At 67.4% G+C, this 46268-nt stretch carries 45 protein-coding genes and 1 pseudogene (1 of these 46 only partly in view); 17 read left to right on the top strand and 29 right to left on the bottom strand.

The genetic code is table 11. The annotated features are described in order from the left end of the window. The 7 genes and pseudogenes from QHF83_RS16115 to QHF83_RS16085 all read right to left on the bottom strand — a co-directional run. Positions 1-189 (bottom strand): annotated as a pseudogene (locus tag QHF83_RS16115) (hypothetical protein); the annotation flags it as partial. A 210-nt stretch (positions 190-399) separates the two neighbouring features. Then, a complete protein-coding gene (locus QHF83_RS16110) occupies positions 400-978 on the bottom strand; it encodes a hypothetical protein (protein WP_282418718.1) in 579 nt (192 codons plus the stop codon). A 50-nt stretch (positions 979-1028) separates the two neighbouring features. Next, entirely contained in the window at positions 1029-1916 is an 888-nt protein-coding gene (locus QHF83_RS16105; protein WP_282418717.1) for a branched-chain amino acid ABC transporter permease, read from the bottom strand. Between the two features lie 15 nt (positions 1917-1931). Beyond that, positions 1932-3143 carry an ABC transporter substrate-binding protein gene (locus QHF83_RS16100; protein WP_282418716.1) on the bottom strand — a complete coding sequence of 404 codons (1212 nt, stop codon included), beginning with the start codon at positions 3141-3143 and terminating at the stop codon, positions 1932-1934. 110 nt (positions 3144-3253) lie between these two features. Further along, complete coding sequence (locus QHF83_RS16095) at positions 3254-4015, bottom strand: TlyA family RNA methyltransferase (RefSeq protein ID WP_282418715.1); 762 nt, start codon at positions 4013-4015, stop codon at positions 3254-3256. Beyond that, positions 4012-4869 carry an ABC transporter substrate-binding protein gene (locus tag QHF83_RS16090; RefSeq protein WP_282418714.1) on the bottom strand — a complete coding sequence of 286 codons (858 nt, stop codon included), beginning with the start codon at positions 4867-4869 and terminating at the stop codon, positions 4012-4014. The genes QHF83_RS16095 and QHF83_RS16090 overlap by 4 nt, the downstream gene beginning before the upstream one ends. Then, the gene (locus tag QHF83_RS16085) at positions 4866-6053 is read right to left on the bottom strand and encodes a S1 family peptidase (protein ID WP_282418713.1); all 1188 of its coding nucleotides are present in this window, start codon (positions 6051-6053) and stop codon (positions 4866-4868) included. Before QHF83_RS16085 ends, QHF83_RS16090 begins: the two co-directional genes overlap by 4 nt. Before the next feature lie 349 nt (positions 6054-6402). On the opposite strand from QHF83_RS16085, the gene QHF83_RS16080 reads away from it, so the two are divergent. From QHF83_RS16080 to QHF83_RS16060, 5 genes are all read left to right on the top strand, one after another. Further along, a complete protein-coding gene (locus QHF83_RS16080) occupies positions 6403-8784 on the top strand; it encodes a DNA internalization-related competence protein ComEC/Rec2 (RefSeq protein WP_282418712.1) in 2382 nt (793 codons plus the stop codon). Positions 8785-8866: 82 nt separating this feature from the next. Then, positions 8867-10348 carry a radical SAM protein gene (locus QHF83_RS16075; protein WP_282418723.1) on the top strand — a complete coding sequence of 494 codons (1482 nt, stop codon included), beginning with the start codon at positions 8867-8869 and terminating at the stop codon, positions 10346-10348. Continuing rightward, positions 10345-10596 (top strand): glutaredoxin family protein, encoded by a 252-nt coding sequence (locus QHF83_RS16070; protein ID WP_282418711.1) that lies wholly within the window; start codon positions 10345-10347, stop codon positions 10594-10596. Before QHF83_RS16075 ends, QHF83_RS16070 begins: the two co-directional genes overlap by 4 nt. 43 nt (positions 10597-10639) lie before the next feature. Further along, complete coding sequence (locus QHF83_RS16065) at positions 10640-11308, top strand: TlpA disulfide reductase family protein (RefSeq protein WP_282418710.1); 669 nt, start codon at positions 10640-10642, stop codon at positions 11306-11308. Between the two features lie 19 nt (positions 11309-11327). Further along, a complete protein-coding gene (locus QHF83_RS16060; RefSeq protein WP_282418709.1) occupies positions 11328-11999 on the top strand; it encodes a MarR family transcriptional regulator in 672 nt (223 codons plus the stop codon). Here QHF83_RS16060 and QHF83_RS16055 read toward each other — a convergent pair whose 3' ends face one another. The 13 genes from QHF83_RS16055 to QHF83_RS15995 form a co-directional block, all read right to left on the bottom strand. Continuing rightward, positions 12000-12389 carry a hypothetical protein gene (locus QHF83_RS16055; protein ID WP_282418708.1) on the bottom strand — a complete coding sequence of 130 codons (390 nt, stop codon included), beginning with the start codon at positions 12387-12389 and terminating at the stop codon, positions 12000-12002. A 10-nt stretch (positions 12390-12399) separates the two neighbouring features. After that, positions 12400-13515 carry an FHA domain-containing protein gene (locus QHF83_RS16050; protein WP_282418707.1) on the bottom strand — a complete coding sequence of 372 codons (1116 nt, stop codon included), beginning with the start codon at positions 13513-13515 and terminating at the stop codon, positions 12400-12402. 77 nt (positions 13516-13592) lie between these two features. Continuing rightward, the gene (gene lepB / locus QHF83_RS16045; RefSeq protein WP_282418706.1) at positions 13593-14231 is read right to left on the bottom strand and encodes a signal peptidase I; all 639 of its coding nucleotides are present in this window, start codon (positions 14229-14231) and stop codon (positions 13593-13595) included. Positions 14232-14419: 188 nt separating this feature from the next. Then, positions 14420-15217 carry a S1 family peptidase gene (locus QHF83_RS16040; RefSeq protein WP_282418705.1) on the bottom strand — a complete coding sequence of 266 codons (798 nt, stop codon included), beginning with the start codon at positions 15215-15217 and terminating at the stop codon, positions 14420-14422. 258 nt (positions 15218-15475) lie between these two features. After that, a complete protein-coding gene (locus tag QHF83_RS16035) occupies positions 15476-16015 on the bottom strand; it encodes a hypothetical protein (protein WP_282418704.1) in 540 nt (179 codons plus the stop codon). Positions 16016-16093: 78 nt separating this feature from the next. Continuing rightward, complete coding sequence (locus QHF83_RS16030; protein WP_282418703.1) at positions 16094-16807, bottom strand: tyrosine-type recombinase/integrase; 714 nt, start codon at positions 16805-16807, stop codon at positions 16094-16096. A gap of 28 nt (positions 16808-16835) precedes the next feature. Continuing rightward, positions 16836-18155: a group II intron reverse transcriptase/maturase gene (gene ltrA, locus QHF83_RS16025; RefSeq protein WP_282418702.1), complete on the bottom strand. Its 1320-nt coding sequence runs from the start codon at positions 18153-18155 to the stop codon at positions 16836-16838. A gap of 590 nt (positions 18156-18745) precedes the next feature. Then, entirely contained in the window at positions 18746-19639 is an 894-nt protein-coding gene (locus tag QHF83_RS16020) for a hypothetical protein (protein WP_282418701.1), read from the bottom strand. Positions 19640-19857: 218 nt separating this feature from the next. Beyond that, entirely contained in the window at positions 19858-20286 is a 429-nt protein-coding gene (locus QHF83_RS16015) for a hypothetical protein (protein ID WP_282418700.1), read from the bottom strand. A 3161-nt stretch (positions 20287-23447) separates the two neighbouring features. Further along, on the bottom strand, positions 23448-24068 hold the full coding sequence (locus QHF83_RS16010) for a hypothetical protein (RefSeq protein ID WP_282418699.1): 621 nt from the start codon (positions 24066-24068) through the stop codon (positions 23448-23450). Between the two features lie 319 nt (positions 24069-24387). After that, positions 24388-25173: a hypothetical protein gene (locus QHF83_RS16005; RefSeq protein ID WP_282418698.1), complete on the bottom strand. Its 786-nt coding sequence runs from the start codon at positions 25171-25173 to the stop codon at positions 24388-24390. Continuing rightward, positions 25133-25651: a hypothetical protein gene (locus tag QHF83_RS16000; RefSeq protein WP_282418697.1), complete on the bottom strand. Its 519-nt coding sequence runs from the start codon at positions 25649-25651 to the stop codon at positions 25133-25135. The genes QHF83_RS16005 and QHF83_RS16000 overlap by 41 nt, the downstream gene beginning before the upstream one ends. Before the next feature lie 350 nt (positions 25652-26001). Beyond that, positions 26002-27225, bottom strand: a complete 1224-nt coding sequence (locus QHF83_RS15995; protein WP_282418696.1) for a hypothetical protein — start codon at positions 27223-27225, stop codon at positions 26002-26004. Between the two features lie 784 nt (positions 27226-28009). Here QHF83_RS15995 and QHF83_RS15990 point away from each other — a divergent pair. The 11 genes from QHF83_RS15990 to QHF83_RS15940 all read left to right on the top strand — a co-directional run bounded on the left by QHF83_RS15990 (position 28010) and on the right by QHF83_RS15940 (position 37403). Continuing rightward, positions 28010-28963, top strand: coding sequence for an RNA polymerase sigma factor (locus QHF83_RS15990; RefSeq protein WP_282418695.1), 954 nt, complete (start codon positions 28010-28012; stop codon positions 28961-28963). 62 nt (positions 28964-29025) lie between these two features. Further along, positions 29026-30258 (top strand): PEGA domain-containing protein, encoded by a 1233-nt coding sequence (locus QHF83_RS15985; RefSeq protein WP_282418694.1) that lies wholly within the window; start codon positions 29026-29028, stop codon positions 30256-30258. 791 nt (positions 30259-31049) lie between these two features. Continuing rightward, positions 31050-31427, top strand: a complete 378-nt coding sequence (locus tag QHF83_RS15980; RefSeq protein ID WP_282418693.1) for a hypothetical protein — start codon at positions 31050-31052, stop codon at positions 31425-31427. A gap of 763 nt (positions 31428-32190) precedes the next feature. Next, positions 32191-32496, top strand: a complete 306-nt coding sequence (locus QHF83_RS15975; RefSeq protein WP_282418692.1) for a hypothetical protein — start codon at positions 32191-32193, stop codon at positions 32494-32496. Between the two features lie 15 nt (positions 32497-32511). Next, a complete protein-coding gene (locus tag QHF83_RS15970; RefSeq protein WP_282418691.1) occupies positions 32512-32862 on the top strand; it encodes a hypothetical protein in 351 nt (116 codons plus the stop codon). After that, a complete protein-coding gene (locus QHF83_RS15965) occupies positions 32859-33038 on the top strand; it encodes a hypothetical protein (protein WP_282418690.1) in 180 nt (59 codons plus the stop codon). Before QHF83_RS15970 ends, QHF83_RS15965 begins: the two co-directional genes overlap by 4 nt. Next, positions 33025-33351: a hypothetical protein gene (locus QHF83_RS15960; RefSeq protein WP_282418689.1), complete on the top strand. Its 327-nt coding sequence runs from the start codon at positions 33025-33027 to the stop codon at positions 33349-33351. The genes QHF83_RS15965 and QHF83_RS15960 overlap by 14 nt, the downstream gene beginning before the upstream one ends. Positions 33352-33724: 373 nt before the next feature. After that, entirely contained in the window at positions 33725-34465 is a 741-nt protein-coding gene (locus QHF83_RS15955) for a DJ-1/PfpI family protein (protein WP_282418688.1), read from the top strand. Between the two features lie 305 nt (positions 34466-34770). Then, on the top strand, positions 34771-35139 hold the full coding sequence (locus QHF83_RS15950) for a hypothetical protein (protein ID WP_282418687.1): 369 nt from the start codon (positions 34771-34773) through the stop codon (positions 35137-35139). Continuing rightward, positions 35136-36839: a tyrosinase family protein gene (locus QHF83_RS15945; RefSeq protein ID WP_282418686.1), complete on the top strand. Its 1704-nt coding sequence runs from the start codon at positions 35136-35138 to the stop codon at positions 36837-36839. The genes QHF83_RS15950 and QHF83_RS15945 overlap by 4 nt, the downstream gene beginning before the upstream one ends. Before the next feature lie 129 nt (positions 36840-36968). Then, positions 36969-37403 (top strand): hypothetical protein, encoded by a 435-nt coding sequence (locus tag QHF83_RS15940; RefSeq protein WP_282418685.1) that lies wholly within the window; start codon positions 36969-36971, stop codon positions 37401-37403. A 103-nt stretch (positions 37404-37506) separates the two neighbouring features. On the opposite strand, the gene QHF83_RS15935 is transcribed toward QHF83_RS15940, so the two are convergent. The 3 genes from QHF83_RS15935 to QHF83_RS15925 all read right to left on the bottom strand — a co-directional run bounded on the left by QHF83_RS15935 (position 37507) and on the right by QHF83_RS15925 (position 39917). Beyond that, positions 37507-37749, bottom strand: a complete 243-nt coding sequence (locus QHF83_RS15935) for a hypothetical protein (RefSeq protein ID WP_282418684.1) — start codon at positions 37747-37749, stop codon at positions 37507-37509. Positions 37750-38322: 573 nt separating this feature from the next. Then, a complete protein-coding gene (locus tag QHF83_RS15930) occupies positions 38323-39105 on the bottom strand; it encodes a hypothetical protein (RefSeq protein ID WP_282418683.1) in 783 nt (260 codons plus the stop codon). Positions 39106-39107: 2 nt separating this feature from the next. Continuing rightward, the gene (locus tag QHF83_RS15925; RefSeq protein WP_282418682.1) at positions 39108-39917 is read right to left on the bottom strand and encodes a hypothetical protein; all 810 of its coding nucleotides are present in this window, start codon (positions 39915-39917) and stop codon (positions 39108-39110) included. 178 nt (positions 39918-40095) lie between these two features. On the opposite strand from QHF83_RS15925, the gene QHF83_RS15920 reads away from it, so the two are divergent. Next, the gene (locus tag QHF83_RS15920; protein WP_282418681.1) at positions 40096-40380 is read left to right on the top strand and encodes a hypothetical protein; all 285 of its coding nucleotides are present in this window, start codon (positions 40096-40098) and stop codon (positions 40378-40380) included. Between the two features lie 58 nt (positions 40381-40438). Here QHF83_RS15920 and proB read toward each other — a convergent pair whose 3' ends face one another. The 6 genes from proB to QHF83_RS15890 form a co-directional block, all read right to left on the bottom strand. Beyond that, positions 40439-41560: a glutamate 5-kinase gene (gene proB, locus QHF83_RS15915; protein WP_282418680.1), complete on the bottom strand. Its 1122-nt coding sequence runs from the start codon at positions 41558-41560 to the stop codon at positions 40439-40441. Beyond that, the gene (locus tag QHF83_RS15910) at positions 41553-42221 is read right to left on the bottom strand and encodes a hypothetical protein (protein WP_282418679.1); all 669 of its coding nucleotides are present in this window, start codon (positions 42219-42221) and stop codon (positions 41553-41555) included. The genes proB and QHF83_RS15910 overlap by 8 nt, the downstream gene beginning before the upstream one ends. A gap of 66 nt (positions 42222-42287) precedes the next feature. Beyond that, on the bottom strand, positions 42288-44096 hold the full coding sequence (locus QHF83_RS15905; protein WP_282418678.1) for an FAD-dependent monooxygenase: 1809 nt from the start codon (positions 44094-44096) through the stop codon (positions 42288-42290). After that, the gene (locus tag QHF83_RS15900) at positions 44093-44545 is read right to left on the bottom strand and encodes a hypothetical protein (protein WP_282418677.1); all 453 of its coding nucleotides are present in this window, start codon (positions 44543-44545) and stop codon (positions 44093-44095) included. The genes QHF83_RS15905 and QHF83_RS15900 overlap by 4 nt, the downstream gene beginning before the upstream one ends. Before the next feature lie 96 nt (positions 44546-44641). Further along, entirely contained in the window at positions 44642-45292 is a 651-nt protein-coding gene (gene can / locus QHF83_RS15895) for a carbonate dehydratase (RefSeq protein ID WP_282418676.1), read from the bottom strand. Further along, positions 45292-46268, bottom strand: partial view of a SulP family inorganic anion transporter gene (locus QHF83_RS15890; protein WP_282418675.1) — the 3' portion only. 601 nt of this gene lie beyond the right edge of the window; the window shows 977 of its 1578 coding nt (coding positions 602-1578); the start codon falls outside the window, past its right edge — the gene reads right to left on this strand; it ends in the stop codon at positions 45292-45294. The genes can and QHF83_RS15890 overlap by 1 nt, the downstream gene beginning before the upstream one ends.

The raw sequence follows: 46268 nt of genomic DNA, 5'->3' as shown, positions 1-46268 counted from the left end.
CGTCCCACCGCCTGCGCCCGCGGTCCCGCCCGTCCCGCCGCCCGCACCTGCGGTCCCGCCGGTCCCGCCGCCCGCGCCCGCGGTCCCGCCCTTCCCGCCGCCGCCCTCGTCGCTCCCGCCGCAGGCCTGCGCGGCGACCACGCCGACCAGCACCAGAGTCGAGGCGAGGACCATGTTACGAACGTTCATCCGAACCTCCATTGATCCGGAGGCGTCGCCCGCCCGCGCCGACAACCCCCCCGATGCCCACACGTCTCCCGGGGCCTGCATCGCAGGTTCGTCCTGGGAGGATGGGTCAGCCCAACGTGTGCCGGACACCACCCGTGCGCCGGATTCGATGGCCCAGGGGCGCGAAGGATTGCGCGGAACGATGACGTTCCAGGCGGGAAAACTGGGCGATCAACGGTAGGGCAAACCGAACCCCATGCCGGGCATGTAGCCGCCGGGGCCGTACCCCAGGCCATTCGGCATGAGCGTATTCGCGTTGCGCGACTGCGCGACGATGCGCGGCGTGAGCAGATGGCTGACGAGCGTGCACGTCTGGTGCTGCAGATAGGTCTGGTTGCAGCCGATCCAGACGCCGAGCGAGCTGCGTCCGCCGTCGCCCTCGTAGCGGACGACCTCACCCGTGGGCATGACGCTGAGCCACGCGTGCGGCTCGTCGCCCTGTGAGGCGTGCAGGATGCCGACGTTGCCGAGGAGTTTGTCGCCGGGGCCGACGAGCTTGCCGCCGGGCTCGAGGAGCGCGACGGGGTCGTTGTTCGGATCGTAGACGCGCCCGCCGCGGTCGACGGTGAACTCCTCGGTCTCGTTGAGCATCACGCGGCCGTCGGGGAAGAGGTCGACGACGGCGGTGCCGACGACCCAGCGCGCGCGGGGCACGTCGAGCATCGCGCCGCCGCGGGCCCAGTTGGCCGGAGCGCCCGGCGCGCAGGCGCCGAGGACCAAGGCGGAGGCGAGGATCAAGCGCCGCATCATCAGCCCAAGGATAGTACGCAAGCGGCCCGTCGGTCAGGGCCTGACGCGCATCAAACCTTCTCGATCGAGGCTTTTCCGAGCAGCCCCGTGGGCTTGACCAGCAGGACGGCGATGAGAGCCGTGAAGACCAGGACATCCTGCAGGCCGGAGTACGCCGTGAGCTTGGTCATCTCGCCGATGATGCCGATGAGCAGGCCGCCGAGCATCGCGCCCGGGATGTTGCCGATGCCGCCGATGACGGCGGCGACGAAGGCGCGCGTGCCGATGACGACGCCCATCGTCGGATAGACCTGCGACTGATCGAGGCAGTAGAGGACGGCGCCGAGCGCGGCGAGGACCGAGCCCGTGATGAACGTGATCGAAATGACGCGGCTCGTGCGGATGCCCATGAGGCGCGCGGCCTCGATGTTCACGCTGAGCGCGCGCATCGCCTTGCCCATCCAGGTTTTGTGCACGAGGAACTGGAGCGCGATCATCACGGAGAAGGCCGAGATGAAGATGACCTTGCGCGTGTCCTCGATCGGCAAGAGCTGCGGGTAGCCGCGGTACTGCGCGGTGAAGAGGAGCTGGGCGAGGTTCTGGAGCAGGACGCTCATGCCGAGCGCCGTGACGAGCGGGGTGACGCGGGTGTTCGCCTTGCCCTTGCCGCGTGTGCGGAGCGGGGCGTAGGCGATGCGCTCGACGAGCATGCCGAGCAGGCCCGCGAAGACCATGGCGAGCAGCGTCCCGCCGACGCCGGCGACGAGCGGAGAGTCCTTGCCCCCGAGCGCCGTGATCCCGAAGAAGCCGAGGAAGGCTCCCATCATGAACACCTCGCTGTGGGCGAAGTTGATGAGCTTCAGGATGCCGTAGACCATCGTGTAGCCGAGGGCGACGAGCGCGATCATCGACCCCTGCGCGAGCCCCGTGATGAGGGCGTTGACGATCTTCATGGCCATGGAATCACTCGACCCTCAGGGCTTCGCAGCCGCCTTGTCGTTCACCGTGGCGAAGTAGGTGAACTTCTTGTTCTTGATCTGAACGATCACGATCGACTTGTCCGCGTTGCGGTTCGGGTCGATGGTGATCGCGCCCGTCGCGCCCTGGAAATTCTTGGTCTCGGCGATCGCGTCGCGGATGGCCTCGGGCGTGTCGCCCTTGGCGCGGCCCATGGCGTCGAAGAGCAGCAACGCCGAGTCGTAGCCGAGCGACGAGAGGCTCGACGGATCACGCTTGAAGCGCTCCTTGTAGGCCTTCAGGAAGGCCTGCGCGTTCGGCCACGGGACGTCGGGCGCGTAGTGGTTCGTGAAGTACGCGCCCTCCATCTCCTCGCCCGCGTCCTGGAGCAGCGTCTCGGCGTCCCAGCCGTCGCCGCCGACGAACATGCTGCCCGGCATGCCCGCGGCCTTGGCCTGCCGCGCGATCGGGACCATCGCGTTGTAGTAGATCGGCGCGTAGACGAGGTCCGGCTTCGCATCGTGGATCTCGTTGATGTACGTGGTGAAGTTCGTCTCGGTCTTGATGAAGCTCTTCTCCACGACGATCTCGCCGCCGAGCTTCTTCGCCGCGTCGCGGAACTGTGCGGCGAGGCCCGATGAGTAGACATCGTCGGAGGCGTAGAGGATCCCGATGCGCTTCTTGCCCATGGTCTTCACCACGAACTCGGCGCCCATCTGGCCCTGCATGTCGTCCGTGAAGCAGACGCGGAAGACGAACGGCCCGATCTGCGTGACCTCGGGCGCCGTCGCCGAGGACGTGATCATCGGGATCTTGTGCTTGTTCGCGACGATGCCGCCGATCGTGGAGCGCGAGGAGGCGACCTCGCCGAGCAGAGCCACGACCTTGTCCCGCGTGATGAGCTGCAGGACCTTGTTGTTCGTCTCCTGCGGGTTCGACTTGTTGTCCTCGTAGAGGACCTTCACGGGCCGGCCCTTCGCGCCGCCCTTCTTGTTCACCTCGTCGACCGCGAGCTCGATGCCTTCCTTGGTCTCGATGCCGAACTGCGTCTCGGCGCCCGACAGGCTCAGGTACGCGCCGACCCTCCAGGGCTCGGCCGCCGCGGGGACGCTCGGATCCTTGCCCGCGGCATCCTTCTGCGGCGCGTCTTTCTGGGTGCACGCGGCCAGCCCCAGCGCGCTCACGCCGAGGGCCACGATCGCCATCACCCAACGCCGTCGTCCGAGCATCGACCTCTCCTCGCCGGCAAGGGCCGCGAAAACCGCGCGATGCCCGTGCCGCGCCGATGAGTACCATCATCGCCGCATGTCGTCAGCCCCGAGCGCGCGCGGCCTCGGGATCAGCCGGCGCGGCGGCGCGCCCAGACGAACCGCTCCACGTTGCCTTTCGGGCCATGAACCGCGCTGTCGACCTCGGCCACGACCTCGAACCCGCCCTCCTCGACGGCCCGACGCGCTGCGGCGATCGCGGCCTGCCGCGTCTCTTCATCTCGGATGACGCCCCGCCCGCGCGAGACAGCCTCCCGACCCGCCTCGAACTGCGGTTTTACGAGCGCGACGAGATCCGCGCCCGGATCGAGCAAGGCCGCGATGGCGGCGATGAGCTTGCCGATGCCGATGAACGAGGCGTCCACGACGACGAGATCGACGCCCGCGGGCAGATCGCTCCGGCTGAGCTCGCGCGCGTTCACGCGCTCGCGGACGTCGACGCGAGGGTCGGCGCGAAGCTTCTCGGCGAGCTGTCCGTAGCCGACATCGACGGCCACGACGAGCGCGGCGCCGCGCTGGAGCAGGCAATCCGTGAAGCCACCCGTGGAGGCGCCGACGTCGAGGCAGCGGCGGCCGGCGACGTCGAGACCCTGGTCGGCGAAGAACGTGAGCGCGTGGTCGAGCTTGTCGCCGCCGCGGGAAACGAAGCGCGGCGGCGAAGCGACGCGGAGGGGCGCGTCGGGCGCGAGGAGCGCGCCGGGTTTGTCCACGCGCGCATCGCTACAAGTGACCTTGCCGGCCATGATGAGGGCCTGCGCCTGGGCGCGGCTCTCGGCGAGGCCGAGGGTGACGAGGAGGGCATCGGCGCGAACGCGGGCGGGCGAGCGGGTCATGGTGGTGGCGCGAGGGAGTCGCCGTGGATGGCGCGGGCGACGGCAAAGAGTCCATCACCGATGCGGGGGCCTGGGCGCAAGACGTCGGAGCCGACGACGCGGATCTGGCCTTTCTGGACGGCGCGGAGCTCGCGCCAGCCGGGGGCGTTCTCGACGCGCTCGCGCAGCGTCTTGGTGGAGCGCATGTCGGAGGCGCCGTCGAGCAGGACGTCCGGATCGAGCGCGAGCAAATGCTCGAGGCCGATCGTCGGGTACGCGCCGCCGCGCGTGATGACGTTCTCGCCGCCCGCGAGGCGCACGAGCTCGTCGGGAAAACTGCCGGGGCCGGCGACGACGATCGGCGACGCGTCGAACACGAAGAGCACGCGCTTCTTGGGCCTTCCGGCGACGAGCGCGGCGAGCGCCTTGCGTTTGTCCTCGATGCCTCGAGCGACACGTTTCGCCTCGGCCTCGTGGCCCACGCGGCGGCCGAGCTCTTCGACCATGCTCGTGATGCCGTCGAGCGACTCGGTCTCGGGGAAAAACGTGTCGATGCCGTGGGCGCGCAGCCCCTCTTCGAGCACGGGACCTGCGGGGCCACGCGCGCCGACGACGAGCGTGGGCGCGAGCGCGATGATGGCCTCGACGTTCGGATCGGCGTAGCCGCCGACGACGGGCAGCGCCTCGGCTTCTTTCGGGTAGTCGCAGTACCGCGAGCGCCCGACGAGCAAGCCTCCGGCGCCGATCGCGAACATCGTCTCCGTCGTACTCGGCGAGAGCGACACGACGCGCAGAGGTTTGTCCTTGCCGGAGCCGCGCGAGCACGCGGAGAGGGCGAGCGCGACGAGCGCGAGGTGGAACGAGCGGCGCTTCACCGCGTGCGGCGCCGCAGACCGAGCGCGACGAGCGCGAGCGCGAAGATGCCGCCGCGCCAGGGCACGGGCTTCGTCGGATCGGCGTTCATGCTGCAGGAGCCCTCTTCCGAGAGCTGCGGGCCGTCTTCCTCTCCATCCTCCCAGCCGCCCGACGACGCGCCCTCTTGCTTGAAACAGACGCCCTGGCCGTTGCTGTCGCTGTCGCAGTACCAGCCCTCGGGACAAGGCGCCTGCTCGCTACAGAGGCGCGTGCAGTACTGCTCCTTGCCGTCGTTCACGCAGCGGCCCGAGGCGCAATCCGCGGGCTCGTTGCAGGCGTCGCCGGGCGTGTACGTGTAGTCGGGGTTCGTGGGGGCGCCGTTCGCCCACGTCGGGACGGGATAACCGCCCATCTCCGCGGCCTTGACGGCCGTGTCCTTGATCCACTGATCCCACGCCTTCACGTAGCCGTAGATCGGCGTCGAGCAGTTGAAGCCGCCGCGCGAGGTCACGCCGATGACGCGGTTTTTCGCGTCGATCGCGGGTCCGCCGGAGTCGCCCTGGCAGACGCCGGCGTTGCCCATCCACTCGGTCGTCTTGACCTGGAAGTCAGGGCACGCGTCGGCGACGCAGGTGATGGTGAGGTCGTCGCGGCGGCGACGCGCGCCCGCGCCGTTGCCCGCGCCGTCCGTCGCGCCGAACCCGATCGCGGAGTATTTTTCGCCGGCGACGAGCGGCTCGTCGACGCGGGGCACGAGCGGCTTCGCTTCTGCCTCGGGGATGTTCTCCGCGAGGATCAGGATCGCCTGGTCCTGACCGCAGAAGTCGTCGCCTGCGGGAAGGAGCACGACCTCCTTGGTGGCGCGGTAAACGGAGGGATCCTGGGAGAGCTCGGGGCCCGTCGTGACGAGGTAGCTGCTCGGCGCGGCGGGCGGGGCGAACTTGGTGACGCCGCACTCGACGGTGCCTTGGTCGTTGTTGATCTGCGACACACAGTGGCGCGCCGTGAGCACCATGTTCGGCGCGAGGAGCGAGCCGGTGCAGATGCCGCCGAGGTTCGTCGCGTAAAGCCCGACGACCGCGGTGTCCTTGTCATCCGCATAGCCGCCGCTGATGTCGAGCTCCGCTTCGCCGACGGCGCCCTCGGGCGCCGGTTGCGACACGTCGCCGCAACCGGCGACGAGCGCGAGAGCGCCAAACAACAAGGCAAAACGAGCGCGGGGCGGACACGGGGACATCGGCGACCTCCAGGGAGCGGCAGGCGCGTGCACCACGATGCATCGGGAGAGCACGCGCAAGAGAGCCGCCATTGTAGGAAGGCGCTTCCGGACGCGCACGCGTTCTCTGTGCGTCGATGCCGCGCACCATGTGAGTTTTACGCGGCGCGGAATCCTGCAATCCGATTGCAAGACGTGGGGGAGAGCGCGCCGCGCGCACCCTCGCCAAGGTGGCGGGCGCCGGGGCCCGCCATGGCGGCGCCATGGTTTCGGGTGAGCGATCGCGCGGAATTCCGGCCGATTCGAGGGCGGCCTGGCGATTGCTGCATCGCGGTACGTGACCGACAAGCTGCTGCTCACCGCTCTCGCGCTCGCGGCGGGTTCCGCCCTGGCACGGGCGCCGCTTCCCGCCGCGCTCGCGGCCGTGATCTCGCTCTTCCTCTTGCGCCGTCACCTCGAACGGTGGGCGCTCGTGGGCTTCGCGCTCTTGCTCGCGTTCGGCGCGCTGCGCGCGCGCGCGGCGATCGACGAGGCCGCGGCCTTGCACGCGCGCGTGACCGAGGCGCTCGGGCCTCCGGGTCGATGCGAAGGAGAAGCCATCGTGCTGCGTTCGCCGGTGGTGCAGCGTGAATCCGCGCCTCCGGGGGAAGAGCGCGGGCAGGCCCGCATCGAGGTCGAGTTTTCCCAGGCCGCCTGCGAACGTGGCCCGATCGAAGGGCCGCTCCGCGCGCGGCTCCACGGCGCGCCCGAGGACCTCGCGCGTGGCGATCGCGTGCGTCTCGTCGCGGATCTCGCCCCGGTCCATCTCTTCCTGAACGAGAGCCTCCCCGACCCGCGTCCCTCCATCGCGCGGAGCGGCGTCGCCGCATCGGGGGGTCTCGTCGATCTCGAACGGGTCTCGCGTGGCCAGGGCATCGCCGCGTGGATCGATCGCGCCCGCGTCCACGTGCGCCGCCGCATCGAGGCGACGTTCCACCCCGAAGCCGAGCCGCTCGCGCGCGCCCTCGTCCTCGGCGAGACGGATCTGCACGAGGCCGACAACGAGGCCTTCCGCCGCAGCGGTTTGTCCCACCTGCTCGCGGTCTCCGGCACGCACCTCGTCCTCGCCGTCGCGGGCCTCGCGGCCGCCGCGCGCGCCTTGCTCCTGCGCGTCACGACGCTCTCGGCGCGCTTCGACGTGGGGCGCGTCTCCTCGGCGTTCGCGATCCCCACGTCGTGGCTCTACGCCGATTTCGCGGGCGGCAGCGGCTCGGCTCTGCGCGCCGCCGGCATGCTCTCCGTCGTGATGCTCGTGCGCGCGCTCGGCCGTCGCCCGAGCGGCGTGCGTGCCTTCGGCGGCTCGCTCCTCCTCGCGGCGATCCTCGACCCGCTCGTCGGCAGCGACCCGTCGTTCGTCCTGTCCGCCGCGGCGACGGCGGGTCTGCTCGGGCTCGATCGTCCCATCGCGGAACGGCTCGTGCGTGGCCCCGCGCCCGTCCGCGCCGTGCTCCGCCCGATCGCCACGACGCTCGCCGCGATGGTCGGCTGTACGCCGTTCCTCGCGATGATGACGCCCTCCTTGTCGCTGCTCGGCATCCTCGCGAACCTCCTCGCCGCGCCGATCGGCGAGCTCGCGGCGCTGCCCGTGTGCCTCCTGCACGCCGCGCTCGCGTGGGCCCCTCCGGTCGAGCGCGGCGCGGCCCTCCTCGGCTCGGGCGCGCTCCTCGCCGTGCGCGCGGTCGCTCGCGTGACGAGTGATCTCGGCGGGATCGTCACCTTCCCGCCGCCCACGCCTTCGCAGCTCGCTGCCGTGGCCGTCGCCGCGCTCGCGGCGGCCCTCGCGAAGGACGCCCTTCGCCGCGGCGCCGCCCTCGCGCTCGGGTTCGCCGCGCTCCTCGTGCTCGAGCAGGGCGCCGCACATGCTGGGAGCTCAAAAGGTTTGCTCCGCGTGCGCGCCCTCGACGTGGGCCAGGGCGATTCGATCCTCGTCGATCTGCCCGACGGAAAAACCATGCTCATCGACGGCGGCGGCTTCATGGGAAGCCCCGTCGACACGGGCACGCGTGTCGTGCTCCCCGTCTTGCGCGCGCTCCGCAAAGAGCGCGTCGACATCGTCGTCCTCTCGCACCCGCACCCGGATCACTTCGGCGGGCTCGTCTCCACGCTCCCCGCGATCGACGTCGGCGAGCTCTGGGATACGGGCCAGGGCGAGGACCACGGCTCCGGACCGACCTACGCCGCGATGCTCGCGAACCTACGCCACCGTGAGATTCCCATTCGCAGGCCCGACACGCTGTGCGGCAAACACGTCATCGGCGGCGCGACCGTCGAAGTCCTCGCCCCCTGCCCCGGGTTCGTCCCCGACGAGAGCGCGAACGACAACTCCTTCGTCCTGCGCATCACCTACGGGAGCCACGCCGCGCTCCTCGTCGGCGACGCCGAGGCCGCGGCCGAGCGCGCGCTCCTCGAAAAACACCCCGCCGCGCTCCGCGCCGATCTCCTCAAGCTCGGCCACCACGGCAGCCGCACCTCGACGACGCCGCCCTTCCTCGACGCCGTTCGCCCGAGCGTGGCCCTCGTCTGCTCCGGCGTGCGCAACCGCTACGGCCACCCCGACCCTGGCGTCCTCGCCTCGCTCGGCGCCCGCGCCATCACCATCGCCCGGACCGACCGGGGCGGCGACGTCGTCTGGGAGACCGACGGCGAGGCCGTGCACCTCTCACGCCCCTCCGCCCGCTGACGCGGGGATCTCGGGTCTTTCCGTGAGGAAATTGGCTGTGATCGCTTGCGCCACCGGGCCTGCTGAAGGAGTCTCTTTGCGAATGTCACGTGACGTCACCGTGGCGACCATCCGGCGGCGCCTCGCCGAGGAGGTCGGACGCCTCGACAAACATGCGCCCTGGCGCGTCGCGCTCGCCTACCCGTCGCCCTACCGCACGGGCATGAGCTCGCTCGGCTTCTTGCAGATCTACAAGTCGATCCAGCACGAGCCCGACATGGCCGCGGATCGCGCGTTCCTGCCCGACGACGAGCACGGCCCGCGCGCCGTCCCCCTCACGTACGAGTCGCTTCGCCCGCTCCGCGATTACCCCGTGATCGCCATGAGCGTCGCCTACGAGCTCGAGACCGCGGGCATCGTGCGCCTGCTCGAAGCCTCGGGGATCAAGCCGCTCCGCGAAGAGCGTTCGTCGCGGGATCCTTTCATCCTCGCCGGTGGCCCGCTGACGAACTCGAACCCGCTGCCGCTCGCGGCCTTCGCCGACGCCATCGTCATGGGCGAAGCGGACACGCTCGCCGTCGAGGTGCTTCGAATCCTGCGCGACACGCCCTCGCGCGAGGCCGCGCTCGACGCGCTCGCGAAGACCCCGCACGTCTTCGTCCCCTCGCGCCACGGCGCCTCCATGCCCGGCATCGCGCAGTGCGATGACGAGCTCCTCCCCGCGTGGGCCCCGATCCGCACGCCCGACACCGAGCTCTCGAACATGTTCTTGATCGAGACCGAGCGCGGCTGCTCGCGCGGCTGCACCTACTGCGTGATGCGCCGCTCGACGAACGGCGGCATGCGCATCGTCCCGAAGGAAAAAATCCTCGGCCTCATCCCCGAGGACGCGCGCCGCATCGGCCTCGTCGGCGCCGCCGTCAGCGATCACCCGAAGATCGTGGAGATCGTCCGCACCCTCGCCGAGCGTGGCTGCGAGGTCGGACTCTCCAGCCTGCGCCCGGACAAGCTCTCCGACGAGTTCGTCGGCGCGCTCAAGCTGGCCGGCTACCGCACGCTCACGACTGCGATGGACGGCACGAGCGAGCGCGTGCGCGAGATCCTCGACCGGCGCGCGCGCATCCGCCACCTCGAGCGCGCCGCCGAGATGGCGCGCAAGCACGGCATGCCGCGCATGAAGCTCTACCTGATGATCGGCGTGCCCGGCGAAGAGGACGTCGACGTGGACGAGTGCGTCCGCTTCGTCACCGAGCTCTCGCAGCAGGTCCCCATCGCGCTCGGGATCGCGCCCTTCTGCCCGAAGCGCAACACGCCGCTCGCGCATGCGCCGTTCGCGGGCATCGACGTGGTGAACGCGCGGCTCGAACGGCTGCGCCGCGGCCTCAAGGGCCGGGCCGACGTGCGCTCGACGAGCGCGAAGTGGGCCTGGGTCGAGGCCGTGCTCGCGCAAGGCGGCGAGGCCGAGGGCCGCGCGGTGATCGAAGCCGTGCATGCCGGCGGCGCCTTCGCTGCCTACAAACGCGCGTTCGAGGCGTTCACCCCGAAGAAGCCGAAGAAGAGCCTCTCCATCGTCGCCAGCGCATGAAGACGATCACCCTGTACACGCGGGTGCGATGTCATCTCTGCGACGTGGCCGAAGAGGCCCTCGAACGCGTGCGCCGCACGGAGCCCTTCGAGCTCGTGATCCTGGACCTCGACCGCGAGGCCCCGGCCGAGAAGCGCGTCGCCTACGATTGGGACGTGCCCGTCGTGGAGCTCGACGGGCGTAAAATCATGAAGTACCGCGTCGACGAGACGCGGCTCCTGCGGCTGCTCCGCGAGGAGACGCCTTGAGCATGTGGGCGGAGGGGCGCCCTTGCGCTATGGAGGTCGAGGCATGAAGTCGTCCACGCTCCTGCAGATCTTCTTCATCGTGGCCGCGGCCATCGCCGTCTTCGGCTTCGTCACCGCCGCGAAGAACGATCAGGTCCGCGCGAGCTGCACCGCGATGTGTGGCCTCGGCCCCGCGTATGCCGGCCGCGACCGCCTCGCGCCCGACTTCGAGCTGCCCGACCTCGACGGCAAGCCCGTCCGGCTCTCGTCGTTCCGCGGCAAGATCGTCTTCCTCAACTTCTGGACCGAGACGTGCGGCCCCTGCAAAGAGGAGATGCCCTCGCTCGCCACGCTCGCGCGCGTGCTCCACGGCCGCAAGGACATGGTCCTCGTGACCGTCACGATCGACGAGGACCGCACGAAGGTGCGTGACCTCTTGCGCGTGCTGCTCGACGGCGATCCGCCCTTCCCCGTGCTCTTCGACGCCGACTCGGAGATCGTCGGGGGCCGCTACGGCACGAAGCTCTTCCCCGAGACCTGGCTCATCGACAAGAACGGCATCATCCGCGCCCGCTTCGACGGCGCGCGCGACTGGTCCGAGGCGACCGCCATCGAGATCGGCGAGATGCTGAAGAAGCCCTCGGGCCCGGTCCTCGACTTCGCCTGCCCCGTCGAGTTCATCCAGGGTGTGCCCCGCGGCAAACACGCGTCCCTGTGCATGGACGACTCCTGACGCTACATTGGCGCCCGCGATGACCTCTCGCAGGCCAGACGGGGACGGAGAACCGAGCACGCCCGACGAACGTGTCGTTGCCGCACGCAAGGCGCTGCTCGAAGGCGTGGGCGCGGAGATCGCCGCCTCGTTCCCCGGCATCACGCGGCTCGGCGGCCAGGTCGTCGCCGCGCTCTACCTCGCCGACAGCCCGCGCTCGATGGACGAGCTCTCGATGGAGCTCGGTCGTTCGAAGAGCAACATCTTCGCGAACCTGCGCGGCCTCGAAGCGGCGGGCATCATCGAGCGCCGCCGCGAATCCGGCGCGCGGCACGACTCGTACACGCTGCGGGGCAAGTACCCTGACGTGATCATCGGCGCCTACCTCGCGCGCCTGCGCCGCGTCGTGCAGGACAAACGCGCCCTCTCGCGCCGCGCGCTCGGCCTGCTCGGCGACGCGCAGGGCGACGAGGCGAGCGCGCTCCGCAAGCGCCTCGACGACCTCTCGCGCAAGTACGACCTCTTCGCCGAGCTGATGGATCGCTACGTTCCGAACACGGACGGCCCGGTGGACCTCGAGCGGCTCATCGCCCTCATCCCCGAGCCGGTTCTCCGCGCGATCAGCACCGCGGTCAAAACAGCGTTCGATGTCGCCGACACGATCGCCGCGACCCGCGACGACATCACGCGCCGCGCGACCCGCAAGCGCTGACTAGTTCGTGGAGAGATCGATCTCGAGCATCCGCTCGATCCGATCTCGCGCGATCCGCGCCGTCGAGAAACGTTCGAGCTCGCCTGCGTCCGCTGGCAGGAGCTTGCACGGGAGCGCCCGCGCATCCGCCACCGGCGCCGCTCCCTCCGCGAGCCACACGACCGTGTGCGGCTTCGACAGCGCCTCCTCGAGCTTCGAGATCGGCGGCGCTTCCAGCCCGATCTCCGCGAGCACCGCCGGCACCTCGGCGGGCAGCGGCGACGCCTCGCCGGCGGTCGCCGCCACCGCGTCCGTGTGCCCGAGCGCGCGCGCGACCGCGGCGCCGAGGGCCGCGAGTGCGCCGCCGGATGCGTCGGCGAAGCACAACGACCGATGGGTCTTCGTCGTCACTCCAAACCGCCTAGTTCGTGTTGAGCTCGACGCGCAGGAGCTTGCGGCCGATGAAGAGGTAGTCGCCGTGCCCGAGTTCGCGCTCGCTCTTGATGCGCACGTACGTGCCGTTGCGGCTGTTCAGATCGGTCAGCGAAAACTTCCCGCCGCTCTCCTCGATCCGGCAGTGAGAGCCGGACATGTAGAGGTCGCCGGGGAAGTTCAGATCGCCGCCCTCGCGCCCGATCTGCAAGGACGATCCGCGCGCGCACACCGTCATGCCGACGGCGCCGCCCTGGAGGATCTGCGTGAGTCGGAACGGGCTCGGGTGCTTCGGCGACGAATAGAAATACGTGCCGTCCGGGTCAGCACCGTCGGAGGGCTTGGGGCTCGAATCGAGGCGGAAGAGCTGCTCGCCTGCGAGGAACGTGTCGCTCGGGACGATGTCGACGGTGCCGCGCACGCGGATGTAGACGCCGTTCAGCGAGCCCTCGTCACGCACGACGAGCTTGCCGTCTCGGTAGAAGAAGTTCGCGTGTTTCGGCGAGACGAACGGATCGTCCGGGAAGACGAGCTGACCGTTCCGGCCGACGATGTGCTGCTCGGCCTTCAGGTGGAAGCTCAGGCCATCCATGCCTTCGCCGCGGATCAGGATGAGCTTCGCCTTCGCCGGGTTTTGCATGTCCCCGAAGAAGAGCGTCTGTGCGTTGAGGATCTCGAGGGGAACCGCAGCCCCACACCTCCCGCAGAATTTGTGGCCCGAGGGGACGCCGCTCGAGCAGGAACGGCAGACGTAGTTACGGGCTTGCTCCATGAGCTCCTCCTGCGTTAAGTCCGCGAACTCGCTTCGTGCTGGGGTTTTCTGCGCGGGAACGGCGCCGGCCGCGGGGGCGCGGCGAGGTCCCACGGAGGGCGTCGCCGGCAGCGGCGCGACGGGCCGATTGAGCGGCGGCGCGGGCGTCGTTGCGGGGCGTGCCGAGACCGCCGGGCGCAGGGGCGCAGGCGGAGGCGGCGTCGGCAGCACGGATTGCCGGCTCCCGAACAGGGCCAGATCGTTGTCGCACGCAGTGCAGCTCGCGGCGCCCATGGAGCTCCACGTGTCGCACTGACCGCAAACGATGCCTATCTCGTGCTGCTCGTTGCCCAACGTCGTTCCTCGGGGACACCCGGTTCTAAACGGCGATCGCGAGGAGGGTCAAGCAAACAAGGATCGTCCGTGCCGGCTCATCGAATCACCGTCATCCGGGCATCCTCGTCGCCCCAGCCGTTCTTGCCGACGAACCGGAAGACGACACGCTCCTTGCAGGAAGAGCGCTCCAGCGTACCGAACTCGCGAGAATCGTCGTAGAGGTCGATGTTGTCGCTGAGCAGAAAGACCATGCCCTCGCCCACCTCGGCCTTGAAGGTCAGGGGGCTCGTCCTGGACTTCGTCTGCCCGCGGTAGTGCCACCCCCCGCCCATCTCCACGACGCCACACTCGAGCTCGACCTCGGCCTCGGTGTTGGGGTGCAAGGTCTTGTAGTCGCGCGACCGGCAGGCTTGCACGGGGTTGTAGCGCTTGCCGTTGATCTCCACGTTGCGGCCGGTGATCTCGATCTTGTCGCCCTCGACGCCGACGATGCGGCCGACCACGTACTGGGTCGGATCTTCGGGGTCCTTGCAGCGGACGAGGTCGCCGAAGCCTGGCGTGCCTCGGGTCAAGAGCACCACGAAGTCCCCGCCGTCGAGCGTGGGGGCGACCGACGCCGAGAGCCGCAGCGTCGTCGGCACGGTCCAGGTCTTGAAAAGCAGCACCCGGAGGAGCCCGAAGACCACCACGAGGCCGAGGACGGTGAAGCCGAGCGCTTTGCCGAATTTCTGCATCGAAGCGCGGATCGTATCGCAAGCGCGCCCCGGCGGGCGAGCATCCGGCGCCCGTCAGCAATCGCTGCATCGACCGCACCGCGGCCTTTGCACCAGAGGTCCAGGGCTGTGCCCTGGTTCGGGTCCAGGGGCGAAGAGCCCCTGGTCGGGTCCGGGGTGAAACCCCGGCGCTGCGCTGTGGAAACCCCTCAGCGCTGACAGCTCCGAAACGGCGGCAACTCGCTCGGGCTCGTCCCGTTCGCGATCTCCTTGGCCGCGCTGAAAAGCTCGCGCCATGCGTCGAGACGCACGAAGATCGAGGGCGCTGCCGTGGCGTCGTCGCCATCCATCACCGAGGCCGAGACCACGCCGACCACGTCTTGCCGCTTCGGGCTGTACGCCGGACCGCCTGAATCGCCGGGGCAAACCGAGGCGACCGCGATGAAGTCGCCGCTGCGCACCTTGCCGATCGGCCCGCCGACGCGCTCGATGCGGTGGATGGGCGTCCGCGAGAGCGCGCACCTTCCAAACCCGATCGGGTAAATCGGCTCGTTTGCCGCGGGCGCCTCCTCGATGCGCGGGCTCAGCGTGGGAACGCCGACCAGCTTTCGCGAGAGCACGAGGATCGCGATGTCGCCTTCGCCGGACACGTAGCCGCAATCGGGGCTCACGATCGCGCGCACCTTCACCTCGCCCCAGGGCAGATCGTCGCCGCCGAGCTCGATGGTGAGGCTCTCCGGATCCTTGTCGTGGTTCTGCACCTGCCCGTCTGCGTCGCGCTCCGATACGCAGTGGTGCGCCGTGAGCACGAGATCCTCGGCGATCAGCGTGCCGGTGCACGTCACGTCACCCACGATGCGCACGACCGCGTTGATCTTGTTCTCGACGTCGAGATCCACGGGCGGCTGGAAGATGAAGGGGCGCTCCTCGGCCTGACGGTGCGACGCGGGGGTCGCGATCGGGCGCTTGCTCGGCTGGCCGCAGCCGACGAGGAGAGAGGTGGACACGAAGACCGTCGCCCACGGCAGACCACTCGCAAGGCGGGCGCCGAGCGAGGAGGGCGGAGAGGAGCGGGGTTCGCGTCGGTTCAGCACGCTGGCGATTGCCTCCCGAGTACGCAGCGACGGTGGCTCACGAACATCGCTCCCTGAGACGAACCAAAAAAGGAATCGTGACATGGCGGCGCCGATGGGGCATCCGACAACGCTGCCGGATTTTCCTTGGGTGCGTCTTACGTCACGTGACGCGGGCACCCCCCGGCAGCGTCAACGCATCGCGACAAGACCGACCTTCTGCGTCGAACGCTCGTAGGCAGCCCGGACGGCGGCCGGATCCGTCATCGGATCCTCGATGCCCGCGGCCACGACCTCGTGGAGGAACGCGGCTTGGCGCCGGGCCTTGGCGACCTGCCAGGAGCGGCACGCCACGGCCTCGGAATCGCAGGCGTCGAGCGCGTCCTCGACAGTCGCGAGGGCCTTTCGCGACTGCCCGCGGTGGAAGAGGGCGCGGGCCGCGACATCGGCGACGCGGGGGTCGAGCTGGATGGCGCGGGGGGCCTTTTCGATGACGGCGCTCGCGAGGCCGGGCTGACCGCGGTCGACGTACGCCGAGGCGAGGGCCACGACGGAGTCGACGGTGGGGGAGAGCGCGGCGGCCGATTCGAGGGCGGCCATGTCGACGGGGGTCTCGGCCGCGTGGGCGTCGGCGGGCAGGAGACGCTTCGACTGGGTCCCGGGGCCGATGGCCAGGACGAAAGTGATGCCCGCGAGGAGGACGCCGTTCGTGAAGAGGAGGCCCGAGCGCATGGTGTGACCGACAGCGCTCTTGGCGGTGGGTTCCCGGATTTCGAACGATGCGTGGCGGGTGTTCGGGACGCCGTCGACCTAGAGCATCGACCGGTTCGATGCTCGGAAGATCGCGACGCGATCTTCCCTCGGGGAGAAGTTCTGATCATCCTGACCCGGGGTCGCCAACCCCGCGGATCTTGGCTGGATCTCAACAGGTAGAGGGGGCCCGCGCCGCGAGCGTGGTGCCCTTTCCGCCGCCCTTTCCTTCGTGCGGGCCGGCTCGGCGCTCGTCGCGTCGATCGGACGGGGGGCCAGCTCGGGGATCGTCTCGTCTAGCGGGCGGCACTCTTTGAGCCCAAGCTCGGCCGCCGTGCGTGCGGCACGCCGGTAGCGGTTGATCATCTCGCTTGACTTGTGCCCCGTTCGGTCCTGCACCCACGCCTCCGTTCGTCCGTTCGCGAGCGCCAGCGTGACGAACGTGGCCCGCGCGTCGTGAAGCCGGATCCGGGTCCTCGTCTCCGTCCGCGCGAACAACTCCGGCCGGCGAATGCCCGCCAACTCCAGATGTCGACGAAACCGGCCGGCAGTGTCGCTCGTGGTGAGCCGCTGTCCCTTCTGGCTTCCTTCGTCGTACACGAAGACATGCGCGTCCCCCGACACGCGCACGCCTCTCGCCGCGCAGTGGTCTCGCCAGGCGCGCAACGCCGCGACGACCCCAGGCGACAATGCCCACGCACGGGGTTGTAGAGTAGCCCCGGGGGATCGCCCCCCGGGGCCCTCGCCGGAACCGGACAAGGAGATTTCCACCATCCGGCTCTTCCGTTGATGTGGCTTGCGGCTACGTCCCCCAGATTCGGACCATCACGCGGGGACGGGGGAGAGGCAGGCTCTTCAGCATCTCGCCGAACCCCTCCCAGTTCAGGCGCACCCGATTGCTCCGACGGCGGAGCCACTTGTACCAGGCCCTCTTGGCTTCTTCGACGAGCAGCAGCAGACTGCGAACGTTGCCATTGACGCCGAAGTAGTTGAAGTGCCCTTGGATGCGCCTCTTGAGCGCGGCGTGCTGCACCTTGACCGGCAGGTGCCGATAGCGGCGGCACCAGTCGGTGACGGACTGGACTGCCCGTCGAAGGCGAGCAGACCTGGTCTTGCACGCCATTTGCCATCGACCCCTCAATGTTCGCCGCCAGTACAGCGTGAACCCGAGGAAGTCGAACGTCGCCGGACCTTTGCCGCCCGTCTGTGCGGCCGGTGGCCGCTGGAAGGGTAACAGGCGAGTCTTGTCCGGGTGAAGGGTCAGTCCGAATCGCCCCATCCGCTTGTGGAGCACCTCCATCACGCGCTCCGCGTCGTCCTGGCGCTCGAATACCATGACGAAATCATCCGCATAGCGGATGAGGTGCGCCTCACCCCGCGTACGCGGCTTGACCTCGCGATCGAACCACAGGTCGAGCACGTAGTGCAGATAGATGTTCCCCAGGAGCGGGGAGAGCACCGACCCCTGGGCCGTGCCGATATCCGGTTCGGAGTACTCCGCCCCGTCGAGCACGCCCACGTGCAAGCATTTGCCGATGAGCCGCAGGAGCGACCCATCGGCCACCCGATTCTGGAGCAACTCCAGCAGCTTGGTGCGATCCAGGCTGTCGAAGAAGGACACGATGTCAGCCTCCAGAATCCACCCCACCTTGCCCTTGTACACGAGCCGGTCGAGGGCACGAATGGCGTCATGGGCACTGCGTCCGGGCCTGAAGCCGTACGAACAATCCAGAAAGTCCTGCTCGTAGATCGCTTCGAGCACCTCGCGCACGGCGTCCTGGACCAGTTTGTCCTCAAACGCCGATATCCCAATCGGCCTCGTCTTGCCCTTGTCCTTGGGGATGTGGACACGCCGGACCGGCTGGTGCCGATATCGCTTCGACCTCAGCCGTTCGTGCAGGCCCTGGAGGTTGCGCTCCAGGTCCAGCCCATACTGCTCCTTCGTGACTCCATCCACCCCCACCGCTGCATCCTTCCGCATGCGGCGATACGCGCGTGCCAGGGCTGGCCCGTCGATGAGATGGGCCAGCGCGTGGAACCGTCCTTCGGGCTCCCTTTTCGCTCTTTCCGCTACCTTCAACAGTCCCGGTGACATGTTCTCCGACATCAATGCGTCGGGCATGGTTCCCTCCTGAAGTTCACACCAACACGGGCTGCCTTTGCTCGGCCGGGTCCGGGCGCTACCCCGTTCCCCGACGTCATCGCTCGTATTCAGCCCTCCGACTCCCGCGTTCCCGTCGGCATCGGCTCCGGTTGTCCCTTGCCTGCTGCCTACCTCGGTGCGAATACTTCTTCTGTGCGGAGCCACGAGCATGGCTTCGGCCGGCCGCGTGCGTATCCGCAAGCGCGCGGCGCGTCGGAGATTGATCACCGGGTCTCCGTGGCACCGGTTGTTCCCGAAGAGGAACGCGGGTCTCCCAGGTCTCTGGACCGTCCCCTTCCTACGTGCCGTGGTCGTACACCCCGCCGGGAGTGCCCTTCCCTTGCCCACTTCTGGGAAGTTCACCGTCGCCTTCGGGTGCAATGACGCCCTCGGCCCCCGGAATGATTATAATTTTCGTGGCTGCATTCCCCACGGCCCGCACGCTCGCGCACCTATGCATCGCCGGCCGCGTTACCGTGACCGTCGCAAGGCTCGCTACCGGCCTGGGCGGGCCACCCTTGGCCGGGCGGGGATCGCACCCGCCGGACGGCAAACCGAATTTCATGAGTCTATCGCATCTCATTCCTTTCGGACCAGACTTGCCTGGTCGCACCATCCGTCTTATTCACATCGAGCACGATCGCCCCGAGGTCCAGGTTGATCTCAGACCACCTCGTGTTAAGGGCTTCCGAGCGACGCATCCCTTCCCGATGAAGGAAGCCGTAAAACAGGCGCCATTCCAGCGGAACCTGCGTGCAGCCAAGCAACATCGCGTCCTCGTCAGGATAAAGCCACCCTTTCGCTTTTCCTGCCTGATACCGCGGCACGAATCCACGCGGCAGCGGATGCACGGCGATATGGCGCAGTGGAAGGACCGCCAGCGAGCAGATCCGGTACACGAGCTGCGCGACGGAGCGCCGCGAATTTGGCGAGAGCCTCGGTGGGAGGCTCCGCATGACGGCTTCCGCGTGGTCGAGCGTGAACTTATCGATCGCCACGTCTCCGACCATTGGATAGACGTACTTGTCGAGCACGTATCGGTTGGTTTCTGCACTTCGTCGTCGCTTGACTCGATCGGGGTAGAGATCCGCCAGCTCCCCGCTCGTCCACCGCTTGCCGATTTGCTCGATCGTCGGCGTCAGGTTCTTCTGCACCACCTGCCCCGATGCGATCATATCAACGGCCTTGCGCACCTCGTCCAATGCCTTCCCGTCACGCACCGCGGCGCGCTTGATGATGTCCGGCGCGATGTCGTCGCGTCCGCATTTGCGGAGTTTCGCGGCCAGCTCCGCGAGGATGGCCTGACGCGCGACGGCGCTCCGCTCGTCCTTGCATGTTTCGAGCATGAAGCTTTGCCGCTTCTTCGTTCCAATGGTGAGCCGCGCGAACCACTTGCCGCGCCGCTCGTAAACGTTCCCCGTGGCTAACCTGGGCATGTTCCAACTCCTCCAATCAGTGACCATCCAGGGAACAGCCGAGCGGCCATGCCCTGCGATTTGGGCTCCTTCCCGCGGAGCCATGGGAGACGCGAGAGATACTCCCCCGTCGCCCCCGGGGCCATGACGGCATCGCGGCACGTGTCAAGCAACGGATGGCGCGGGAGGGGAGGTATGGCCCGTCTACGGGCCGCAGAGGCGAGAAGGCAAAGGCGACCTTAGAACCCGCGGGGGCCGGACGGTTGTCAGACGCGCCGAGCACGGCGGTTCGTCGCTCGGGCGCGGCTCGGACTGGCCGGGCGCGGTTGTAGGCCGACGGCGCCGAGAATGTCGTCCGCGTGCTCCGCGGGTGCGGTGTCGTCGATGGGCGCGGCGTCATTCGTGGCCGATGGGGAGGAAGGGGTGGCGCTCTGCTTGCGCGCGTTTTCTTCGAGCCACGCGACGAACGCAACGCGATTGACGATCCGAAGCTTCCCGAGCCGCGCGACGGGGACCGGGAAGTCCGGGGCGCGGATGGCCTCCAGGAAGACGCGCCGCGGGATGCCGGTCACCGCCTCGACGTTGCATTGCGAGAGGGTTTCGGGCGGGGGCGCGACGAGCTGGAGGACGCCCCGTGGGATCGACAAGGTCGCCGTGATGTTGCCGTCCGGGCTGCGGGACTCACCGATGGACATGTCCGCCCTCCCATGGCGCACGAAGGGGCGCCGCTGCGTGGATCCGATTCTCCCGCGCGTGGGGGACGCGAGACAAGGGAAAATCGAGGTCGCCGTCGAGTTCTATATATAGCCGACTATACGTATAGCCGACGGCCCCCCCTGGCGGGGCGTGTGTAGCTGTTTTCGCGCAACTGCCGCCGGTGGGCCAAGAGGAATCGAATCCCGAGGCGGCGTTCTATATATAATTCAGATTACATCAACACGTATTACGTATTACGGCGCGGATGCTGGGCCGGCGCCCGCTTCTCGGCGCGCATCCTCGGCCGGGCTCTCGGGGGGCGCTCGGCCGGCTCTCGGGAGTTCCCCGGAAGCCATGGCCGGAGCGCCACTCGAACCCGATGGCTCTTGCCATGGAAAAGCCATGGCTTTCCATGGATCCGAAGGGCATGCACCGCACCTCCCCCAGAGTGTCGCGAGTCCGCAAAATCCGGCTGATTTTGCAGGGTACGCGAACCCCCCACATCGTGAAACATTTCCGTGGCCCGTTGCCATGGCTCCGGCGAGCAAAAAGTGGATCGATTTCTGGACCCTCCATGGCCCCCGAGTCTGTGAAACAAGGGTGCCGAACCGACCTCCATGGCTCAACCACGGCGATTTCGCGGTCTGTCCGCGGAGGGCATGGCTCTTGCGCATGCAGCGAACGTGAAGTCCGATACCGACCCCGGCTCCGTGAAACATTTTCTGGGCCCGAGACATGGCTCCGGCGAGCAAAAAGTGGATCGATTTGTGGACCCTTCTCGGACTTCGAGCCTGTGAAACAAGGGGGCATACCCGCCCGGTATGGCTCAAACGCGGCGATTTCGCGGTTCGTCCACGGAGGGCACGGTGCTTGCGGTGTCGGAAAAAGTGAACTGAAGTACAGGGCCCATCCCTGGGGAGGTGCCGAGCCCCGGCGTTCTACCGAAAAATTCGTCGAAAACCGATTACATTGAGCGGCTTTTTCACGTCTTGATGCGACGAAACAAGGGGGCTCTTCCCTGATTTCGGACACGTTGCTCGGCTTTTGCGGGTTTTCTTTGAGCAACTCGTCCCCAAGCCTTGAAGCATTCCAGCGCAGACGTAGCAGGCTACGCCGGTTTTCCGCTGATTTTTGTGGATCGCGGTAAGCCAAATGTGCATAGTGGTCGGCTGGAGCTTCTGTATGGGTATGAGCGACGCTGCCGTGCGCCCCGGTTTGCCAATGCAAACACCAGAGGTGCAGCCTTCCGCAGTGTGCACTGCGGTCGTGCTCATCGGCGTTTGCGAATCCTCGCCGGATCTCGTGGCACTCGGGACGGCGCTGGGGGCGTTCGCGGCAGGTCTTGCCGATGTTCCGAACGTCGGGCCCGCATCGATGATCGAGTCTATCCGGCGCAGCCTCGCGGACGCGGCATGGCGCCGCGCGGCGCAGGAGACGCTCGCGGATCAGCGTGTGGGATTGCTCGCGGGCGCGTTCCTCAAAGCCTGCGAGCAGCGCGTGCCGAGGCCAGTGTCCAACCCGGATGACCCGGCATGGCTTGCCGGAGTCCGGAGCGCGTACGAGGAAGACGAGCGTCTCCAAATTCTCGCCGACACCCTGCTCGGAATGCTTCGGTTCCCACGCGAGGCGGCATCCCCGGCGCCGTCTGCGCGCCCCGCGCCCACGCCCACGCCTGCACGCCCGGTGGATCCGGCTGCGGCTCCCGCGTGCCCCGCGCCCATGCCCGAGCCATCCGCGCGTCCTGCGGCGTGCCCCGCGCCCACGCCCGCGCCCTCCGCGCGTCCTGCGGCGTGCCCCGCGCCCACGCCCGCGCCCTCCGCGCGTCCTGCGTCTGCGGCTTCTGCGCCCGCTGCGCATCCTGTGCCGCCCCCGCCGCCGGCCCCGCTTGCCATATCGCTGCATACGGAACTCGCGTTGTACACGTTGATGGCGGTGACGAACGCGGACCGAGGGATCAAGCACGCTGAATGGCAGCACTTGAACCTCGTGCTCGGCGAGAAGTTCGCGAGGTGCCAGCGTGTGCTCATGGACTCGAGCGTGCTCGCCATTGCGGGAGCCATCGTCGCGTACTCCCGCGCGAAGGGCTGCGCGAACGCCGCCACGTTTGCCTTATCTCCGACATCCGACGTGCCTGCTGAACTCGTGGCGGTGGTCGTCGGCGAAGTTCTGGCCGCGTGCCAGGACGCCCCCCCGATACCGCTCCGCGCGGAAGTCGTGGTCTACACGGCCCTTGTGGTGAAGAACGCGGATCGGGGGCTCACTCCGTCGGAATGGGAGAACATCAACCGCGGGTTCGGCGGTCGGATCGAGAGGTGCCAGCGCGTGCTGTCGCATCCGAAGGTTCGGGCGGTGGCTGACGCCGTCGTCGCGCGCGGCCGTGCCAAGCGCATCGACGTGACAACGTTCGCCTATTCGCCAGCAAACGAGGCGTACGGCGAGCTTTTGGCGGCAGCCGTCGGTGGCATGCTGATCGAGTCTCGACCCAAGCCCGCGGCACCGTCGCCGCCCGCGGCGATGGTCCCCGCGCACGAGCCGCCCGCAACGGCCCTCGGCACCGCGCCGGCACGCGTCCCCGAGCCGCCCGTTCCCGCGCCAGCAGCAGAGGCGCGCGCCGACGTGCCCTCTCGCGACGAGCTGCCGGTCCCCACGCCCGCAGGGGCCGAGCTGCCCGTTCCCGCGCCAGCGGCAGAGGCGCGCGCCGACGTGCCCTCTCGCGACGAGCTGCCGGTCCCCACGCCCGCAGGGGCCGAACCGCCCGTTCCCGCGCCAGAGGCAACGGCCCGCGTTCAGCGTGCGTGTCCCAGGTGCGCGCGACGGAGGCCGTTGGCGGCACGGCCGTGGCGGAGCACCGCAGCCAGGTCGGGCATCGGGCGGGACCCAACGCCGCCGGTTCAGCCGCCTCCCGCCGCTGCCGCGCCCTTGCCGCGTGAGCCGGTGTCGCCCGCGGCTCCCGCGCCCGTCGTGGCCCTTCCGGTCACCATGCCGACGTTGATCACCGTGGCGACCTCCGGCCCAGTCTCCGGCGGGCCGCCCGTTCCGGGGGCGATGACGACCTCGACGCGGGCCGCCGCAATCGGCGTGTCGTGCAGCTCTTTGTCGCGCTCGACAGTCCACGAGCCTTTGCCCCGAGGCCGATCACCGCCACGAGCATGCGCCGAGGTCAGTTTACCTTCTCGATTTCGTCCGGTGTGAGATTGGGAACCACCTTGAATCGGCCCGATTCGTCGGTCTCGACCACGCGGGGAGCGACGAACGCCTGCTGATGATGCATGAAACCGGTGGGCTCTCCTTCCGTGCTGACAACGAATCCGAGCATCGACCATCGCTTCGCGTCTGGCTCGGATTCGTACGGGACCACGACCAGCTCGCAGCCTCCGCCGAACGAACGGCTTAACTGTCGAACGATCGCCAGATCGACGTTCCGCTCGCGATAGCGTTCTTCGATCCTGACGTCCGAGATATAGAGCAGGTCGCGTCCACCACCCGCGACGAACCTGTCTTTGTAATTGCCCTCCTTGTCGAAATAGACCCAGTAAAGGGCTTCAAGCTCCCCACTTTCCGCGTCGAGCGCATCGACGAGCGACACGCCATGATTATCCGCTTGACCTACGTGGATGATCGCGACGTCTGCCCTGCCGATCTCCACTTCTTTTTCCCCCTCATCGTCGTCATCGCTCTCGATCACCTCGTAAATCATGCAGTAGAGCCACGTGATGATCCCATCATCCTCATCTGGCTCGCCCACAACCCTCATGTCTCCCGTCACTCGTATTCCGATCATGGGCGGAGTCTATCCTTCGAAGCTCCCTTGCAGTCAACTTGGCCGCGGGACGCTTCCGGTCCGGCAGAGTATTCCGCCCCCATTGCGTTAGGACATTATACGTCCGATCGCAGAGATCGATCTTGCGCTCGCGTCGAGGGTTGTTGCAGAACGGATCGTCGGGAAGAACGCGGGCACGCGCACACCGCCGCGGGCCCCCATCGGAGACGCTCGGAGACGCTCACCTTCTCCAGGTGCATGCCCTTTTCTCCCCGCTCCGCCTCACCCGTGGATTTGCACGGCGCCGTGTTCGGCGAGGTGCCCTTGCAGACGGGTGAATTCAAGGGCGGCCCCCTTTGCCCTCGTCCCTTTCCCATTCATCGAGGAATGCCGGTCTCAAATCCCTAGTGATTTTCGCGAGTTCGATGATGGAATCGGCGAGCGTATCGCCCACCGGCAACTCCACGCGAAAACGTTTCGCCACGGCTTCGGCGAGGTGCCGCCATTCTGGGGCGACCATCTGGCCGAGCTCCTCGGACAGCTCTGCCACCTGACGCAGGAGACCCCGCGCAAGAGGCAGATATCTGGGGTCACGATGACCGAGCGCCTCCTCTAGTACGGCCAAAGCCTCGCGCGGCCGCCCGAGCGCATCTAGCACCTGCGCGAGGTATGAGGCCTGCAACCATCGCAAATCCACGGTTTCGAATCCAAGCGCCGCCCAGGCCCGACAAGCCTGCTCCGCCTCGGTGAACCGCTCTGCGTCGACCAAAATCGCACAGCGATGCATCGCGATGCTCCTCGCGAGCCATTGGTCATCGTCGAGATGACGGTTTGCTTCGAAGATCACATTCAGACGAGCGAGCGCATCATCATATCGCCCCTGTGACTCCAAGGTGACGATTTCTGTGAGACGATCTTCGAGCGCGTCCCGAGCCGTCAGCCTCTTCAGGCAGACTGAACAAACCACCTCATCAATCCCCGCGTGAACGTATGGCGCGGTCGCCTCTTTTTCGCGACAGTAGAAGCAGACCTTTGGCAGTGAATCCGTCATGAGTCGCTTTCCATGAACGATGGTCGTCATGATCTTACGGTCGAGGACACTTGTCTTCGGGCCAATATCCTTCATTTTTGCAATGTCGAAAGCATGCGCCACAATCTTTTTCGGGGCCGAAGTCCGGATTTGGGTGTTTCTTGTTTCCCAGACATTCGTGCAGCAGCGGCATACACATTCCCTCCCGCTTAGCCCGCTTCGCCGCCCCCGCCGCGACCGTCGCTGTGACCGTCACGCCGACGGCGATCGCGAATGCTTCGATGATGACCTCGGTGAAGACGATCGTGACGACCACGACGGTCACCACCTCCCCGATTTGCCCCCGATCCGGCAATGTTTGCCCGTCCGCCGCCGCGGACATACGCAACGGGCCCCGCTCGAAGACATCCTCGGGCAGCCTCATCCCCCGGAGGGCAATCCGCATGCAAATGCCGACCTCCGGATTGGGCTGGCCCGTCGACTCCACCTCCACCACATGACCGTTTTGGTCGACCTTCACCGAGGCGTCGAGCGTGTAGTGTCCGGGCGCGATCGTGCCGCGGAGCTCATCCACGCATTCCCTCAGCCGCTCTGTAGTGGCTTCAGGGACGCGCGGCCCGTCATCGGGCACCGAAGGGCGGTAGATCCTGGCCGATGAGCAGCCGAGCGGGAGGAGGGACGAGAACGTCAGGCAACCGAGAAGGCCCAGGGAGAGCAGGGGGCGCCAACGCGGACGTCTCATTTCTGGATGGGAGCAGAAACACCGAGCGCCTGTCAACCCGCCGTGTCATCGACGAACCCCTCGGGCGACCCGCGTGACGGCACGCCCGCGCATCGGAGCGGGGCGCGGGGCGCCCAGCATGGAGGCGCTCGGTGGCGGCCGACGCAGCGGCGACACACACCTCCGCTCGCGCCTGCACATCATCAACCACCCGTCGTTTTGTCTTCGAGCGCCGCCTTAGCATAGTACACGACGCTCCAAGGAGACTTTTTGAGCAGGCTCTTCTGTTCGGAGTTTGCCTTTACCGCCTTAGCCCCGAGCAGCGAAAACATGGCAATGCCAAGCGATACTGCTACGGCGTTCGGCAATGCGACTGTGAGACCGATCAGGTTTGCGACTGTAGCCCATGCGGCGGTGTCCTGCGCAAGGCTGGAAAAGAGCGTCTTCATTGTGTCACGATCGGATTTTGCAATCGACTGCGCTTCTTCCTGCATTCCTTGCAATATGTCTAAAATTACCAGCCGTAGTAGTTCGGGGCGAGGCGGACGAGCGAGCAGCTTTGCCGCCTCTCGGCGACAGTGCGTTCGCATGCGAAGCAGTTCGTCCGAGTGATTATCCAGAATGTATGCGATTGCCAGTACCCTAGGTGGCGCAAGCGAACCCACAAAATTCTCAATAACGTGGCGGAACAAATAGAACGCAAGCGATTCTAACTGGACGTCCGCGTCTACCGAACCTTCGTCGATCGGAACGTCGGCCGCAATCGCGTTTAGTATGTCCATACTGAAGCCGGAGCTGGTTGCAATCCTAGGTACTCCGCTATGGAATATTCCGAATCGGTTGATGATGCATTCAGCAAATAGAAGAGTCGGGTGGCCGAGTTGGGAAGCGCGTTTCGAGAACAGTTCAAGTATGGCGTCCGGATCGATTCGATTAAGACCCGCTCGCAATTCGAGAGCGGCTTCCCACACTCGCCAGACAAACTCAACAGCGGCAGTGCATCGATAAAGTGGACTTTGCTCCGCCGCAACCGCCGCAATGGTGAGACATTTGTCATGCGCTGGTTCCCATTGGCGATACGCATCGGTCGTCCCCGAGTAAATCAGTTGAACAGTACAGATTTTGTCGCCCAATGGGGCAAGCGCCTCTGTCTCACTGCGAGCGTGGTTCAACGCAAGGTCGAGGTAGTGCGCAGCCGCACGAAACACCGACAGCAGCGGATGTGCTGTCTGCTGCGCTCGTTCTAAAGTTATGCGCAGGGTTTCAATAGGACCCGGCGAGCGCCAACCGGGCACTGTCAATGCAAGCCGCCCATGGTAGAGCAAGACAGATGTGAGATCGCGCGTGCCGGGCCCAATGTGATGGGGGAATGCCAGCACGATCTTGTCAGGGGAGTTCTGCTCCGTTTCGTTATTCGTGGCGTGCATGTAGAACCTCGTGCGCCGCTGGGATTCCCACCTACCGCAACCATTCACACGCGTAGCACTACCCGGCAGGACACGCACGTGCGCAGGATCACCCCGCGTGGCACGATCGGCTTTCGATGTTGTTTGCCGCACAGATACGCGCGTTCCGGGGTTCGTTCGTGCGTTCGTTCGCGCGTTGCAGGTCCGTTTGCGCGGCGTTTTGTCGCGGAAGACAGCCTCCACGAGGGACAGCCACGACCCCCTCAATCTACGGAAACCCACCCCTCGCCAGGGCATGACGTGGCGAACGAGCCTCGCGATGCTGTTTGCGAGGCTTGGAGCCTGCTAGCGTCATCCCGTCATGACCTTTACAGACGAAAAGTTCCAACGATTCAAAGCAGGATGCGAGCAGGCGATGGCTGCTCGACCGAATTGTACGGGGTGGCGCCTCAGCTTCGCAGACCAGGATCATCGGCGCGAGTGGCACGTAACAGCCACCGCACCACCTCGTGAAGAGCGGCGTTCCGTCGGAGCACAGTGCAACGGTGAGCTGTTCATCCGCTTACGTAACTGACGCGACTCCCGTTGAAATCATCGCCGCGCTCGCCCAGATGCTTCGGGATATGTAAGCGCTCGACCCCGCGCGGACCGCCCCGGCGACGTCGCAGCCGTTCACCACGATCCGGGCGCGCTTCACCTCCCTTGCGCCCGACGTCCCCCGGGCACTGTTCGCGGCCCCCGACTCGGGGGCGCGGAGTACGACGATCTTCTGTTACCCTCTCGCGCATCCGGCCTTGTTCTGGTCATGGGAAGATCTTCGAAGCCGACCGACTACCCGCCCGAGCTGGTCGCCGAGATCCTTGACCTCCGCCCAGAGGTCACGCGCCTCGCAGGCGATGGTCAGGCGTACACACGGGACACCGTGGACGACAGGGTGCAGCGCGTGTTCGTGAACGCGCTGCGCAACCTCTGGAGGTACACGCCGCACCCTGACGGCGCCAAGCCGTGGCTCACCGTCATCACGCGCAACGTCGTCCGCGAAGCGCACCGGGCCACGCGGCGCTACGAAGCGGTGTTCGAGCCGGACGAAGGACACGCCGAGACAGCGGTGGCCCCGGGGGCTTCACCGGAACGGACGGCGGAGTTGCGAGAGGCCATTGAGCTGGTGATGGAAGTCTTGCAAGACATGCCGCGCTCGCAGGTCGACGTGCTCTACCTCGTAGGCGTCGAGGAGCGGTCCCACGAGGAGGCCGGGCGGGTGCTCGGCATCTCCGAGGACGCCGCGAAGATGACGCTGTCCCGCGCGCGGAAGTACCTGCGTTTGCGGCTCGGCAACGACCCCTTCGTCATCCTTCCGCCGGTACCGCTCGCAGTGCTCGAACGCCGGGCGCTCCTGCGAAGGCTGTTCGACTACGTGTATCCGCTCGGGCACGTATGGGCCGCGCTCATGGCCATCGTGTTCTACCCGTTCATGTCGCGCGAGCCGGCGCCCACGCCGGCCGAGCTGCACGCGGTGGCCACGGGCCCGGCGCGCGTCGTCGCTGCTGCGGCGGCGGACGTCGTTCGCGTCGCGGCTCCGAGCTCGTCGCCTGGGGACAGCGCCCCGGCCGCTCCCGTCGTCACCTCTCCACTGCCGCACGTGATGCCTGCTCCACACAGCAGCCATGCGCAGCCGACGGCGCCGCGAGGAACCACCGCGACGAACCCTGAGCCCTTCGACCTTCCCCGACGGAAGGGCTTGGATTTCCGCCTGCGGTAGTGAGGTTCGTCCCGTACGCCCCTCTCGCCTTCGACCGGCAGCCGCGGTATCGTGCGCCGCGCATGCGATCCCTAGGTGTCGCGCTCGTCGTCCTTCTCGGGCTTACGGCTACCGCGCTCGCCGACGAACCCCGCGAGGCGTCACCCGTACCGCCGGATGCGCTCGAAGACGCAGCGAAGAAGGCGCGCTTCACCTCCTACGTCATCGACGGGGATCGCGCACGCGCAGCGGGACGAGCGACGGCCGCGGCGCGGGCGTACGCCGCCGCGCTCGACGTCCGCCACGATCCGCTGATCGCTGGCCGTCTCGGCGTTCTCCTCGTGCAGCTCGGGAAGCCCGTGGATGCCGCGGATCTGCTGCTCGACGCGATCCAGCGCGCGACGAACGCGACCGCAGAGGAACGTCAGGGCTTCCTGAAGGCGTACGACGCGGCGCGCGCGGAGATGACCTGGGTCGACGTCACGATCTCGCACGCGGGGACCAAGCTCACGCTCGACGGAGAGCCGAGGAACCGCGATGGGTTCTCAGCCTTGTCCATGTTCGTGGCGCCCGGCGAGCACGAGCTGCGGGCGCGTCTCGATGGGTACGAGGACGCCGTGGAGACCTTCACGGCGCGGAAGGGGCAGGAGATGCGCGTCACGTTGACGTTGCGCGCGTTGCCCGAACCGCTCCCGCCTCCGTTGAAGCTGCGGCGCGAGAACCCGCGGAGGCCCGACTTGTCGTCGCTCGACGAGCCGCCGGAGGATGAGCCGCCGTCGCGGGAGCCGATCGTCGGGGGCGTCACGGGCGAGCAGAAAAAGGCGGGCTTGCGCGGCTCCGTGAGCGGCGGACCGATCGTCGTGTTCGGCGTCGCGTCATGGTCGCCTGCGGTGGGCGCGATGATCGCCGGAAGTTTGAGGCCAAACGACTACGTGTCCCTCGGGCTCGAGGCCCGCGCTGCGTGGCTCACGTCGGGTGTGGAGGGCGGGCAGATCAACGCCATGACCGTGGGCGGGCTCGCGAGCGTGTGCGGGCACTGGCGCTGGCTCTTCGGTTGCGCCCTGGGGCATGTAGGGCTGATCCGGATCCAGGGAGCTGCGACCAGCTACAAGGGGGAGCATCCCGAATTCGTCAAGCTGGGGATCGGTGGTCGTATCGGAGCGAAGTTCAACCTCACGCAGTCCTTTTCCATGCAGGCGAGCGTTGACGCGGTGGCTCTCGACAGCGGCACCAAGATCATCGCCGGCCAAACGGCTATTGTCGACCAGCCTCCCGTCTTGGTTGGCGCACAGGTCGCCGGGGGATGGGAGTTTTAGTTATGAACCGGTTGATACTTACTGTCCTCGTTTCAGCGAGTGTCGGCGTGGGTTTCATTGCAGCCTGTTCGGCGCCATCAGAAGTGGGTTTCCTCGTCTGTGATCCCAATGCACTCTTCCCCGATCCCTGGTGCGTCGACGCCGGCACGGATGCCGACGCCGGGACCGACGCGGAGGCGGGCCCCGATGAGCCCGACGCGGGGCAATCTGCATGCACGGGGCGCTGTGTTCCCGTGCCGAGCGGCAATGCGGGCTACTGGACGGAGATGGCGATCTCGTTGTTCGTAGCGGCGCCCGGCGCCCTTCCGACCGAGTGTCCCCCGGGCACTTCGAGCGAGAAGTTCCGCCTCTTCGCGGACCTCGATGCGCCAGCCGCAGAGTGCGAGCCGTGCGAGTGCGGGGCATCGAGCGGCGCATGTACTGGGTTGCCCGAGAAGATCGAGATCCGCGCCGGTGCGTGCGGAGAAAGCGGAGTCGTCTCCCTCCCTTTTGACGAATCGGCCGGTTGGGATGGCTCGTGTACGAGCAACAACGCCCTTCCGGCCGGTGCGCAGTGCGGGGGCGAGCCGTGTGCTCAATCTGTATGGTTGTCCCCGCTCCCGGGTCCGACGAGCGAGTCATGCCCCCCCAAGAGCGAGACACCCGCGTTAACGAAGAAAACGGAGTGGAAACTTGCCGGCCTCGCATGCATGTCCAACACGAATGACGATGCGTGCTATTCGGACGGGGGGACCGAGTATTGTGTGAGCGATCCCGGACCGGGGTGGCTCCAGTGCATCGTTCGTGAAGGCGTGGACGTTCCCTGTCCAGACAATTACCTTTACGCGCGTTATGAGATGTTTCCGGACGACGGGGTCATCGACGGTCGAGGCTGTGCCAAGTGCGAATGCGGCCAGCCCTCGGGAGGCGGATGCACGGCGTCGATACGGCTGTACGACGACGCCGCATGCTCCTCGCAATCCGAGCAGAGCGGCCTCCAGTCCCCCTACGACCAGTGCGTCAACATACTTCCCGTAGGCCACGCCATCGCCGGCAAAGCGATCACGGACCTCGCCTACGTGCCCGGGAGCTGCGAGGCGAGCGGCGGGACGCCTACGGGCAGCGCCGTGCGTGACGTGACGAGGGCGGTCACGTTCTGTTGCCTGCATCCCTTCTACGAGATCAAGTAGGACGAACCGGGCCCGACCCCTCCGCTGAAAAAATCGGCACCGCCCGCGTTACCCCGCTTCGAGCCCCTGCATTGTTTGTGTCTGAGGGGCGAATCGTTCGTCCTTCCCAGCGGGTCCGCGTGTAGGCCGCCCCTTCCCCGTGGGCTGTCCGGAGCATCGCGGCCCCACTGGGGAGGGCGAAGGGCTCGACGCCTCCGTTGGTCCGCTCGCCGCTCGAAGCCGAGGCGCTGTCATTCAGCGCAAGGCATTATGCATGGCTCCATTGGCTCATTTCCGGTTACCCGGGGTGGCGCGTGGCAGCGCCTCGTCTTCGAGCGGCGAGGACTGACGAACGCTGAACAAGGAAACGACTCGCAGGAGGGGGCGATGGGTAGTGGTTCTCTGGGCGAGCATCCTCCTATCGCCCCCTCCTGGGGGTCGTCTCCTAATCGCTTGGAGGCCCATGGATACCGCGCGTGACATCGACGACGACGCAGAAACAACGGTCATGGACCGTCCAGCGCTTCCACCGCAGAGCGGGGTGCGCGCGAGCACGGTGCATCCCGAGCCGGTGCGGGACACGTTCGTGGATCCGCCCTCCGCGTGGAGCCGCGCACGTGCCTTCGCGGGCGCCTTGCTGCACGATTGGCGCGAGCGCATCCGCAGACCGCGCCTTTCGGATCGCCTCCCGCCGCTTCCGCCGCCGCGGTCGGCGAGGGCAACGCGGGTCTCCGCGGGCGCCGTCGGGCACGAGGAGCGCGGGGAGCTGCTCCTGCTCGAAATCATGCGCTCGGCCCCGGACTACCAGCGCGCCGCCGTCGACGTCGCCAACTATGCGACGGCGCTGCGCAAGCACGGGAGGGAGGCGTACGCCGAAGGGGTCGTCCATTACGCGCTGTCCCGGATGCGGCCGGATGCCGATGGATTTATCTCCTTTGTGCGGCTGCGTGACATCCTGTGCGACATGTCGGTCTCCGGGACGCTCGTGCCGGCACTGATTCGCCTGGAGAAGGCTGGCGTTGTCGCCATCGAGAGAACGCAGGAAACGCCGTCGCTGCCCCATCGCGTTCAGCTCCGAATTTCCCTCTAAAAGGAGTGCGACAACATGACAACCGAGCCGCCGACCATGGAGACCGAGCTTGTACTCGCGAGCGACGGTGTGATTTACGTTCGATTCGAGGAGGAGCCGCCGCCAGGCCGACGCGTGTTCACCGGCTACGCGCTGACCGCCGACGAACGCGCGCAGCACGGCACGCAGGGCTTGCTCCGCTGGGCCTGCCTCCAACGCCTCGCGCTCGGGAGCGATGGGTACGTGTATGTCGAAGAGGGGGCGATCGATCCCGAAGGGCGCAAGGTGTTCAGGGGTTACGCCCTGACCCCCAAGGAAGCCGGACGCGTCGCACAGGAGGTCCACCGAACGGCGTTCAATGTCACCATTGCGGCGCGGGCGAAGTGAGCCCCGAGGAGGCTGGCGCCATTGCCGTGGTCTGCATCGCCGGCGTCGGTGCAATTCTCGCCGTCGTTTTTCTCGCGCTGTTCACCGATGCCGGCCCCGAGCCGTATGTTTGCATCCTGGTGATTCTTCTCGGCACGCCGTTTGCGCTCCGGATGGTCGACGATGACGCAGCGTAAATTCACGGTTGAACTGCGGCCGTACGGCGAGAGCTGGGATGTCTTTGCCGAAGGCCAGCGCATCGGCCACGTGCGAGCACGTGCGAAGGACGGATTGCTCCTCGTGTTCTGCTTCGGGCGTCGGATTGGCCACGTGCGGCACGTTGAGAAGTTCATGGGGTTCAGCCGATACGTGCTGCCCCCCTTCACGCCCGTTCCGACCTTGCAAGAGGATGTTGTGCTGATCTTCGGGCAGTACCGAAGGCTCGTCGTCAGCCTGGGCGAGGAGCCGGATCCGGAGCTGGCGCGGCGTTATGCCGAGGGCGAGAGGTGACAATCCGCGGAGAGTTACGTCGGGGGCTCGTGCGTCGTGCGAGCTTCGACTTCTTTCCGAAGCTTGGTGTTGTTCTGGGACGGCCCTGGTCTGCTCTCACGGGCTTCCGCCTCCGTGGCGAGTCCGTCTACGCGGACAGGCGGATCTTGTGGTTCGGGCTCCCGCAGGGGTCGGGAGGGGGGCTGGGGGCGCGGAGCGCGCGTTTGGCCCAGCGGCGGGGTGACGGCTTCCATGCGCGGGGTGAAACCGGCGGGCTATTTTCCCTAGGCGCATGAATAGACTTGACTTGCGAACCCGCATCGTGTCTGCTGGGCGTTGGTACGTTGGCGTACTTTTGCGTAATTGAAAGCGGCACGTACCGGGGAGGAAACACATGTCGACGTCTAGCCAGTCGCCCCGCCCGCAGCGCATAGGCATCCTCGTATTCGATGGTTTCGAGCCGCTGGATGTCTGGGGATTTGCCGAAGCGTTCACGATCGCGCGTTTTATCGGCACCGGTTACGCCGATCCACCGCCTTACCCGTTCGATGTGGTCCTGATCTCCAACGAAGTGGGCGCCCCCGTCGTCGTCAAGGAGCCGGCGCCCGTGAAGAGCTATCAGGGGCCCCGGGTGGCGCCTGACATCTTCCGCAGCCAGGCGCTCGAGCAGCATTTCGATGTGCTCATGATCCCCGGCGGCTTCGGGGTGGGCCGCCTTCTCGGGGATCAGGGTGCGACGGGCGCGCTCCTCGACTGGGTGAGGGCGATGGACCAGCGCGTGGCTATCATGGCGTCCGTGTGCACGGGGGCCGCGGTGCTGGCCAAGGCGGGGCTCCTCGACGGAAAGCCCGCTGCGACGAACCATCAGGCATTCGATTGGGTGACCGGGTTCGGTCCACAGGTGCTGTGGGACAACGTCTCGCGTTGGGTCGACGCCGGACACTACGTCACCTCCGCCGGCGTGTCCGCAGGTACGGACTTGGCTTTTCACCTGGTCTCGCGGCTGGCGGGCCGCGCCGTCGCGGAAACGGCGGCGCTGAGCGCCGAATACGACTGGCACCGCGATCCCGGGGCACCGATCGTCTATCCGCAGCAGGCCACGGTGCCGACGTCGCGCAAAACGCTGGCAGGTTGAAGCGCTGCGAGCTTTCGGCAAGGCTCCGCCGGTAGGGCGGGCACGGCAGGCGCTCGTGGAGGCGAAGAGCCACGTATCCGCCCGTGGAGACTCGACAGGGGCGATATTTGGGCTACCTGGAGGGAGCATTGGAAGGGGTGAGACTCGTCATGAGCGAATGCACGGAAGCCTCACGGCATGGAGGCCGCTCATGCCCAAGCGACGAAGCGGCCCAGACGTGCCAATGTCACCTGGCGGCCGCGCCGCCGGTCGACGCACCGGCCGCCGTGGTCGAGAGGGCCTCGCGGCCCATACTCACGGCGCTGTTGAGCGTCTTGATCGCTTTCTTTCCCAAATGTCCGGTCTGCTGGGCGACCTACATGAGCATGTTCGGGAGCGTCTGGCTGGCGCGTATGCCTTACGTGGCATGGCTCCATCCGTTGCTCGTTGGCCTCTCGGCCTTGAACCTGTTGCTGCTGCTCAAGCGGGCGTCCAAGAAGGGATATGGCACCTTCCTGCTGGGCCTCGCCGGCGTCGCCATCATCCTCGGCGGGAGGAGCCTGTTCCCCGAGGCCCGCTGGCTCCTCTTCTGCGGCATAGCGCTAATGGTCGCGAGCTCGCTCGCCAGCAGCTTCACCATCGATCGATCCATGACATCCGGTTTTCAACTGTCTCGAAAGGACGGTCACTCATGACCAAAGCACTGCGCGTCCGCCGCTCGATTCAAGAGATCCAGGCCGATTACGAGAAGGGCCACAAGAAGCCGCTGGAAGACCTGATGCGCGCGTGGAAAGGCGTCAAGGAGCTATCACCGGAGGATCCGCGATCGTTCTTCATGATCGGCGGCTTCCACGGCGAGCCGTTCCGCGGCGGCGGCTGGGGCACCAACCTCTACTGGGGCGGATACTGCCACCACGGCAACATCCTCTTTCCCACCTGGCACCGCATGTATCTCGTGAAGCTGGAGGAGGCGCTCCGGAGCATCCCGGGCTGCGAAGACGTCACGCTTCCCTACTGGGACCAGACCAGCGAGGACTCGCTGGCGCACGGAATTCCCTGGGCGCTCACCGTCGAGAGCTTCGAGCTCGACGGCCAGACGATTCCGAACCCCCTGCGCTCGTTCGTCTTCCCGAAGAACATCGTCGACAACGTCAGCGCCGATAACACCGGCGATCCTAACAGCCCAAACTACACGAAGCTCCGCGGCTACGAGACCGTGCGCTACCCGCTCTCGGGCCTCGTCGGCACCGACAAGGACCGAAAGGCGACCGAGGAGCACAACGCGCAGTTCAAGGACTACCAAAAGAACGTCGAGATCCTCAATCAGAACGTCGTCGACTGGTTGACCTCGCACATCGTCATCAATGGAAATCGCATCAACACCAACGTGGCGCAGAGGTACGAGGATTGCCTGGACGCGCCCAATTACACAGTGTTCTCCAACACGACGTCCGCCAAGCAGTGGAACGATGACCGGCTGAACCCCGACGGGACGTCGGGTCCAGGCAGGGTCGTCTCGCTGGAATCTCCGCACAACAGCGTTCACCTCGCGGTGGGTGGCTTCGAGATCCCGTCGTTCGATCGCTCTCCGATCGATGGCGCCAACGGCGACATGGGCGAGAACGACACCGCCGGTCTCGACCCGATCTTCTTCTTCCATCACTGCAACGTCGACCGCGTGTTCTGGCTGTGGCAGAAGAAGCACCGGTGCACCGATCACCTGGAGGTGATCGACCAGTACCCCGGGACAAACTCGGCCGACAACCAGGGCCCCACCCCCGGCGTGGCGCCGAACACGTGGCTCACGCTCGACACGCCGCTCGATCCGTTTAAGCACGCGAACGGGCGGGCCTACACCTCCAAAGACTGCATCGACATCGAGCGACAGCTCGGCTTCACCTACAGCCACGGGTCGCTCGAAGATCTGGTCGAAGGCCCGCGCGCGGTCGCAGCGACGAAGGAGAAGAGCCGGGGTACGCGGGTGCTCCACGTCTCCGGAGTCAACCGCGCGCGGATCCGCGGATCCTTCTTGATCTCGGCATTCGCCGTCATCGACGGCAAGCCGCAACACCTGGGCAGCGAGGCGGTGTTGAGCCGCTGGAACGTGCAGGGGTGCGCCAATTGCCAGACGCACCTGGAGGCGAGCGCGACTTTCCCGCTGCCGGAGAGCCTCGCGGCAGTGACCCCGACCGCGACCGGCATCAGCGAGCTCACGCTGGCTACGTCGGCCGGCGAGGTCTATCTCGGCGTGATGGTTCACGGTCGTGACGGCGTGCTCTTCAGCAACCTGCCGAGCAGCGTGCCCGCCGTGAGCAGCACCGGGAAGCTCGCGGCGGCGAGCGTGTCCGCGAGCGCGCCGGTGAACCGGATTAAGGCCCGGATGGCGGTGCGGTAGCGCCGCGCGGGGGCCGGGCGCGAGCGCCGCCCCCACGCGACGTGTGCCGAGGTGATCACGACGCGCCGTCCCTTTCCACGGAGGTGCGGGCGGGGCATTTCGGAACCCTTTTGTCGAAAGGTGAGGACGATGGACCAGAACAACGGTTTGCTCGGGAAGTGGACCTATCGCAGCTTCAAGAATGACCCGAGCCCGGTCGGAGACGACGGGCAGAAGGCTCTGGCTCTGTTCTTCGCGGAGGGGACGATCACCATCGAGCGCGTCGATCACGAGGTGGTGAAAGCGACGTTGAGCTGGGGCGGTCAGGTGCAGATGTATCTTTCGGGCCGCCTCTACGCGGGGCAGGGGCTCGCGCCGACGACGCTGGTGATGACGGGGATCGGGATCGACAACAGTCCTACCCAAGGTTGGGTTTATCAATATCATGGCTACGTGGTGCCGAGCTGGCCGGGCGGCGTCGACCAGGTCCCGGCGCTCGTCGGCAGCGTCACGCGCACGGTGCGCCATGGCAGCGGGCAAGCCGGCTATGTCGCGTCGTTCTTGATGGTGAAGCAGCCGTTGTAAGACAAGCGGCGCCGTCGGGCGCCGTGGCCGAATCGGCGCTCGGGCCGCGCCGCGCGTCGCCGTGGTGCCCCCTCGGATCCGAGGGGGGCTGCAATCGGGGGGATCACCGTCGTTTCATGGCCCGAAGAAGCTTGCCGACGGCCGCGTGCGCCGCCTGCACGGCGGCTGTGCTGTCATCGGAGTCTGCGATCATCGCGAGGAGTCGGCCAGCGGCATCGTGCGCGACCACCGCGGCGTCGATGTCGCCTGCCGCTGCCGCGGTGACCTCCCCTTGCACAAGCGCGGCCAGAAGGGTCCTGCGTAGGTTGGCGCCGGGGATGCCCCAAAGGGCGGCCGCGGGGTCCAAAGTGGCACCAACGCACGCCAACGGGGCCGATCCGTCGTCAGCGGGACGCGGATCCAGCGGGTTGCGCCGGGTCAGGGGTGACGGAACCCGTAGCGGGATAGGGTTCCGGTCACTCTGACCCGGGGTCCCCCCTTTCGGGTGAGGGGGGGCCGGCTTCCACATTCTTTTCGAAGGCTATCTCCCCTGCCTGGTGGCGCGAAGTAGCTTGCCGACGGCGTGGTGGGCTGCCCGCGCCGCAGCCGTGGCATCGTTTCCTGGGATCATCCCGAAGAGCCTTGCCGCCGCATCGTGGGCGACCGTCGCAGCCTCCGCGTCGCCTGCCGCTGCTGCCGTGACCTCACCCTGGATGAGCACCGCCAGCAGTGCCATCCGTGGGTCGGCTCTGGGGATGCCCCAAAGGGCGGCCACGGGGTCCGAAGTGGCACCAACGCGCGCCAACGGGGCCGATCCGTCGTCAGCAGGACGCGGATCCTGCGGGTTACGCCGGGTCAGGGGTGCTAGAACCGTTCTCGGGGGGTGAATCGTCCGGGCTTTGCCCGGACGAGAGGGGGACGCGAGGCGTCCCCCTCGGGACTAGAGGGCAGCGGCGAGGCCGAAGCTCATGTAGTCGCCGGGGCGGATGCGGACGCGGGCGAGCTCCTCTTCATCGCCGCTGACGCGGGTGTATTCGTAGAAGAGGTGCACGCCCACCTTGCCGAAATCTTCTTCGAGGTCGCCCGTCTTCGGTCGAAATGAGACGAACAAGGACGCGCGCAGCTTGTGCTCGCCGAAGCCCTCGTCCTCGAGCCCGTCCGACTTGCCGCCGAAGATGTTGCTCGCGGTCGCGGGGATCCAGCGGTACGTGGCTTCGGCGTCGATGTAGCCCGGTACGATGGTGAAAGCGACGCGCGGCTTCACGTAGCCATAGCCGTGGGCATTGAAGCCGCCGCCCACGGCGAGGCTCGCGCGCAGGTGCTGGAACGAGATCGGCTGCACGACGAGCCCGAGGTTCGCGCCGAAGCCGCCGAAGTACGACTTGAAGGCCGGAAAGCCAATGGAAAAATCCGCCTCCATGCCCCCCATGCCCCCGAAGAGCGTGGGGAGCGGGAGGACGGCCGCCGCCACCGTGAAATACCCGGTGCCCGAGATCGGCGGGTTCTGCTCGTCTTCCTCGAAATCGACGATCGAGCCGGGCATGTAGACGATGCCCACGCTCGCGAAATGGGTCGTGCCGAGGCCGTAGCGCTGCGCGGCGAGGTCGTCGCTCGAATACTCGTCCCTCGGGCTCCAGTCGTCGGCGCGCGCCGCCTCGGGCGCGAGGGCGAGCGCGGCAAACAGAATCGAGGCGGCGGCGAGCGGTCGCGTGCGAAGTCTCATGGCTAAAACCTCGCCCCCGCCGTCGCGACATACCCGAACTGGCCCGTCCACGGCCGCGCCGTCTCGACGCCGACCGAGAGATTGAGCCGCCAGAGCATCGCATGGACCGACAAGGTGAACGGGATCGGCCGCACGGGGTCCACACGCATGCTCCGCCCGTCCACGTTGCGCGTCTCGATCTCGTCGTCGGCGAGCAGGCCGAAATCGAGGCCGCGGAAGTTCAAATCGAGCGCGGCCTGCGCGTAAAACGGGCCCCAGGGGACGATGAACCGGATCGGAATGCCGACGTATTTCTCCTCGACGAGGATGTCCTTGCCCGGGACGATCGCGCTCACGTCGCCGAAGCCGAAGCCCGTCTCGATGATGAACCACTTGCCCGCGTACGCGGTGAGGAGGAAGTTCATGCGGTAGCCGCGCGCGTCGCCGAGGGTCGAGCCGAACCAGTCGCGGGTGAAGACGTCGAGCTCGAAGGACTGCTGGCGGTAGGCGACGAGGTCCTTGGCGCCCTCTTCCGCCGCCTGCAGGGCGGCCTCGCGTGCCTCGGGGCTCCGGTCGTACCTGGCGGTGTACGTGGTGGTGGTGACGCGCTCGGTTTCACCGCGGTTGTTCGTGCGCAAATAGGACGAGCTCGAGACGTTGGTCGCGTCCGGCATGCTCGCCGCGGTGGCGCCGAGCAGGTAGAAGATGCCGCCGATCACGAGGCCAGAGATGAAGCCGCCACGCTCGACGAATCGGTAGCCGGTGACGAGCGGGTTGCCCTGGCCGAGCGAGGAGCCGTACATGCCGCCGCCGCCGCGGATGCTGGCGCCCACGGTGTACCCCTGCCAGCGCAGGCCGCTGTAAGCGTGCGATTGTACCTGGAATTTCGTCAGCCCCGGGGCCGGCGTGGGTGTGGGTGCGATGGGCGCGGGAGACGGTGGCGCAGGCGCGGGAGACGTTGGCGCAGGCGCGGAAGACGGTGGCGAAGACGCGGGAGGCGTTGGCGAAGACGTGGACGACGTTGGCGAAGACGCGGGCGCCGTTGGCGAAGACGCGAGAGGCGTTGGCGAAGACGCGGGAGGCGTTGGCGAAGACGTGGACGACGCTGGCGAAGGCGCGGACGGCGTCGGCGAAGACGCGGGCGCCGTTGGCGAAGGCGCGGACGACGCTGGCGAAGACGCGGGAGGCGTTGGCGAAGACGCGGACGACGCTGGCGAAGACGCGGATGGCGCCTGCGCAGCCGCCGGCGCCGCCAGCGCGACCAGCCAAACCGCCGGGAGCCACGTGGGATGTTGACGAAGGAAGGACATCGGCCAGGACTTCGAAAAAAGTCCCAGCACTGTAACGCAAGTAGCTATTCGGACGGAAGCACGACGAGGTCGTCCCGATGGATGACCACGATCTCCTCCCCTTCCTCCTCGCGCTTCTGCCCGGCCACGCGCGCCGCGTCGGACGGCGAGAGGCGGCAGAGGCCACGCGCGATCTCCCGGCCGTCGGGGTCGACGACGGAGACGGCGTCCCCCGGCTGGAACACGCCGCGGACGCCGAGCACGCCGACCGCGAGGATGCTGCGGTTCTTGGCGCAGATGGCCTCGGCCGCGCCACGGTCGACGAGGATGACGCCGCGAGGGCGGAGGGTGTAGGCGATCCAGTGCTTGCGGGCGCTGAGGCGCTGGGGGACGGCCGGGAAGAAGGTGCCGACGTCCTCGCCGGAGACGACGCGGCCGAGGATCCCAGGCTCGCGGGCGTGCGCGATGACGACGTGCGCCCCGGCGAGCGTCGCCCGGCGTGCCGCCTCGACCTTGCTCGTCATGCCGCCCGTGCCGACGCCCGAGGTCGAGCCGCCCGCGAGCGGGCGCGCCTCGGCGGCGATGCTGCGGACGAGCGGGACGCGGCGGCCCTCGGCGTCGAGCAGGCCCTCGACGTCGGAGAGGAGGAGCAAGAGGTCGGCGTCGACGAGGGGCGCGACCATGCTGGCGAGCTGGTCGTTGTCGCCGAACTTGATCTCCTCGACCGCGACGGCGTCGTTCTCGTTGATGATCGGGACGCACCCGGCTTCGAGCAGGGCGCCGAGGGCGCCGCGGGCGTTGTTCGTCCGGGCGCGGTCGGCGAGGTCGGCGTGGGTGAGCAGAACCTGGGCGACCGGGATGCCGACCTTGTCGAAGGCCTCCTCGTAACGCTGCATGAGGATGCTCTGGCCGGCGGCGGCCGCGGCTTGTAGCCAGGCGATGTCCTTGGGTCGGCTCTTCAAGCCGAGCTTCTGGATGCCGTGGGCGATCGCGCCGCTCGACACGATGACGACGCTGCGCCCGCCGCCACGGCCGGCGCGGTGACCGCGGTAGGCGGCGACGTCCTGGGCGAGGCGGTCCCAGGCGTCGCCGGTGAGGCTCTTCGAGCCGATCTTGAGGATGGCGCGCCGTGTTTTTCCGAGGACGGCGCGAGGGTGGGAAAGATCGACCGCGTCTCGCTCAACCATCGTGGCTCACGACCTCGTCGAAGGCGGCTTCGAGGCGGCGCTCGATGTAACTCGGCAGCGAGGCGCCCGTGAGGATGGCCGTGTCGATCCAGCGGGTGAACTCGTCGCGGAGATCCTCGACGGAGTCCGGCAAGGTGATCGGCGTCGGGCGGAGCATCGGGGAGAAGGCGTGCAGGAAGGCGCGGTCGATGGTCTCGCGGATCTTGCGGGCCTCCTCGGCGTGGATGCGGACGGCGCCGGAGCGACGAACCTGCGCGACGTAGCGGTCGAAGAGGTGGCCGAACGCAAAGACCTCGAGGGCGCGGGCGAGGTTCGTGAGGGCGCCGAGGGGGCCGAGGCCGCGCTTCAAGATGGCGAGGCCGATGGCCTCGGCGGCCTTGCGGCCGAGGGCGCGGGCGGCATTCTGCTCGCTGTCGACGTTGGCGAGGATCTGGCGGGCATCCGTGGTGATGCTGATGCCGTGGCGCGTCGCCGTGTCGTGGGCGAGGGCGCCGCGCAGGCGCGTGACGATGCGGTCCGGCAGGATCGGCAGCGGGATGGCGAGCGCGCCCATGGCCGCCGCGGAGAGCACGGCGAGGCGGCCGGAGGGCACGGGCGCCGCCGTGGGAACCGCGACGGTGCTCTGGCTCTGGGGGCGCACGGCAGGGGCGGGGGTCGTCATGGAGCCGACCGTACCCGAGCGGCCGGCAACGGGGCAAGCCCTCACCCCCCGACCGCCTCGCCGCAGCTAGGCTCCGTACACCTGCCGCACGATCGAGGCGATCAGCGCGACGGACAGCGTGACGCCGCGCGGCTGTCTCCACGCGACGTGTCCGTCCGGCCGGATCAAGAGCGCGCCGTCGGGCTCGATCTGCGAGGCCGTGTGCACCGCGGCGACGTGACAAGCAGGGATCTCCGCCGCGCCGAGCTTGAAGAGGCGGACGCCGTGCAGTGATTCGACCTGGTCGAGCGCCTCGACGTCCGAAGGCCGCGTCTCGACCGCCGCGCCGACGAGCAGAATGGAAGCGCGGTAATCGAGGATGGAGCGGCTGCTCCGGCGCCGCTCGTTGCCATCGAGCCAGAAATGAGGGAATCGGGCGCCCGGCCGCGTCGAGGGGACGTAGGAGGACACGCGGTCGTCGGACGCGGCCGGCGGCGTGCCGTCGCGCAGGATCGCGCCCTCTTCGTAGGTGTAGCCGAGGTCGAGACCGATCCGATCGAAATGGGATTTTTGGTGCGCGATGGCGGAGAGGACGCGCTCGCGCACCGAAGGATCTCGGTGGTACCGCGCGAGGACGCTCTCGGCGTAGCGCTGCGCCTGTCGTCCGGCGAAGGCGCGGAGTTTTTCGGGCAAGGCGCGCATCGTGGAGCTCGAGAGCGTCTCCGTCACCCATCGAGCGTCCTTCACGTCGATGCCGAAGGCCTCCGCGACCTCGCCCATTCTCTCGTAATTGAGGCGGCTCTCGTCGCAGTTCGTCTGGCTCACCGGGCGGCGCTCGGCTTCGTAGCTGTCGAGGAGCTCCGGCGGGGCGCGCCGATCGAGCACCATGGCGAGCTTCCAGGCGAGGTTGTGCGCGTCGCCGATCCCGGAGTTCATACCGAGCCCGCCCGTGGGCGGGAATCGATGGGCCGCGTCGCCGACCAGAAAGACACGCCCGCTCCGGAAGCGATCCGCCACCTGCGCCGTCATGCGCCAGTGGCTCATCGAGGTGATCTGGATGTCGACGTCGTCGCGCCCGAGCGCCGCCTTGATCTTTTTCTGCATCACCTCGGGCGTGTACTCCTCGATTTTCTCGTTGGGCGTCGCCACGGGGTGATGAAAGACCCATCGCTTCTCGACGTGGTGGGCGATGAACACGCTGCCCGGCGCCTTGGGCGAGAAGATGAAGTAGAGCTTGCCGCGGGTGCGGACGACGTGGCGCAGATCGGCCTGGAAGTAGGCATTGACGACGTCGAGCAGCTTGTCCGGGCCTCTCATTTCGATGCCGAGGGCCTTGCGACCCCGGCTCCCCGCGCCGTCGGCGCAGAGGACGTACTGGCTCCGAATCGTGAACGTCTCGCCGGTCGCCCGGTCCTCGATCCGGCTCGCGACGCCGTCCTCGTCCTGTTCGAAGGCATTCCACTGGTGGTTGTAGAACGACTGGATGCGCGGCGAGGCCGCGACGTGCTTTTGCAGGGTCTTCTCCAGCTCGACCTGGGAGAGATTGAGGTAGGGCATGGGCGCTTCGAGGTGCTCGCGGTATTTGCGCCCGATGCTGCCGGCTCGCAGATCGATGCAGCCGAACTCCTCGCCGATCGTGTCGCAGAAGAGGACCTTGGCCGCGTCCTCCGCCGGCGACGCCTCCGCGGAGAGCTCGTCGTATCCGAGCCCGAGCTCGTGGAGGATCTCGATCGAGCGCGCGGAGAGCTCGTGGGCCTTGGGATGCGTGTCGAGCCCCGGCCGGCGCTCGACGAGGATGCAATCGACGCCGCGCTTCGCCAGGCACAAGGCGCTCACCATGCCCGAAGGTCCGCCGCCGATGACGAGGACGGGTGTATTGACGGTCCGATCGCTCATGTCGCAGCCCCTTTCTTGTGGCAAAGCGAGACGCCGACGAAGAGCAGCGCCGCGGAGATCATCAGGTGCAGCATGGCCGGCGGGAGGAAGCCGAAGAGGACCCGGCCATCGGCGTCGAATTCAGCGCCCGCCGCGTTCTTGAAGAGGGCGGCCAGGAAGAATCCACCGATGTGGAGGGACCCGAGGAGGGCGCCCGTCCGGATGCGCGAGAGGGAACGCGGGGTGGCGGTCCAGAAGAGGTACACGGAGACGAGCGCGCCCAGGGCTCCGCCGCTGATGAGCCATAACAGGTGAAACCGCGCATGCCCCGGCCAACCGGGATTGCGGAGGTGGTGCGGATCGAGGACGTCGATCAACGCCGTGAGGAGGCCGTACGTGAAGGCCGAGAAGATACAAAGCGCCTTGCCCGCGACCCAGGTCGTGGACGAAGGCGGGTGCTCGGAGCTCATGCGAGCGAGTAGAGCACGCGCGAGGCGGGGCCCGATGGCCGCAGGCGGCCATCGGGTGGCTGGAAATGGCCATGCCCCGCCCCTCGGGGGACGACGTCAATGCTTCGAGGGCACGTCGTCGAAATCGAAGCGGTAAATGTCTTCGAGCGGGGTGCCGGGCTTCATGAGCGCGTGCTCTTTGAGGAAGCCGGTGCGGAGATCGTAGACCCAGCCGTGCAGCGTGGGGCGGTTGTGGAGCGCCCAGGCATGCTGGACGATGCTCGTCTCGGCGAGGTTCTGCACCTGCTCGGCGACGTTGAACTCGACCAGGCGGTCGAGGCGCTTGTCGTTGTCGGCGAGGGTCTCGAGGTCGCGGCGATGCGCGCGATAGACGTCCTTGATGTGGCGCAGCCACTTGTCGATGAGGCCGAAGGAGCGGTTCGTCATCGCGTTGCGGACGCCGCCGCAACCATAATGGCCGCAGACGATGATGTGCTTCACCTCGAGCACCTCGACCGCGTACTGGAGCACCGAGAGCATGTTGAGGTCGGTGTGGACGACGAGGTTCGCGATGTTCCTGTGCACGAAGAGCTCGCCCGGCTCGGTGCTGGTGACGGACTCGGCGGGGACGCGGCTGTCGGAGCAGCCGATCCACAGGTAGGCGGGCGTCTGGGTCGTCGCCGTGCGCTCGAAGTAATCGGCGCGAATGGCGAGCTTCTCGGCGACCCAGGCCTTGTTGCTGAGCAGGAGCTTCTTGTACGCGTCCATCAGGATTCCCTCTCCGCCACGAGCTCCCCGTCGGGGCGCTTTCCACGCAGGTTCTTGAATTCGACCTTGATGTCCTTGAACTTCGCGTTTTCGACGAAATCGTCGAGCACCTCGAACGCGTCGCGATCGATGTGCAGGGCGCGCGTGCCGTCGACGATGAGCGTCGTGCCCTCGGGGATCGCCGCGAGCTTCTCCTTGAGCTCGGCCTTGTGCACGAAGCTGATGTCCTTGTTGAAGCGGAGCAGCGCGTAGTTGTCCTGCGAGACCACGATCATCGCCGCGTGCGAGTTCGTGCGGATGACGAAGAAGACGCCGATCGCGAGGCCGATGAGGACGCCCTTCAGCAGATCCGTGAAGACGATCGCCAGGATCGTCACGGTGAACGGCACGAACGCGCCGAGGCCCTCGCGCCACATCTGCTGGAAGAGCGACCGCGGCGCGAGCTTCGAGCCGATGACGATGAGGATCGCGGCGAGCGCGGCGAGCGGGACGTGATTGAGCACGCGGCCGAGGAAGAGGACCGCCGCGAGCAAGAGGAAGGCGTGGAAGATCGTCGACCAGCGCGTGCGGCCTCCGGCATAGACGTTCGCGCTCGTGCGGACGACGACGGACGTGACGGGCAAGCCGCCGAGCAGGCCCGAGGTGATGTTGCCGAGGCCCTGCGCGATGAGCTCGCGGTTCGGCAGGGCGATCCGCTTGAACGGGTCGAGCCTTTGCCCGGCTTCGAGGGCGAGGAGCGATTCGAGGCTCGCGACCGCGGCGAGGGTCACGCCCGTGATGTAGACGCGTTGATCCTTGAAGGCGGCCCAGAGCGGGCGCGGCAGCTCGCCGACGATGTCCGTGGGCGAGCGGAGGATCGGGAGCGAGACCAGGTGCCCGTCCTCGCCCTTCAGGTGATACCCGTTCGTGCCGAGGCGAAACGCCTCGTTGATCAGGGTGCCCACGACGACGACGACGAGCGGCGCGGGAATGAGCT

The organism is Polyangium sp. 15x6 (genome assembly GCF_029960785.1).
Taxonomy (GTDB): domain Bacteria; phylum Myxococcota_A; class Polyangia; order Polyangiales; family Polyangiaceae; genus Polyangium.
This window is presented reverse-complemented; position numbering and strand designations above follow the sequence as displayed.

Bases quoted from the DNA above. Each gene is read 5' to 3' on its own strand.
- QHF83_RS16110 (WP_282418718.1), bottom strand. From the start codon at position 978: ATGATGCGGCGCTTGATCCTCGCCTCCGCCTTGGTCCTCGGCGCCTGC.
- QHF83_RS16105 (WP_282418717.1), bottom strand. From the start codon at position 1,916: ATGGCCATGAAGATCGTCAACGCCCTCATCACGGGGCTCGCGCAGGGG.
- QHF83_RS16100 (WP_282418716.1), bottom strand. From the start codon at position 3,143: ATGCTCGGACGACGGCGTTGGGTGATGGCGATCGTGGCCCTCGGCGTG.
- QHF83_RS16095 (WP_282418715.1), bottom strand. From the start codon at position 4,015: ATGACCCGCTCGCCCGCCCGCGTTCGCGCCGATGCCCTCCTCGTCACC.
- QHF83_RS16075 (WP_282418723.1), top strand. From the start codon at position 8,867: ATGTCACGTGACGTCACCGTGGCGACCATCCGGCGGCGCCTCGCCGAG.
- QHF83_RS16070 (WP_282418711.1), top strand. From the start codon at position 10,345: ATGAAGACGATCACCCTGTACACGCGGGTGCGATGTCATCTCTGCGAC.
- QHF83_RS16065 (WP_282418710.1), top strand. From the start codon at position 10,640: ATGAAGTCGTCCACGCTCCTGCAGATCTTCTTCATCGTGGCCGCGGCC.
- QHF83_RS16060 (WP_282418709.1), top strand. From the start codon at position 11,328: ATGACCTCTCGCAGGCCAGACGGGGACGGAGAACCGAGCACGCCCGAC.
- lepB (WP_282418706.1), bottom strand. From the start codon at position 14,231: ATGCAGAAATTCGGCAAAGCGCTCGGCTTCACCGTCCTCGGCCTCGTG.
- QHF83_RS16035 (WP_282418704.1), bottom strand. From the start codon at position 16,015: ATGCGCTCGGGCCTCCTCTTCACGAACGGCGTCCTCCTCGCGGGCATC.
- QHF83_RS16030 (WP_282418703.1), bottom strand. From the start codon at position 16,807: ATGGTGGAAATCTCCTTGTCCGGTTCCGGCGAGGGCCCCGGGGGGCGA.
- ltrA (WP_282418702.1), bottom strand. From the start codon at position 18,155: ATGCCCGACGCATTGATGTCGGAGAACATGTCACCGGGACTGTTGAAG.
- QHF83_RS16020 (WP_282418701.1), bottom strand. From the start codon at position 19,639: ATGGTCACTGATTGGAGGAGTTGGAACATGCCCAGGTTAGCCACGGGG.
- QHF83_RS16015 (WP_282418700.1), bottom strand. From the start codon at position 20,286: ATGTCCATCGGTGAGTCCCGCAGCCCGGACGGCAACATCACGGCGACC.
- QHF83_RS16010 (WP_282418699.1), bottom strand. From the start codon at position 24,068: ATGATCGGAATACGAGTGACGGGAGACATGAGGGTTGTGGGCGAGCCA.
- QHF83_RS16005 (WP_282418698.1), bottom strand. From the start codon at position 25,173: ATGAAGGATATTGGCCCGAAGACAAGTGTCCTCGACCGTAAGATCATG.
- QHF83_RS15995 (WP_282418696.1), bottom strand. From the start codon at position 27,225: ATGCACGCCACGAATAACGAAACGGAGCAGAACTCCCCTGACAAGATC.
- QHF83_RS15990 (WP_282418695.1), top strand. From the start codon at position 28,010: ATGGGAAGATCTTCGAAGCCGACCGACTACCCGCCCGAGCTGGTCGCC.
- QHF83_RS15985 (WP_282418694.1), top strand. From the start codon at position 29,026: ATGCGATCCCTAGGTGTCGCGCTCGTCGTCCTTCTCGGGCTTACGGCT.
- QHF83_RS15975 (WP_282418692.1), top strand. From the start codon at position 32,191: ATGCGCTCGGCCCCGGACTACCAGCGCGCCGCCGTCGACGTCGCCAAC.
- QHF83_RS15970 (WP_282418691.1), top strand. From the start codon at position 32,512: ATGACAACCGAGCCGCCGACCATGGAGACCGAGCTTGTACTCGCGAGC.
- QHF83_RS15960 (WP_282418689.1), top strand. From the start codon at position 33,025: ATGACGCAGCGTAAATTCACGGTTGAACTGCGGCCGTACGGCGAGAGC.
- QHF83_RS15955 (WP_282418688.1), top strand. From the start codon at position 33,725: ATGTCGACGTCTAGCCAGTCGCCCCGCCCGCAGCGCATAGGCATCCTC.
- QHF83_RS15945 (WP_282418686.1), top strand. From the start codon at position 35,136: ATGACCAAAGCACTGCGCGTCCGCCGCTCGATTCAAGAGATCCAGGCC.
- QHF83_RS15940 (WP_282418685.1), top strand. From the start codon at position 36,969: ATGGACCAGAACAACGGTTTGCTCGGGAAGTGGACCTATCGCAGCTTC.
- QHF83_RS15930 (WP_282418683.1), bottom strand. From the start codon at position 39,105: ATGAGACTTCGCACGCGACCGCTCGCCGCCGCCTCGATTCTGTTTGCC.
- proB (WP_282418680.1), bottom strand. From the start codon at position 41,560: ATGGTTGAGCGAGACGCGGTCGATCTTTCCCACCCTCGCGCCGTCCTC.
- QHF83_RS15910 (WP_282418679.1), bottom strand. From the start codon at position 42,221: ATGACGACCCCCGCCCCTGCCGTGCGCCCCCAGAGCCAGAGCACCGTC.
- QHF83_RS15905 (WP_282418678.1), bottom strand. From the start codon at position 44,096: ATGAGCGATCGGACCGTCAATACACCCGTCCTCGTCATCGGCGGCGGA.
- QHF83_RS15900 (WP_282418677.1), bottom strand. From the start codon at position 44,545: ATGAGCTCCGAGCACCCGCCTTCGTCCACGACCTGGGTCGCGGGCAAG.
- can (WP_282418676.1), bottom strand. From the start codon at position 45,292: ATGGACGCGTACAAGAAGCTCCTGCTCAGCAACAAGGCCTGGGTCGCC.